The sequence below is a fragment of the Streptomyces novaecaesareae genome, assembly GCF_000716875.1.
In the GTDB taxonomy this organism is placed as follows: Bacteria; Actinomycetota; Actinomycetes; order Streptomycetales; family Streptomycetaceae; genus Kitasatospora; species Kitasatospora novaecaesareae.
Map to the genome: position 1 here is coordinate 1 of NZ_JNWQ01000030.1, position 55,889 is coordinate 55,889.

Annotated in this window: 56 protein-coding genes and 2 tRNA genes (1 of these 58 running past the window's edge); 32 read left to right on the plus strand and 26 right to left on the minus strand. The window is 73.1% G+C overall.

What is annotated here, in order from left to right:
- Positions 1-1,859, plus strand: a 1,859-nt coding sequence (locus OP86_RS36570; RefSeq protein WP_209440343.1) for a BACON domain-containing protein, incomplete at its 5' end; no start/stop codon positions are given.
- A gap of 48 nt (positions 1,860-1,907) precedes the next feature.
- Here OP86_RS36570 and OP86_RS13715 read toward each other — a convergent pair.
- Together OP86_RS13715 and OP86_RS13720 are read right to left on the minus strand one after the other, a co-directional pair.
- A complete protein-coding gene (locus tag OP86_RS13715) occupies positions 1,908-3,242 on the minus strand; it encodes a DUF1254 domain-containing protein (protein WP_030062475.1) in 1,335 nt (444 codons plus the stop codon).
- Positions 3,243-3,297: 55 nt separating this feature from the next.
- Entirely contained in the window at positions 3,298-4,665 is a 1,368-nt protein-coding gene (locus OP86_RS13720) for a DUF1254 domain-containing protein (protein ID WP_033331855.1), read from the minus strand.
- A 149-nt stretch (positions 4,666-4,814) separates the two neighbouring features.
- Here OP86_RS13720 and OP86_RS13725 point away from each other — a divergent pair, with 149 nt between their 5' ends.
- Positions 4,815-5,855, plus strand: coding sequence for an NAD-dependent epimerase/dehydratase family protein (locus OP86_RS13725; RefSeq protein ID WP_030062473.1), 1,041 nt, complete (start codon positions 4,815-4,817; stop codon positions 5,853-5,855).
- Between the two features lie 136 nt (positions 5,856-5,991).
- On the opposite strand, the gene OP86_RS13730 is transcribed toward OP86_RS13725, so the two are convergent.
- The 5 genes from OP86_RS13730 to OP86_RS13750 form a co-directional block, all read right to left on the minus strand.
- Positions 5,992-7,041 carry a family 2 encapsulin nanocompartment cargo protein polyprenyl transferase gene (locus OP86_RS13730; RefSeq protein ID WP_030258593.1) on the minus strand — a complete coding sequence of 350 codons (1,050 nt, stop codon included), beginning with the start codon at positions 7,039-7,041 and terminating at the stop codon, positions 5,992-5,994.
- A gap of 215 nt (positions 7,042-7,256) precedes the next feature.
- Positions 7,257-8,672 carry a family 2B encapsulin nanocompartment shell protein gene (locus OP86_RS13735; protein ID WP_030258595.1) on the minus strand — a complete coding sequence of 472 codons (1,416 nt, stop codon included), beginning with the start codon at positions 8,670-8,672 and terminating at the stop codon, positions 7,257-7,259.
- Positions 8,673-8,992: 320 nt separating this feature from the next.
- The gene (locus OP86_RS13740; RefSeq protein ID WP_234435002.1) at positions 8,993-9,538 is read right to left on the minus strand and encodes a methylated-DNA--[protein]-cysteine S-methyltransferase; all 546 of its coding nucleotides are present in this window, start codon (positions 9,536-9,538) and stop codon (positions 8,993-8,995) included.
- 263 nt (positions 9,539-9,801) lie between these two features.
- Positions 9,802-10,035 carry a hypothetical protein gene (locus OP86_RS13745; protein WP_030062368.1) on the minus strand — a complete coding sequence of 78 codons (234 nt, stop codon included), beginning with the start codon at positions 10,033-10,035 and terminating at the stop codon, positions 9,802-9,804.
- Positions 10,036-10,221: 186 nt separating this feature from the next.
- The gene (locus OP86_RS13750; RefSeq protein WP_234435003.1) at positions 10,222-11,511 is read right to left on the minus strand and encodes an MFS transporter; all 1,290 of its coding nucleotides are present in this window, start codon (positions 11,509-11,511) and stop codon (positions 10,222-10,224) included.
- 203 nt (positions 11,512-11,714) lie between these two features.
- Here OP86_RS13750 and OP86_RS13755 point away from each other — a divergent pair, with 203 nt between their 5' ends.
- The gene (locus OP86_RS13755; RefSeq protein WP_030062366.1) at positions 11,715-12,512 is read left to right on the plus strand and encodes a site-specific integrase; all 798 of its coding nucleotides are present in this window, start codon (positions 11,715-11,717) and stop codon (positions 12,510-12,512) included.
- Between the two features lie 89 nt (positions 12,513-12,601).
- Here OP86_RS13755 and OP86_RS13760 read toward each other — a convergent pair whose 3' ends face one another.
- The 3 genes from OP86_RS13760 to OP86_RS38780 all read right to left on the minus strand — a co-directional run bounded on the left by OP86_RS13760 (position 12,602) and on the right by OP86_RS38780 (position 15,531).
- Positions 12,602-13,447, minus strand: a complete 846-nt coding sequence (locus OP86_RS13760; RefSeq protein WP_033331856.1) for a serine/threonine-protein kinase — start codon at positions 13,445-13,447, stop codon at positions 12,602-12,604.
- Positions 13,444-15,333 (minus strand): ABC transporter ATP-binding protein, encoded by a 1,890-nt coding sequence (locus tag OP86_RS13765; protein ID WP_234435004.1) that lies wholly within the window; start codon positions 15,331-15,333, stop codon positions 13,444-13,446. The genes OP86_RS13760 and OP86_RS13765 overlap by 4 nt, the downstream gene beginning before the upstream one ends.
- A 69-nt stretch (positions 15,334-15,402) precedes the next feature.
- Positions 15,403-15,531: a hypothetical protein gene (locus OP86_RS38780; protein WP_267883121.1), complete on the minus strand. Its 129-nt coding sequence runs from the start codon at positions 15,529-15,531 to the stop codon at positions 15,403-15,405.
- A 524-nt stretch (positions 15,532-16,055) separates the two neighbouring features.
- On the opposite strand from OP86_RS38780, the gene OP86_RS13770 reads away from it, so the two are divergent.
- The 5 genes from OP86_RS13770 to OP86_RS13790 all read left to right on the plus strand — a co-directional run bounded on the left by OP86_RS13770 (position 16,056) and on the right by OP86_RS13790 (position 20,375).
- Positions 16,056-16,529 (plus strand): hypothetical protein, encoded by a 474-nt coding sequence (locus OP86_RS13770; RefSeq protein ID WP_030258600.1) that lies wholly within the window; start codon positions 16,056-16,058, stop codon positions 16,527-16,529.
- Positions 16,516-17,406: a class F sortase gene (locus OP86_RS13775; RefSeq protein ID WP_234435005.1), complete on the plus strand. Its 891-nt coding sequence runs from the start codon at positions 16,516-16,518 to the stop codon at positions 17,404-17,406. The genes OP86_RS13770 and OP86_RS13775 overlap by 14 nt, the downstream gene beginning before the upstream one ends.
- Before the next feature lie 130 nt (positions 17,407-17,536).
- Positions 17,537-18,400, plus strand: a complete 864-nt coding sequence (locus OP86_RS36575) for a hypothetical protein (RefSeq protein ID WP_157849736.1) — start codon at positions 17,537-17,539, stop codon at positions 18,398-18,400.
- Positions 18,397-19,173: a two-component system response regulator CseB gene (cseB, locus tag OP86_RS13785; protein ID WP_051830059.1), complete on the plus strand. Its 777-nt coding sequence runs from the start codon at positions 18,397-18,399 to the stop codon at positions 19,171-19,173. The genes OP86_RS36575 and cseB overlap by 4 nt, the downstream gene beginning before the upstream one ends.
- Positions 19,170-20,375: a sensor histidine kinase gene (locus OP86_RS13790; RefSeq protein ID WP_030062358.1), complete on the plus strand. Its 1,206-nt coding sequence runs from the start codon at positions 19,170-19,172 to the stop codon at positions 20,373-20,375. The genes cseB and OP86_RS13790 overlap by 4 nt, the downstream gene beginning before the upstream one ends.
- Positions 20,376-20,459: 84 nt before the next feature.
- On the opposite strand, the gene OP86_RS13795 is transcribed toward OP86_RS13790, so the two are convergent.
- Together OP86_RS13795 and OP86_RS36580 are read right to left on the minus strand one after the other, a co-directional pair.
- Positions 20,460-21,935: a PKD domain-containing protein gene (locus tag OP86_RS13795; protein ID WP_051830060.1), complete on the minus strand. Its 1,476-nt coding sequence runs from the start codon at positions 21,933-21,935 to the stop codon at positions 20,460-20,462.
- A 175-nt stretch (positions 21,936-22,110) separates the two neighbouring features.
- Positions 22,111-22,172 (minus strand) — tRNA-Thr (locus OP86_RS36580).
- 1,459 nt (positions 22,173-23,631) lie between these two features.
- Between OP86_RS36580 and OP86_RS33545 the strand changes: the two genes are divergently transcribed.
- Positions 23,632-24,576 (plus strand): nuclease-related domain-containing protein, encoded by a 945-nt coding sequence (locus OP86_RS33545; protein ID WP_234435006.1) that lies wholly within the window; start codon positions 23,632-23,634, stop codon positions 24,574-24,576.
- Positions 24,577-24,926: 350 nt separating this feature from the next.
- Here the strand turns inward: OP86_RS33545 and OP86_RS13810 are convergent, their stop codons facing one another.
- Complete coding sequence (locus OP86_RS13810; protein ID WP_030062354.1) at positions 24,927-25,679, minus strand: glycosyltransferase family 2 protein; 753 nt, start codon at positions 25,677-25,679, stop codon at positions 24,927-24,929.
- Between the two features lie 2 nt (positions 25,680-25,681).
- Positions 25,682-26,470 (minus strand): GntR family transcriptional regulator, encoded by a 789-nt coding sequence (locus OP86_RS13815; RefSeq protein WP_030062353.1) that lies wholly within the window; start codon positions 26,468-26,470, stop codon positions 25,682-25,684.
- A gap of 449 nt (positions 26,471-26,919) precedes the next feature.
- On the opposite strand from OP86_RS13815, the gene OP86_RS13820 reads away from it, so the two are divergent.
- From OP86_RS13820 to OP86_RS13900, 17 genes are all read left to right on the plus strand, one after another.
- A complete protein-coding gene (locus OP86_RS13820; protein ID WP_051830061.1) occupies positions 26,920-27,168 on the plus strand; it encodes a hypothetical protein in 249 nt (82 codons plus the stop codon).
- Positions 27,168-27,542: a WhiB family transcriptional regulator gene (locus tag OP86_RS13825; RefSeq protein WP_051830062.1), complete on the plus strand. Its 375-nt coding sequence runs from the start codon at positions 27,168-27,170 to the stop codon at positions 27,540-27,542. The genes OP86_RS13820 and OP86_RS13825 overlap by 1 nt, the downstream gene beginning before the upstream one ends.
- Before the next feature lie 32 nt (positions 27,543-27,574).
- The gene (locus OP86_RS38030; protein ID WP_234435007.1) at positions 27,575-28,576 is read left to right on the plus strand and encodes a hypothetical protein; all 1,002 of its coding nucleotides are present in this window, start codon (positions 27,575-27,577) and stop codon (positions 28,574-28,576) included.
- Positions 28,573-28,929 carry an RRQRL motif-containing zinc-binding protein gene (locus tag OP86_RS13835; protein ID WP_030258621.1) on the plus strand — a complete coding sequence of 119 codons (357 nt, stop codon included), beginning with the start codon at positions 28,573-28,575 and terminating at the stop codon, positions 28,927-28,929. The genes OP86_RS38030 and OP86_RS13835 overlap by 4 nt, the downstream gene beginning before the upstream one ends.
- A gap of 16 nt (positions 28,930-28,945) precedes the next feature.
- Complete coding sequence (locus tag OP86_RS13840) at positions 28,946-29,188, plus strand: hypothetical protein (RefSeq protein ID WP_030062348.1); 243 nt, start codon at positions 28,946-28,948, stop codon at positions 29,186-29,188.
- A gap of 19 nt (positions 29,189-29,207) precedes the next feature.
- Positions 29,208-29,753: a hypothetical protein gene (locus OP86_RS13845; protein ID WP_030062347.1), complete on the plus strand. Its 546-nt coding sequence runs from the start codon at positions 29,208-29,210 to the stop codon at positions 29,751-29,753.
- A gap of 22 nt (positions 29,754-29,775) precedes the next feature.
- A complete protein-coding gene (traA, locus tag OP86_RS33550; RefSeq protein WP_051830063.1) occupies positions 29,776-30,396 on the plus strand; it encodes a plasmid transfer protein TraA in 621 nt (206 codons plus the stop codon).
- Positions 30,397-30,527: 131 nt separating this feature from the next.
- Positions 30,528-32,588: a plasmid transfer protein TraB gene (gene traB, locus OP86_RS13855; protein WP_030258628.1), complete on the plus strand. Its 2,061-nt coding sequence runs from the start codon at positions 30,528-30,530 to the stop codon at positions 32,586-32,588.
- A 221-nt stretch (positions 32,589-32,809) separates the two neighbouring features.
- The gene (locus tag OP86_RS13860; protein WP_030062344.1) at positions 32,810-33,001 is read left to right on the plus strand and encodes a hypothetical protein; all 192 of its coding nucleotides are present in this window, start codon (positions 32,810-32,812) and stop codon (positions 32,999-33,001) included.
- 32 nt (positions 33,002-33,033) lie between these two features.
- Positions 33,034-33,477: a hypothetical protein gene (locus tag OP86_RS13865; protein ID WP_030258630.1), complete on the plus strand. Its 444-nt coding sequence runs from the start codon at positions 33,034-33,036 to the stop codon at positions 33,475-33,477.
- A gap of 15 nt (positions 33,478-33,492) precedes the next feature.
- A complete protein-coding gene (locus OP86_RS13870; protein ID WP_033331858.1) occupies positions 33,493-33,768 on the plus strand; it encodes a hypothetical protein in 276 nt (91 codons plus the stop codon).
- A gap of 188 nt (positions 33,769-33,956) precedes the next feature.
- Positions 33,957-34,547 carry a hypothetical protein gene (locus OP86_RS13875; protein ID WP_051830064.1) on the plus strand — a complete coding sequence of 197 codons (591 nt, stop codon included), beginning with the start codon at positions 33,957-33,959 and terminating at the stop codon, positions 34,545-34,547.
- 110 nt (positions 34,548-34,657) lie between these two features.
- A complete protein-coding gene (locus OP86_RS13880; RefSeq protein WP_234435010.1) occupies positions 34,658-35,275 on the plus strand; it encodes an SAM-dependent methyltransferase in 618 nt (205 codons plus the stop codon).
- 170 nt (positions 35,276-35,445) lie between these two features.
- Complete coding sequence (locus OP86_RS13885) at positions 35,446-36,381, plus strand: bifunctional DNA primase/polymerase (RefSeq protein ID WP_030258638.1); 936 nt, start codon at positions 35,446-35,448, stop codon at positions 36,379-36,381.
- Between the two features lie 70 nt (positions 36,382-36,451).
- Positions 36,452-38,014 carry a YfjI family protein gene (locus OP86_RS13890; protein ID WP_418952625.1) on the plus strand — a complete coding sequence of 521 codons (1,563 nt, stop codon included), beginning with the start codon at positions 36,452-36,454 and terminating at the stop codon, positions 38,012-38,014.
- 379 nt (positions 38,015-38,393) lie between these two features.
- Positions 38,394-38,582 carry a helix-turn-helix domain-containing protein gene (locus tag OP86_RS13895; RefSeq protein WP_030062618.1) on the plus strand — a complete coding sequence of 63 codons (189 nt, stop codon included), beginning with the start codon at positions 38,394-38,396 and terminating at the stop codon, positions 38,580-38,582.
- The gene (locus tag OP86_RS13900; RefSeq protein WP_030258645.1) at positions 38,582-39,736 is read left to right on the plus strand and encodes a site-specific integrase; all 1,155 of its coding nucleotides are present in this window, start codon (positions 38,582-38,584) and stop codon (positions 39,734-39,736) included. Before OP86_RS13895 ends, OP86_RS13900 begins: the two co-directional genes overlap by 1 nt.
- Positions 39,737-39,824: 88 nt before the next feature.
- Here the strand turns inward: OP86_RS13900 and OP86_RS13905 are convergent.
- A tRNA-Thr gene (locus OP86_RS13905) sits at positions 39,825-39,898 on the minus strand.
- Positions 39,899-40,179: 281 nt separating this feature from the next.
- Between OP86_RS13905 and OP86_RS13910 the strand changes: the two genes are divergently transcribed.
- The 3 genes from OP86_RS13910 (at position 40,180) to OP86_RS13920 (ending at position 42,812) form a co-directional block, all read left to right on the plus strand.
- A complete protein-coding gene (locus tag OP86_RS13910) occupies positions 40,180-41,271 on the plus strand; it encodes an ABC transporter ATP-binding protein (RefSeq protein WP_030062615.1) in 1,092 nt (363 codons plus the stop codon).
- A 181-nt stretch (positions 41,272-41,452) separates the two neighbouring features.
- Complete coding sequence (locus tag OP86_RS13915) at positions 41,453-41,896, plus strand: hypothetical protein (protein ID WP_030062614.1); 444 nt, start codon at positions 41,453-41,455, stop codon at positions 41,894-41,896.
- 97 nt (positions 41,897-41,993) lie between these two features.
- On the plus strand, positions 41,994-42,812 hold the full coding sequence (locus OP86_RS13920; RefSeq protein ID WP_234435008.1) for a nucleotidyltransferase family protein: 819 nt from the start codon (positions 41,994-41,996) through the stop codon (positions 42,810-42,812).
- A 122-nt stretch (positions 42,813-42,934) separates the two neighbouring features.
- Here the strand turns inward: OP86_RS13920 and OP86_RS13925 are convergent, their stop codons facing one another.
- The 7 genes from OP86_RS13925 to OP86_RS13955 form a co-directional block, all read right to left on the minus strand.
- Positions 42,935-44,599, minus strand: coding sequence for a DoxX family membrane protein (locus OP86_RS13925; protein ID WP_051830065.1), 1,665 nt, complete (start codon positions 44,597-44,599; stop codon positions 42,935-42,937).
- A 168-nt stretch (positions 44,600-44,767) separates the two neighbouring features.
- Positions 44,768-45,760: a 23S rRNA (guanosine(2251)-2'-O)-methyltransferase RlmB gene (rlmB, locus tag OP86_RS13930; protein WP_030258656.1), complete on the minus strand. Its 993-nt coding sequence runs from the start codon at positions 45,758-45,760 to the stop codon at positions 44,768-44,770.
- 137 nt (positions 45,761-45,897) lie between these two features.
- Positions 45,898-47,292: a cysteine--tRNA ligase gene (gene cysS / locus OP86_RS13935; RefSeq protein WP_030061055.1), complete on the minus strand. Its 1,395-nt coding sequence runs from the start codon at positions 47,290-47,292 to the stop codon at positions 45,898-45,900.
- Between the two features lie 96 nt (positions 47,293-47,388).
- Entirely contained in the window at positions 47,389-47,781 is a 393-nt protein-coding gene (locus tag OP86_RS13940; protein WP_030061054.1) for a PPOX class F420-dependent oxidoreductase, read from the minus strand.
- Between the two features lie 147 nt (positions 47,782-47,928).
- Entirely contained in the window at positions 47,929-48,462 is a 534-nt protein-coding gene (gene ispF / locus OP86_RS13945) for a 2-C-methyl-D-erythritol 2,4-cyclodiphosphate synthase (protein WP_051830066.1), read from the minus strand.
- The gene (gene ispD, locus OP86_RS13950; protein ID WP_051830067.1) at positions 48,452-49,177 is read right to left on the minus strand and encodes a 2-C-methyl-D-erythritol 4-phosphate cytidylyltransferase; all 726 of its coding nucleotides are present in this window, start codon (positions 49,175-49,177) and stop codon (positions 48,452-48,454) included. The genes ispF and ispD overlap by 11 nt, the downstream gene beginning before the upstream one ends.
- Before the next feature lie 357 nt (positions 49,178-49,534).
- Entirely contained in the window at positions 49,535-50,017 is a 483-nt protein-coding gene (locus tag OP86_RS13955) for a CarD family transcriptional regulator (protein WP_014136563.1), read from the minus strand.
- A gap of 428 nt (positions 50,018-50,445) precedes the next feature.
- On the opposite strand from OP86_RS13955, the gene OP86_RS36585 reads away from it, so the two are divergent.
- Positions 50,446-51,132, plus strand: a complete 687-nt coding sequence (locus tag OP86_RS36585; protein WP_030061051.1) for a hypothetical protein — start codon at positions 50,446-50,448, stop codon at positions 51,130-51,132.
- A 134-nt stretch (positions 51,133-51,266) separates the two neighbouring features.
- On the opposite strand, the gene phoP is transcribed toward OP86_RS36585, so the two are convergent.
- Positions 51,267-51,962, minus strand: a complete 696-nt coding sequence (phoP, locus tag OP86_RS13965) for a two-component system response regulator PhoP (protein ID WP_030061050.1) — start codon at positions 51,960-51,962, stop codon at positions 51,267-51,269.
- Between the two features lie 2 nt (positions 51,963-51,964).
- Positions 51,965-53,419, minus strand: coding sequence for a sensor histidine kinase (locus OP86_RS13970; RefSeq protein WP_234435009.1), 1,455 nt, complete (start codon positions 53,417-53,419; stop codon positions 51,965-51,967).
- 306 nt (positions 53,420-53,725) lie between these two features.
- Between OP86_RS13970 and phoU the strand changes: the two genes are divergently transcribed.
- Positions 53,726-54,424, plus strand: a complete 699-nt coding sequence (gene phoU, locus OP86_RS13975; RefSeq protein ID WP_030061047.1) for a phosphate signaling complex protein PhoU — start codon at positions 53,726-53,728, stop codon at positions 54,422-54,424.
- Between the two features lie 177 nt (positions 54,425-54,601).
- Positions 54,602-54,781, plus strand: a complete 180-nt coding sequence (locus OP86_RS13980) for a hypothetical protein (RefSeq protein ID WP_030258663.1) — start codon at positions 54,602-54,604, stop codon at positions 54,779-54,781.
- Positions 54,782-54,867: 86 nt separating this feature from the next.
- On the opposite strand, the gene OP86_RS13985 is transcribed toward OP86_RS13980, so the two are convergent.
- Positions 54,868-55,458, minus strand: coding sequence for a lytic polysaccharide monooxygenase auxiliary activity family 9 protein (locus tag OP86_RS13985; protein ID WP_030061046.1), 591 nt, complete (start codon positions 55,456-55,458; stop codon positions 54,868-54,870).
- A 264-nt stretch (positions 55,459-55,722) separates the two neighbouring features.
- Positions 55,723-55,889, minus strand: the final stretch of a protein-coding gene (locus OP86_RS13990; protein ID WP_030061045.1) for a phosphoglyceromutase. Its footprint extends 592 nt past the window's final position; only the last 167 of its 759 coding nucleotides appear in the window; its start codon lies beyond the right edge, outside the window; its stop codon occupies positions 55,723-55,725.

Sequence of the window (55,889 nt, forward strand, 5' to 3'; positions counted from 1 at the left end):
GTGGCGGGCCTGGTGGGCCTGGTGGGCCGCGGGCTGCGGCCGTGCTCGCGGCGTACGAGCGGCAGGTGGACGGGCTGTTCACCTACTGCCTCTCGGTGCTGTGCGAGCACGACACCGCCGCCGACGCGCTGCGCGAGGTCCGTGAACTGGCGCAGCGGCACGGCGCCCGGCTGGCCGAACCCGGGCTGGTACGGGCCTGGCTGTTCTCGTCGGCCCGGTACTGCTGCCTGCGGCGGCTCGCGAACGGGGACAGGACCGGGGCTGCGGCTCAGACCGGGGCCGAGGGCGAGGCCGAGGCGGCCCGGCGGCGGCGCGAGCTGGCCTCGCTCGCCTGGCCGGAGGCCGCCGGCACCGACCCCGAGCAGCGCGAGGCGCTGGAGCTGTCCGTCCGGCACCGGCTGACCCCGCTGGAGGTGGCGGCGGTGTTGGGCCTGCCGTTCGAGCGGACCCGGGAGCTGCTGGCCGGCGCCGAGGCGGAGGTGGCCAGGACCAGGGCGGCGCTGCTGGTGCTCGGCGTGGGCAGCTGCCCGGAGCTGGACCGGCTCGGCGGCGCCGGGGCGGAGTCCTGGCGGGATTGGGTGCTCGGACCGGCGCTGCGGCGGGAGCTGGTGCAGCACGTGGTGGACTGCCCGACCTGCCGGGGGACGGCGGAGCGGGTGGCCGGCGAAGCGGCGGAGGGGACGGCGGGACTGTCGGGGCTGTCGCTGCTGACGGCTCCGGTGCTGGCTCCGGGCCCGGTTCTGAGCCTGGCTCCAGACCCGGGTCCGGACCCGGCTCCGGCTGCCGCCCGGGCGGGGTTTCCGGCGGGTGGTGCGGTCGGGGCGGCCCCCGGGTTGCGGTTCGACCAGGGCGGTTTCCCCCGGCACCGGGCGCCGGACGCGGGGCGTGCGCTGGCGGTCCGTCGGCGGGTGGTGACCACCGGCGTGCTCGCGGCCGTCCTGGCGGCGCCGGTGGTCGCGCTCTGGGCCGGGCACCGGGGCGGCGGGTCGGGTTCGGCGGCCTCGGTGTCGGCGGTGCGGGTGGACGAGACCGGCCGGGAGGCCGGGCAGCGGCCGCCGCAGCCGTGGACGGCGGTCGGGGGCCCGGCGGGGCAGGGCGTACCAGGGGTCCCGGGGCTGGAGCTGGCGGGGGCGGGTGGGGCCGGTGTCGGCGGTGCAGAAACGTTGCTTCCCGGCTTTCCGGGGCTCACCTTCCAGGGCGCGGTGGTCCCCGTCCCGGCCCACGGCGCAACCCCGCTCGGCAGCCCCACCCTGGTCGCCGCCCCGGCCCCCGTGGTCCAGCAGGCCTCCGCCCCGGGCACCGCAGGAACGGCCCCGGCCGGACTGCTCACCGTCGAGGCCGGCGAGTACGGCAGCCGTACGGTCCTCACCCTCACCAACTCCGGCACCACGGACATCCGCTGGCACGCGGTGACGGACGCCGGCTGGCTCCGGCTCAGCCGCGACTCCGGGACCCTCGCCCCCGGCCAGCGGATCACCGTGATCGTCACCGTGGACGAGGACCTGGCACCCACCACGCACTGGACCGCCCGGATCGCCCTGCCCCCGTCCCAGGCGGTGGTCACCCTGGAGGGCGGCCCGCACAACCGCGGCGGCTCGCCCTCCTCCCCGGCGGACCCCACACCGACGGGATCCGCCTCGCCGACGGCCTCCCCTTCACCGACGGCCACCGGCGCGCCCTCCCCTACGCGCACGCCCTCCCCGTCGGGCACGCCGACGACCGGCGCTCCGACGACGGCTCCGCCGACCGGCACGCCCTCGGGTTCGCCGTCCCACTCGGGCACACCGACGGCGGGCCCGACCACCAGTGCCTCGCCGTACCCGACGGGGACGGCCTCGGGCTCGCCCTCGGCGCACTAGGCAGGCGGCTCGGCGCGTACTGGGTGCGGATCCGGGCCGGGGACGGTGTCAGGTGCGGTGGATCGGGGGGACCTGGTAGGTGCCGTCGAGGACCGAGGGCTTCGGCTGGTAGAGGCGGATGATCGGGCGGAACTCGCCGGGCGGGGTGGGGAGCCAGTTGGCGGCGGCGGTCGGGTCCTCGGGCTGGTCGTGCTGGAGGGTCAGGGTGAGGGAGCCGTCGTCGCCGTGGACCAGGCCGGGGGTGCGGTCGCCGATCGAGTAGCGGTCGATCGGGTTCTCCACCAGGTAGTAGTCCGGGACGGAGTACATCGTGACGGACCAGAACGCCTCGGCCGGGGGCGGCTGGTCGAAACGCAGGGTGTAGCTGTTGACGCCGGTGAGGGGGCGGCCGTCGGCGTCGTCGTAGGTCGTCGCGTACGAGGCCTCGTAGGCGTGGTTGCCCCAGAGGCCGGCCCGGGCGGCGGCGGCCCGGCTGAGGTAGGCGGCGCGGCGGTCGGGGATGCGCCACTCGGGGTCGTCCAGGGTGCCGGGGCCCAGGTGGTCGGTGTTGTAGTCGAAGAGGTGGAGCGCGGAGCGCCACTCGCCGGGCGGGTGGTCCTCGGGCGGGCGGGTGGCGTCCTCGACCCGTTCGCGGCCGGCGGCCAGGCCCTTGGCCAGGGCGAGCGTCCACTCGGGGACGGCCGCGCGGTACGGCGAGGCGCCGTCGTCCAGGAGGCCGAGCGGGGCGAAGCGGCGCTGGTACTCGATGTCCGCCGTGGCCGGCGGGAAGGCCTGCATCCACACCCGCAGGCGCTCGAAGAAGGCCAGCCGCTCGGGGACGTCCGGGTCGGGCTCGGGCAGTCCGGCGACCAGGCCGCCCGGTTCCAGCGGTTCCAGGACGAGGGCGGACTGCAGGGCCCGGACCCGGGACAGGTCGCCCGGGCCGACGCAGGCGAAGCGGCCGACCACGGTGCCGACGGTGGTCGGCAGCTCGATCACGCGGTCCGGGTCCGGCGGGGTGCCGTGCCAGCCGGGCGGGACGACCAGCCAGGTCTGCGCACCGGTGCCGGTGGCGCGGCGGCCGAGGTAGGCGACGTTGTCCGTCCAGGCGTCGATGAACTGCAGCACGTAGTACGAGCCGGCGGTGTCCGGGACGTGCAGCACCTGCGGGCCCTCGGAGAGGTCGAGCTGGGCGATCGAGTAGATCGTGTCGTTGTTGACCGAGACGAAGTGGTCGGCCGGGCCGGCCAGCCGGGCGGCGTGGCTGAAGTGGTTGAACGACGCCGCCGGGAGGGTGCCCAGGCCGCCCCGGGTGAAGCGCTCGACCATGGTGAGGCCGGCGACCATCGGGTAGCCGTAGACGTACGCGTCGGCGGCCAGGGCCTCCAGCTCGGGCTGGTTCATCAGGGGGTCCTTCGTACGGTCGGGGCTGGCGGGTGGGTCGGAAAGGGCGGTCGGGTCAGCGCGGGTCGAGCGGCGGGAGGCGCCAGCGGCCGTCGAGGACGGACCGGTCGGGGCCGTAGAGCCGGAGCACCACGGTGAACGGGCCGTCCGGGGCGGGCAGCCAGTTCGCGGAGTGCTCGGCGTTCGCGGGCCGCTTGTGCCGGACGTGGAGGGTGAGCCCGCCGTCCGGGTCGTGGACCAGGCCGGGGGTGTGGTCGCCGATCGAGTAGCGGTCCAGGGTGTTGTCGACCAGCTGCTGCCCGGGCAGCGCGTACAGGGTGGCGGACCAGGAGAAGCGGGCCGGCGGCAGTCCGTCCGGGGCGAAGCGGATGACGTGTTCGCGGTCGCCGGCGTGCGGCGGGCGGTGGCCGGCGCTGTCCGCTTCCCAACGGCCGTACCAGACCTCCTCGGCGGGCAGTCCGTGCAGGTCGACGGCGGCGCCGACGGCCTGGCGGAGGAAGTCCGCGCCGATCTGCGCGCGGGTGCCGAACAGCGCGTTCCGGTCGCGGAGTTCGGCGGTGGCGCGGTTCAGCAGGGTACGGCCGTCGGCGATGCCGCGGGCGATCTCGGTGCGCACCTCCAGCGGGAGGGCGGCGGGCTCGAACTCGCCGCGGCCGTCGATGCCGAGGTCGGTGAGGCGGCCGCGCAGGTCGTGCTCGGCGGGCGGCAGCGGGACGGGGCCGTCCGGCGGGAAGAAGCCGAGCAGGAAGTCGAGGAAGGAGAGGAACTCGACGCCGTCCGGGACCTCCTCGCGCCAGACCGGCCAGACCGGCTCGGGGGCGGGCTCGGGCGCGGGTGTACCGGTGTACGCGTGGAGCGGGCGCAGCCGGTACCGCTCCTGGACGGCGGCGAGTTCGGCGACCTCGGCGGGGGTGTTCCCGGTGAGCCGGGTGCGGCCGAGGATGCCGACCAGCCGGGTGGCGGTGCGGATCACGCTGCGGATGCCGGGCGGGGGTTCGCCCTGCCAGTCGGGGCCGGCCACTAGGTGGTCGCCGGCCTCCGGGCCGGTCGTCCGGGAGCCGATGAACCCGGCGTACACGGTGTCGAGTTCGTGGACCGGGAGGACGTGGTAGCGGTCCTCGGCGGGCACCGAGACCACCCAGGGCTCGGCGCGCAGATCGAGCCAGGCGCGGGAGTAGGGGGTGTCCACGGCGTCGGTGCCGGTGGGAGTGCCGGCCGGGGTCTCGGCCGGGGGCCCGGCGGGGGTGGGCGGCTGCGGGTGGTGGCGGAAGACGCCGAAGCCGCCGACGTACGACGGGTCCGCGTCGTCCAGGGCCTGGGCGTAGAAGGCCCGGTAGTTGCGCAGGATCGGCTGGGCGCGGATCCAGGCCTCGGCGGCGGTCGCGCGGACGGTGGCCGGATCCACGAGTGCCGGGTTGACCATGCTGTCGCCCTCCCATGGCCGAATTCGGTCGGATCGGTACGGATCGATACAGATCGGATGCTAAGTGGGTCGGGATGGGGTGGCATGTCGGCATCTGCTGAGCGCGAATCCGGGCGTCCGGACGGGGCGACGGGGAGAAGCTGTCCGGTATGAAGATCCTTCTGCTCGGAGGTTCGTCCTTCCTCGGACGGGCCTACGCCGCCGAGGCCCTTGCCCGGGGCCACCACCTGACCACCTTCAACCGTGGCCGCAGCGCCGCCGACCTGCCCGGCGTCGAAGCCGTCCGGGGCGACCGCGACAGTGCCGAGGACCTCGCCCGGCTGGTCGACGGCCGCAGCTGGGACGCCGTGGTCGACACCTCCGCCCAGCAGCCCGCCCAGGCCGCGCTCGCCGCGCGGCTGCTGCGCGAGCGGGCCGACCACTACACCGTCGTGTCCTCGGTGCACGCCTTCGCCGACTGGCCCGCCCGGGTGATCGACGAGGACTCCCCGCTGCACCCCTGCCCCGCCGACACCCCGCCCGGGCAGCCGCCCGGCACCGCCCTCAAGGCCGGCTGCGAGCGCGCCGTCCTGGCGGGCTTCGGCGCCGAACGCTCGCTCGTCCTCAACAGCGGACTGCTCATCGGACCGCACGAGAACGGCGGCCGACTGCCCTGGTGGCTGGAGCGGATGGCCCGCGGCGGGCGGGTGCTCGCCCCGGGGGATCCGCAGCGGACCATGCAGGTGATCGACGTCCGGGATTTCGCCGCCTTCGGGCTGGACCTGCTGACGGCCGGGACGGCGGGCCGGTTCGTCACCACGGCACCGCCCGGACGCCTCGGTTTCGGCGAGTGGCTGGAGACCTGTCGGGCGGTCGCGGGCGCCCCGGACACCGAGTTGGTCTGGGTCGCGGACGGGCCGCTGCTCGCCGAGGGCCCGGACCGGGTCGATCCGTGGACCGAACTCCCGCTCTGGGCACCGGATCTGCCCGACATGGCGGGCACCTGGCTGGCCGACACCGGCCGGGCGGAGGCGGCCGGGCTGCGCTGCCGGCCGTTCGCCGAGACCGCGCGGGACACCTGGGAGTGGCTGCGGACGCGCGGACCGGCCGAGGACACCGACGCCGAGGGGCGGAAGGGACGGCCGGGGGCGCCCGTCCGGCAGGGCATCGAACCCGGAAAGGAGCGGCGGCTGTTGGCCGCCTTCGGGTGAGCGGCGCGGCCCGGTGAGACGGCCCGGCGAGACAGCGGCGTAAGACAGCCGCGCAAGAACGGCGGAGTGAGGCGGCCCGGCACGACGACGGAGTGGGAAGTCGGACGGGCCGACTTCCCACTCCGGAGCCGCGCGTTCAGTGCGTGCGGCGGGTGACCAACTCGGCGAGGGCCAGCAGTTCGTCCGCCGCGGCGGGCTCCGGTACGGCGGCGGCCAGCTGCGCCATGGCCGCGGCCATCCGCTCGCAGGACTCGCCCTGCGCCCAGCCGCGCCCTCCGGCGGCTTCGACAGCGGCCGCGCACTGGGCCAACTCCTCCGGGCTCAGCGGGCGTTCCAGCACGTACAGCTCGGCCAGCCGCGTGCCGTCGACGGTGCCCGAGCCGAGCGCCGCGACCACCGGCAGCGACTTCTTCCGGGCGACCAGGTCCGCGCCGACCGGCTTGCCGGTGACCGCAGGATCCCCCCAGATCCCGATCAGGTCGTCGATCAGCTGGAACGCCAGGCCGATCTCCCGGCCGAAACCGTCCATCGCCTGCGCCGCCTCCTCGGAGGCCCCCCCGTACAGGGCACCCATCGCGCAGGCGGCGCCGAGCAGGGCACCGGTCTTGGCCTCCGCCATCGCCAGGCACTCGGGCAGCGAGACGTCGTTGCGCTGCTCGAAGGCGCAGTCGATCTGCTGGCCCTCGCACAGCTCGACCACGCAGTCGGCGAGCCGGCGGATCGAGCCGTGGGCGGCCGGGTGGGAGTCCTCGGCGAGCAGGCGCAGCGCGAGGGAGTGCATGGCGTCCCCGGCCAGGATGGCCTCGGTGGTGCCGAACACCCGCCAGGCGGTGGGCCGGTGGCGGCGGGTGTCGTCCCGGTCGATGACGTCGTCGTGGAGCAGGGTGAAGTTGTGCACCAGCTCGACGGCGGCGGCCGCGGCGGCGGCCTCGCTCGGCGTCCCGCCCAGGGCCTGGGCGGCGGCGAGGACCAGGGCCGGCCGGATCGCCTTGCCGGCGGGGGCCGCGGCCGGGGTGCCGTCCGCCTCCCACCAGCCGAAGTGGTAGCCGGCGACCTTGCGCATCGTGCCGGGCAGCGAGTCGACGGCGGTCCGCATGACCGGGTCGACCAGCGCGCGGGCGCGGGCGAGGATGTCCGCCGCCTCGTGCCCCTCCTTGTGGTCCCGCTCCAGCGTGGGACTCGTCATGGGTCTCTCCCCCTTGTTGGCGCCTGTCGTGGGATGGCCCGGTGTGGGCGGGCCGGGGTTGCGCGGTGGGTGCCGGGCGCGGTGCCGGACGGTGGCCGGGCGTGGCCTCGTAGGTGTCGGGATGCGTCGGGACGTGCCGGGACACGCCGTCCGGCCGGGGTGTGGGCGGTACCCCCGGCCGGACGGCGCGGATCTGCGGCGGCCCCGGTGGGCCGTCAGCGCTGCGCGATGTCCACGTTCTCCAGGACGCCGACCGCGTCCGGCACCAGGATCGCGGCGGAGTAGTAGGCGCTCACCAGGTAGGAAATGATGGCCTTGTCATCGATTCCCATGAACCGCACCGAAAGGCTCGGCTGGTATTCATCCGGAATTCCGGTCTGGTGCAGGCCGATGACGCCCTGGTTGTCCTCGCCGATTCGCATCGCGATGATCGAGCTGGTGTTCCCGACGACCGGGATCTTGTTGCACGGGAAGACCGGCACCCCGCGCCAGGCCGTGACCTGCTTTCCGTCGACCTCGACCGTGCCCGGGTAGATCCCGCGCTTGTTGAGCTCCCGGCCGAAGGCGGCGATGGCCTTGGGGTGGGCCAGGAACATCCTGGTGCTGCGGCGGCGGCTGAGCAGCTCGTCCATGTCGTCCGGGGTGGGCGGGCCGGAGTGGGTCTGGATCCGCTGGTCGTACGCGGCGTTCTCCAGCAGGCCGAACTCGGGGTTGTTGATGAGCTCGTGCTCCTGGCGCTCGCGCAGGGCCTCGATGGTCAGCCGGAGCTGGTGCTCGGTCTGGTTCATCGGCTGGTTGTAGAGGTCGGCGACGCGGGAGTGCACCTTGAGGATCGTCTGCGCGACGCTCAGCTCGTACTCGCGGGGCTTGAGCTCGTAGTCCACGAAGGCGCCGGGCAGCTCGTATTCGCCCTGGTGGCCGGCCGAGAGGTCGATCGCGGCCTCGCCGTGCTTGTTCTGCGCCTGCTGGAAGCCGTTCAGGTACTCGATGACCTGCAGCTGCAGCGCCTCGGAGCGGTCGTGCAGCTCCTGGAAGGAGGGCCAGGACAGCGCCATCACGGTGCCGGAGGTCGCGGCGCGGACGGTGTACGGCCAGGTGCCGTCGTCCTGCTGGAGCGCCTCGTCGCCGAGGTGGTCGCCGTCGGCGAGGGTGCCGACCACCGTCTCCTCGCCGTACTTGCCGGTGCCCAGGCGGTCGAGCTTGCCGTGCGCGATCAGGAAGACCTCACTGATCGGCGTGCCGGCCTGGACCAGGACGTCCCCGGCGGCGAACTCCCGCTGGGTGAAGCGGGAGGCCAGCTCCTCCAGTACGGCCTCGTCCTGGAATCCGCGCAGCACCGGCACCTCGACGAGCGACGGCGGGACGACCCGCACCTCGGCACCCGTCTTGACGAAGCTCACCCGGCCGCGGCCGACCGAGTAGCGCAGGCGGCGGTTGACCCGGTAGGTGCCGCCGGACACCTGCACCCAGGGCAGCTTCCTGAGCAGCCAACGCGGGCTGATGCCCTGCATCTGCGGCGCGGACTTGGTGGTCGTGGCGAGGTTCCGCGCGCCCGCCGTGCTCAGACTCTGCTGCCGGATTTCCTCCGGCGCGCCCGGAGCGGGAATACCGACATTGGTTTCGGTCGACATGATGGGGAGCCCTTCGCATGCCTGATGAAGTGTCGCGTTGCACATTCGTCTTGCAGCTTCATGGTGGGCCCATTCAGGGGAGATCCGCAATCACTCGTTCGAGTGGTTCTAAATAACCGAACAAATAGTACGAATGGATCACCCGATCGAATTTATTCGACTATTCATTCGAATGCCTCGGAATCCCGCTGCCCATCTTCCCCCATCGACGCCACCGCCTGCGCCACCACCCGCGCCACCACCCGCGCCACCGCCCGCGCCACCCTTGACGGCGCCCGTTGACGGCGCCCGTTGACGACACCCCTTGACGGCACCCCGCCCTACAGCGGCCCGTTCCAGTCCAGCGTCGGCTCCAACACACCCTCCAGGGTGAGCAGCCAGCGCTTCACCTCGATCCCGACCCGGCCGCCGCCGAAGCCGCCGATCCCGTCCGCCGCCACCACCCGGTGGCAGGGCACCAGCAGGGCGACGGGGTTGGCGGCCATCATCTGCCCGACCGTCCGGGCGGCCAGGCCGGGCTCCTCGACGCCGTCGAACACCCCGCTGCGGGCGGCCAGTTCGCCGTACGTGATGGTCCGGCCGTACGGCACCTCGCGCCAGAGCGTCTGCAGCACGGTGCGGTGCGGCCCGGAGCTCAGGCTCCAGTCGATCGGCAGGCCCAACTCACGGGTGCGGCCCGCCAGATAGGCGCCGAGCCGCTCGGTGACGGCGACGACCTTCGACTCGTCGGTGCACGGGGGCGCCTCGCCGTCGCGTCCGCCGTACCCGGCCGCCGCCACGCCGAGCGGGGTCACCGCGATGTGCATCGGGCCGCTGGGCAGTGGCGTCGGCACGGTCAGCCAGGACATCGACCAGGACTGCGGCACGCTCGGGCCCCCACCCTCCGCCGGACCGGCCGCCGGCCACCCCGGCACCCGGAGGGCGTCCCCGCCCCGCGCGCCATCGTACGGCGGGCGGCCGACGGGCCGGTCGGGGTCGACTCCGGGGCGGCCCGAGGCCCCGGCGGCTCCGGGGCGGCCCGAGGCCCCGGCGGCTCCGGGGCGGCCCGAGGCCCCGGCGGCGACGTGGCCGCCGGGGTGGTCCGGAGCGGGGCCGGCTCCGGGGTGGTCCGCGGCGCGGGAGGCTTCGGTCAGAGCCGCCCCTTCAGCTGGGTGGCGAGCGCCTGGGCCCAGTGGGCCAGTTCGGCGCGGTCCGGGGCGCGGCCCTCGCAGAGCAGCGCGAGTTGCGCGTCGTTGATCCGGTTCGGCCCCGGGATCTCCAGCAGGTACGCCAGTTCGGCCAGGACCGTGGCGAGTCGGTCGGCGTCCGTGTGGTCCAGGGTGACCGCGGACTCGTGGTGGCTGATGGTGAGCGAACCGGGCATTGGTCAACCTCCTCCGTCACCCCCGCACCCTCCACCGTACGGCCGGGTCGGCCGCCCCGCCCGCCGCGGAGGCATGTGTGCGCGGGTGGGGCAGCCGGTTGCGCTCCGGGGCCGGCCGGGCACGGTGCACGGTGGATCGCACCGGCGGGCCGGGGGTGCGCCCCGAAGCCGTCCGAGGGGTGTCGCTCAGCTGTCCGGACCCTCCTCCCAGCGGCGGTGCCGCACCGCCGGTACGGCCAACACTACGACTCCGGCCGCCAGTTGCCAGGCTGATCCGAACATAAGTAGCGTGTCCACGCCAAATCGGTCGGCGAGCGGGCCGGCCGCCGCCAGGCCGAGCGGGCCGAGGGCGAAGGAGCCGAGCGCGCCGAAGGAGGTCAGCCGCCCGAGCAGTTCCACCGGCACCCACTCCTGCAGCGTCGTGCCGTACAGCGTCCCGCAGACCGCCGAACCGGCCCCCGCGACCAGCGCGCCGCCGGCCACCCAGGGCAGCGACGCCCCGGCCGCGAGCGCCCCGGAAGGCAGCGCCCACGCCAGACCGGCCACGGTCGCCACCGCCAACGGGCGTGCGGGCCTGCGGCCGAGCATCAGCAGGCCGCCCAGCACCGCGCCCGCGCCGTACCCGCCCATCACCAGGCCCCAGGCGCGGGCGCCGCCGAGGTCCCGCTGAGCGGTCAGCGGGCCGAGCACCAGGAACGGCGCCCAGACCAGCAGGTTGAACAGGCCCATCTGCGCGGTGGTGATCCACAGCCACGGGCGGGAGACGAACTCCGACCAGCCGGCCCGCAGGTCGCCGAGCATCGACTCCCCGCCGCCGTCCGCCGGCCGGCGCTCGGGCAGCCGCAGTCCGGCCAGCGCGAATGCGCCGACACCGTACGTCACCGCGTCGACCAGCAGCACCGCGGCCGGGCCCAGCGCCGCGGTCACCAGGCCGGCCGCGGCCGGTCCGACCACCGTGGACACCGAACGGGACAGCCCCAGCAGGGTGTTGGCGTCCGCCATCAGCTCCTTGCGGGGCACCAGGTCGGGCACGATCGCGCCGAAGGCCGGCATGAACAGCCCCTCGCCGACCCCCCACACCGCGACCAGGGCGACCACCGCCCAGACCGGCGCGTGCCCGGCCACCAACAGCCCGGCGAACAGCGCCTGCACGAGGCCCCGCAGGACGTCCGAGCCCAGCATCACCCGGCGGCTGCCGAGCCGGTCGGCGACCACCCCGCCGGCCAGCAGCACCAGCACCACGGGGAGGATCCGGGCCGCCATCACCCAGCCCAGGTCGGTGCCGCTGCCGCCGGTGCCGCCGTTGCCGTCGCCGTCGAGCACCGCGAAGGCCACCGCCACCGGCGCCATCGAGGAGCCGAGGAGGGAGGTCGTGTACCCGGTGAAGAACCACCTGAATTCGCGCTCGCCCAGCACGGCGAGACGGTCTCCCAGGCGCCTTCGGCGGGCCGGGATCCGTTCCATGTCCACTGCCATGTGCAAAGAGTCTGGGGCGCCGGGGAGGCGGGATTCAAGGGTTTCCCGGGAAAAACTTGAGCCTTGCGCCATCAAGGTTGCTCAGGATCGGATCCGCCGCAGTAAACAGGCGCGAATATCAGCTCCCACCTGCCATTTACTGCGGTTTACGGATACTCTGCGGATGTCTTGAGTGAGGTCATTTACTGCGGAAGAGGGCCGGAATGACGGAGCTACCCCCGGTCGAGTACGCCGTCGCCGTCGAGCGCTACCTGGCCGCCTCCGGGCTCGCCGAAGGCTCCCGGCGGATCTACCGGATCGCACTGCAGACCTGGGCCTGGGCGCTCGCCGACCGGCCCGCCCCCACCGGCCCCGAACGGCGGCGCGCCCGGCCGCCCGTCCTGCCACTGGCACTGCTCGACCACCCGGACGCCGCCGACCGGCTCCGCGCCGCCCTCGCCCATCGCAGCGCCGACACCGATCCGCGCACGCTCAACCGCGAACTCTCCACCCTGCGCGCGGCCGTGGCCTGGTGGCGGGCCCGCGGCTGGCTCGACGGCGACCCGACCGCCGACCTACGCCCCCGCCCGCTGCCCGAACCCGCCCCGGCCGCAGGCCCGTTGACCCCCGAGGAGCTGCACGCCCTGTTCGCCCTCCGCGCGCCGCTGCGCGAGCAGACGCTCTGGCACCTGCTGCACGAGTCCGGCGCCGCGATCGAGACCGTCCTCGCCCTGGACACCGACCACCTCGACCTCCCCCGCCGCCGTACCCGCCCCGGGCACGCCCCCGTTCACTGGCAGTCCGGCACCGCCCGCCTCCTCCCCCTCCTCGTCGCCGGCCGCGCCACCGGCCCGCTCTTCCTCACCGACCGCCGCGCCCCCGCCGGCACCCCCGCCCCCGACCGCTGCCCGTACACCGGTCGCGCCCGCCTCTCCTACCGCCGCGCGGCGGAGCTGTTCACCACCCACACCGGCCCGCTCGGCCCCGGCCGGACCCTCCGGCAGCTGCGGGCGGGGCGGTAGGGCCCGGCGAAGGGATGCCGTGTCCCGGTCGGCCGACGGGGCGGCCGGAGAGACGGGCCCCGCTCCGCCGCGGGGAGTTCGGCCCTCGCCTACTCATCCGACGGTGGCACCGCGCGGCGGCCCTGCGGGAGCGACCGGTCGAGGGCTTCCGCCAGTTCGGGCAGGCTCGGCCGGTCCTCGGGCGCGAGGCGCAGGCAGCCGTCGATGGCCGCGGCGAGGGCACGGGGGAGGCGGCGGCTGCGGGCCACCGGCGGGATCGGGAGGTTCGGCGGGTTCGGCGGGTTCAGGCTCAACGGCTCGTCACCGAAGGGAAGTTCGCCCGTGGCCGCCTCGTAGAGGGTGATCCCGATGCCCCAGACGTCGGTGGCCGCCGTGAGGAGGCCGCCGGAGGCCTGTTCGGGGGCGAGGTAGCCGTCGGTGCCGATGCCGGGGGTGCCCGGGCCCGGGGGGCGGGCGATGCTCAGGTCGAGCACCTTGGCGCGGCGGCAGTCGATCACGATGTTGGAGGGCTTGAGGTCGAGGTGCAGCAGGCCCTGCCCGTGCAGGTAGTGCGTCGCCGAGCAGACGTGCAGTCCGAGCAGCGCCAGGTCGGTCGCGGCCGGGCGGCGCGGCCGGGTGTCGAGCAGGTGGGCGAGGGTCTCGCCGGTGAGCGTCTCCAGCACCGCGTACGGCTGCGGGCGTTCGCCGGTGCCGTAGCCGCGCACCAGGTGGGGGTGGGTGAACTCGGTCAGCCAGCGCCCCTCGCGGAGCAGGCGTTCGCGCAGTCGGCGTTCGCGGCGGCGGTCGGGCCGGAGCACCTTGACCACGCAGCGGCAGTCCCGTTCCTCGCTCCAGCAGTCGTAGACGTCCAGCCAGCCGGTTCGGCACAGGTGGGCCAGGACGGGGTAGCCGGGGGCGATGAACTCCCCGGCGGGGAGCGGCTGTCGGGGGTTCATCGGGCCGCTCCTCGGAGTCGGTCCGCGCCCTGGAGTCCGGCTGCTCCCTGGAGCTCGGCCACCCCCTGGATGGTCGGGTGGTGCAGCCGGTCGAGCCGGGCGTAGCCGTCGTCGTGGGCCAGCAGTTCCCGGTGGGTGCCGCGGGCGACGACGCGGCCTTCGTGGAGCAGCACGATCCGGTCCGCGTTCCGTACGGTGAGCAGGTTGTGCGAGATGATGATCGTCGTACGGCCGCGCATCAGCCGCCCCAGCGGCTCCAGGATCCGCCGCCCGGACTCCACGTCCAGCCCCGTGGTCGGCTCGTCCAGCAGCAGGACGGGCGCGTCCCGGATCATCGCCCGGGCGATCGCGATCCGCTGCCGCTGCCCGCCGGACAGCAGGCCCCCGTGCCGGCCGACCAGCGTGTCGTAGCCCTCCGGCAGCCGGCTGACGAACTCGTGCGCGTCGGCGGCCTTCGCGGCGGCGACGACCTGCGCGTCGGTCGCGCCCGGCCGCCCGTACGCGATGTTCTCCCGGACGGTGCCGTGGATCACCAGGGTGTCCTGCAGCAGCACCGCGATGTGTTCGCGCAGGTCGGCCAGGGCCAGTTCGCGCAGGTCGATGCCGTCCAGCCGGACGGCCCCGCGCTCCGGGTCGTAGAAGCGCAGCAGCAGCTTGGCGGTCGTCGACTTGCCCGCCCCGCTCTCCCCCACCAGGGCGACCGTCTCGCCGGGCTCGGCGCGGAAGGACACGTCGAACAGCGCCACCCGGGTCGTCCCGGGGTAGCGGAACCACACCCCGTCGAAGGCCACCGCTCCGTGGGTCCGGCCGGGGCGCAGCGGGATCGGCGGATCGGCCACCTGCGGCTGCTGGTCGAGCAGTTCGATGATCCGCTCGGCGGCGGCCGAGGCGGAGTAGAAGCCGTTGCTGAGCCGCGAGATCCCCCGGATCGGGCCGTACAGCCGGCTCAACAGAGCGACGAAGACGAGGAGTTCGCCGAGGCTCAGCCGGCCGTGGACGAGTTCCCAGGCGCCCAGCCCGAGCACGATCAGCGCGCCGACCAGCTCCAGCATCTCCACGATCGGCGCGAACAGCGCCCGCAGCCGGGTCGCCGCCATCGTCGCCCGGAACCGCGCCAGGCTCTCCCGGCGGAAGCGTTCCTGCTCCCAGTCCTGCCGGTTGTACGCCTGCACCAGCGCGATGTTGCCCAGCGTCTCCTCGGCCATCGCGCTCACCGAGCCGCTGCGCCGCCGCCGCTCCCGCGACGCCGCCTTCACCAGCGCCGAGAAGCGCCGCGCCGTGAACCAGAACACCGGCGCGACCACGAGGGCCACCGCGGCGAGGTCCCAGCGCAGGTAGAACAGCACGCCCAGGAAGACGGCCAACTCGGCGACGTACGCGACCGCGTCGAGCACGCCCGAGAGGAGGAAGGTCTCGACCGCCTCGACGTCCGAAGTCAGCCGCGACAGGACGTCGCCGAGCCGCCGCCGCTCGAAGAAGCCCAGCGAAAGGCCCTGCAGGTGCCGGAACACGTCCGTGCGCAGGGCGAGCAGGAAGCGCTCGCTGACCCAGGCCGAGGTCGTCTCGTCGGCGAAGCGCAGGCCCCCTGCCACCAGCGTCAGCCCGGCGTACCCGAGCGCGACCGGCAGGAACAGCCCGAGCCTGCGCGGCACCAGCACCTCGTCGACGACGACCTTGAACAGCCAGATCGCGGCCGCGTCGACCACCGGCCCGAGCAGGACGAACCCCAGCAGCAGGGCCAGCCAGCGCCGACCCCCGCGGGTGTAGGGCCAGAACCGCCCGAACACCCGCCGCAACGGGACGGCCGGGGCCGGCTCGACGACCGGATCCACCCGGCCGTCGCCGTCACTCCCGTCGACGGCCATCAGCCGCCGCAGCGACCACACGGTACGAGTCCAGGCCCTGGGACGTGGCCGGGCTCTTAACGGCCCGGCCCTGACAGGACGGCGACGCCGTCAGTGCCGCGAGTTGCTTCCACGACGGCGACGGCGGTCCTTGGTCTTCGATTCCCTGGTCTCCTTGCTGGTCCTGGTCCGCTTGTGCGGATGCCGCATCGCCGGCACCAGGTTGGCGAGCATGCTCATCACTGCCACCTCTCTGTTGGTCCGCTCGGTCCCCCACCCATGGGTACGCAGCGAGGGGCGGGGGCACTCACCGCTCGGCGGGGCGATGCGGAGAGCGGTACGCGCCGTGACGGCGGGACGGCAGACGGTCGGGACACCGGTACGTCACGGGCGGCGGCTGTCACGGGCGGCCGTGACAGGCGGCCGTTACAGAGCCGATGGGCGGCCGTGACACGACCGGCCGAGGGCCGCGACACGGCTCTCCTAGCGTCACTCTCGACGCCCCGGGCCGCACCGGTCGCACGTACCGGTGGGCACGTACCGGTCGCACCCACCGACCGTACGAACCGACCGTACGAACCGGCTGTACGGCCCGGAGGGCGTCCGCGACGAGGACGTCCGCGTCCGGCGCCGACGACGGACGTCCGCGACCACGCCGTGTCCCGCGATCCGCGACGTCCTGGACGACGCGGTCGGGGACGCCCGGCGTGACGCGACCCGATGACAGAAGACCGACCTGGATACCGATCCGGATGGAGAACACCATGAGCAGGAGCCGTACCGACCGCTCCCCCGCCCGCCGAGTCCTGGCGGCCTGCGCCCTGACCGGGGCCGCGCTGCTGGCCGCCGTCACCGGCGGACAGGCCTGGGCCGACGGCGTGCCGAAGCCCGTCGCGACCGCTCCGGACGCCGTCGCCTCCCCCGCCGCGGGCTCCGCGCACGTCGCCGTCCCGGCGCCGTCCACCCCGACGGCCACTCCGACGGCCGACGCGAAGGCCATTCCGACGGCCACCCCGTCCGCCAAGCCGAAGGACGCCGTCCCACCGGCGCCGCAGGCGCCCAACGGCGTCCAGCCGCAGGTCCGCGAGGTGCCGAAGGGCGCCGCGCAGGCCGGTGACGGCTCCGGCGCCGCCGACGGCTCCGGCCTGATGCTCGCGGGCGGCGGCGCCGTCGCTGCCGTCGGCGCCGGTGCGCTGGGCTTCGCCGTCCTGCGCCGTCGTTCCGGTGCGCGCGGCTGACACCGGTCCCGAGTCCGCCGGGCACCCCGGCGCCGTTCCCCCGCACCCGGCCGGTCGGGGGAACGGCGCCGGGGCCGCCCCGACGGCGGGGACCGGCAACCGCAGCAGCACCCGGGCCGAACGGGCCCGCGGGAACGGGCGCGGGCGCGGGGGCGGACACGGGAACGGCCGCGGGAACGGACGCGGACGGCGCCGCGCCGCCAAGCCCGGCCCGAGCGTCCTGCGCCGTACGGCCTTCGGCACGGCGGGCCTGCTCTGCCTGGTGCTCGGCACCTCGCTGGCGCTGTCCGGCCGGGAGGCCCCGGTGGTGCGGATCGAGTCCTCGGGGCACGGCACCGGCACGGACACCCCGCCGTCGGCGCCCACCACCGGAACCACCGGCACCGCTGGTACCACCGGAACCACCGGCGCCGCCGCCCCGAAGCCGTACGCCCCCTCGCCGCCGACCCGCCTGCTCGTCCCCGCCGCCGGGGTGGACGCCCCGGTGGCCGACCTCGGCCTGAACACCGACGGGACGGTCCAGGTGCCGCCGGCCGACCGGGGCGAGGAGGTCGGCTGGTACCGCAACGGCCCCACCCCGGGCGAGACCGGACCCGCCGTCCTCATCGGGCACTACGACACCGTGCACGGCCCGGCGGTCTTCCGGCAGCTGCCGAAGCTGCGTCCCGGCGAGCTGATCCAGGTACGGCGCGCGGACGGCAGCACCGTGGACTTCAAGGTCCGCGCCCTGTTCCAGGCCGCCAAGGACAACTTCCCCACCCAGCAGGTCTACGGCGACACGCCCGCGCCCGCGCTTCGGCTGATCACCTGCGGCGGGCGGATCGGCTCGGACGGCCACTGGACGGACAACATCATCGTGCTGGCGGACCTGGCCTGACCCCGGCCTGCCCCTGACCGGGCGCCGGGCCCGGGGAACCACCACCCGCCGTCCGGGCGACCTACCAACAGAACGGCCACGGGGCGAAGTACCGGCACCGCGCCGCAGACCAGGAGGACGAGCACCGACCGTGGCAGCACCACCCGCACCCCGCCGCCGGCCCGGCGCCGTCCCCGTGGCGGCCCTGGCCGGCCTGGTCGTCCTCCTCGCCCTCGCCGCCCTGGCCTTCGGCCGGGCCACCCCCGGCGGCCTGCGGGACCACGGCCCGGTCCAGCCCGTCACGCCACCGCCCGTCTCCCGGCCGCTCTGGCCGGACCTGGCCTCCTCGCCGTCGCCGACCCCGCCCGCCTCCGGGGCCGGCGCCACCCAGGCGCCGCCGGAGCCCGTCCCGGACCTGACCGTCCCCGGGCGGGACATCACCGCGGTCGACGTCCGCGCCGTCCTCGCCAAGGACCCGGCGGTGACCCCGGAGGAGCGCAAGGCGCTCAGCACCTCCACCGGGTCCACGTCCACCGGCTCCGAGGTCCGCACCCCCGAGTTCCGCGACCTCACCGGGGACGGTCAACCCGAACTGATCACCACCGTCACCACCCCCGGGCCGGTGGTCCTGCACGTCTACACCCTCGTCGAGGACCGCCTCGTACCCATCCTGTCGGTGCAGGTCCAGCGGACCTTCAACGCCGCGACCATCGGCTCCGACCTGCTGCTGTACGAGTCGACCGGCGTCTACGTCCGGACCACCAGCCACTACCGCTGGGACGGGGTCCGGCTCGTCCTGCTGGAGCGGAAGGACGAGGGCCTCGGCGTGCTGCCGCCCACCGGCCCGGACCCCGCCCAGCCGCCCACCGCCACCCCCACGGCCATGGGCGTGCCGTCCACCCCCAAGATCGTCGGCCCGCGCCAGGCCCCCGGCGCGGCCGTCCCGTCCCCCCGCGCGCCCGGGCCGGCCGCCCCGTCCTCCGCCCCCGCCGTGTCCCCGGAGCCGAAACGATGACCCCCGCGCCGTCCCCCGCCGCCACCCCCGCCCACCCGCACATCCTGCTGGTCGAGGACGACGAGGTGATCCGCGAGGCCACCCGGATGGCCCTGGAACGCTACGGCTTCCCCGTCAGCACGGCCGCCGACGGACTGGAGGGGCTGGAGGCCTTCCACGCCGTGCGGCCCGACCTGCTCCTGCTGGACGTCATGCTGCCGCTGCTCGACGGGGTCGGCCTCTGCCGCCGGATCCGCGAGGAGAGCCAGCTGCCGATCCTGATGATGTCGGCGCGCACCGACCCGGTGGACGTGGTCTCCGGGCTGGAGGCCGGCGCGGACGACTACGTCGTCAAGCCCTTCGAGAGCGCCGTACTGGTCGCCCGGATCCGTACGGTCCTGCGCCGCGTCCCCGTCGCCCCGGCGGCCGACGCCCCGGCACACCACCCGGCCGACGCAGCCCCGCAGACCCCGTCCGCTCCCGCCCCGCCCCCGCCCTCCCCCACCGTCCGCAGCTTCGACGGCCTGCAGGTCGACACCGACAGCATGGAGGTACGGGTGGACGGCCGCCTCGTCCCGCTCACGCCCACCGAACTGCGGCTGCTGCTGGAGTTCACCGCCGCGCCCGGCATCGTGCTGGAACGCTCCACCCTGCTCGAACGGGTCTGGGACTACGAGTGGGGCGCCGACACCCGGGTCGTGGACGTCCACGTGCAGCGGCTGCGCGCCAAGATCGGCTCCGGCCGGATCGAGACCGTCCGCGGTTTCGGCTACAAGCTGCGGCGCCCGGCATGACCCTGCGCCGCCAGATCGCCACCGCCGTCGCCGCCATCTCCGTGCTGGTCGCGGTGGCCGTCGGCCTGCTGGTCCACCAGGCGATGATCCGTCAGCACGTCGACCAAGCCCGCGCCGCCGCCCTCTCCGCCCTCGACGCGTCGCTGGCCGGCTACGGCCGCGGTGAAGAACCAGCCGGCCGGGGCGCCACCCTGGACGACCCGGCCCTGCCCGACCGGCTGCGCGCCCTCGCCTCCGGCGGCCGGCAGGGCTCACTGCTCGCGACCGACGGCGACGGCGAGTCCATGTGGGCGGCCGGCCCGGTGGAGCACGGGGTGCTCTCCGTCCGGGTCGACTTCGCCCAGGACCGGCAGGCCATCGCCGACCTGGACCGGATCATCCTGCTCACCGTCGTCGCCGCGGTCTTCACCACCGTGCTGGCCGGCGTGCTCGTCGCCGACCGGATCAGCCGCCGCCTGCGCACCGCGGCCGTCGCCGCCCGGGGCATCGCCGCCGGCGGGACGGACACCCGGATCGGCGAACTCGTCGACGGCAAGGACGAGGTCGCCGACCTCGCCGCCGCCGTCGACCTGATGTCCCGCACCCTGCACCGCCGCCTGGCCGACGAACAGCGCTTCACCGCGGACGTCGCCCACGAACTGCGCACCCCGCTGACCGGCCTGGTCACCGCCGCCGAGCTGCTGCCGCCCGGCCGCCCCACCGAACTCGTCCGGAACCGGGTCCAGGCCCTGCGCGGCCTGGTCGAGGACCTCCTGGAGGTCTCCCGCCTGGACGCGGACGCCGAGGCCCCCGACCTCTCCGCCATCCCCCTGGAACGCGCCGTACGCCGGACCGTCTCCCTCACCGGACTGGACGTCACCGTCGAGGTCGCCGCCGACCTCCGGGTCCGCACCGACCTGCGCCGGCTCGACCGCATCCTCGGCAACCTGCTCATCAACGCCCACCGCCACGGCGCCGCCCCGGTCCACCTCCACGTCGACGGCCGCCGCATCACCGTCCGCGACCACGGCCCCGGCTACCCCGACGACCTCCTCCGCCACGGCCCCCAACGCTTCCGCACCAACGCCCCCGAACGCGGCCGCGGCCACGGCCTCGGCCTCACCATCGCCACCGGCCACGCCCGCGTCATCGGCGCCGCCCTCACCTTCACCAACCACCCCACCGGCGGCGCCACCGCCACCCTCACCCTCCCCCCGGACTGACCCCAGCCCCGGGAAAAGGGCCGGCGCCGTCGACCCCGCCGCACGAGCGGCGGGGTCGACGGCGCCGTGGGACGGGCCTGGACGTCAGGCGATGTAACCCTGCAGGTCGACGATCACGTCGGCCGAACCGGCGTGGTTGTAGACCGCGATGTTGCCGTTGGCGTCCACCGGCACCAGGGCGAGGTTCGGCACCGTGGCCCCCGGGGTGACGTTGACGGTCGACGCCTCGGTCCACGGAGTCCCGGGCCCGTAGACCTTCAGCCAGCTGGGCTCCGTCGCGTTGGTCGCGGTCAGGTTCACGAGGACCGCCGAGACTCCGTCCGGCACTCCGGCGGCACCCCGCACCTTGACCGTCAGCCTGCCGTCGGCCCCCAGGGCCTGGTGTGACTCCCGGGTGTCCGCCAGCCGGGTCGGCGCGGAGGTGAGCACGCCCTTGGTGTCCCCGAGGAAGTATGGCGAGGCGTAGTAGCCCTGGATGTCGACGATGAGGTGAACGGACCCGACGTGGTTGTAGAGCGTGATGGTGCCGTCCGCGTTGATGGGGGCGGTGACCTGGTTGGTGACGGTCCGGCCGGCCTCGAAGTTGAGGCTGGAGGTACGCGGGGGCACGGTGCTCGGGGTGGCCGTGACGTAGCTGTTCTCGGTGCCCTCCGTCGCGGTGAGGTTGACGACCGCAATCTCGGCCTTGTCGGGGAGCTTCCCGGGACCGCGGACCGGAACGGTGATGATCTGGTTCGGCCCCACCGCGTGGTTGACGCCCCCGGTGCCGTTCCGGGTGTCGAGGGCCCGGACGTTGCTGTCCGCCACACCCATCCGAACCGACGCGCTCCGGGGCTGGGGCGTGTAGTACCCGGCGATGTCGACGACCAGGTCGACGTTCCCCGCGTTGTTGCGGAACGAGACCGTACCGTCCTCCGCGACCGGCAGCAGTACGGCGTTGGCGACATCGTGACCAGGAGTCGCGTTGACGTTCGACGCCGTCGGCGGCTCCCCACCGGGGAAGGCGGTGATGTGCGTGGCCTGGGTGGCGTTGGTCGCGGTCAGGTTGAGCAGGACGCCGGTGACCTTCCGGTCGGTCGGCACCCCGGAGACGCCGACGACCTGCAGCGTGAGCACCTCTCCGGGGCCGACCGGCTTGACCGGCGCCCCCACACCGCTGCGGGTGTCCAGGAAGCGGGTCGGGTAATAGAGCGGCACGTAGGTGCTGCCGACCGTGACGGACCGCGACGTCGCCCCGGTTCGCCCCTGCTCGTCGGTGATCGTGTGGGTCACCGTGTACGTGCCGGGCGCGACGTACTCGTGCAGGTTGCGAGACGAGTTCGCGGCCACGTCGACCACCGTGCCGTCACCGAAGTCGACGGTGTTCCCGGTGATCGGGGACGTCGTCTCCGCGGCACCGACGGTGCTGGCGTTCACCCGCAACGACCGGTCCGCTTCGGCGTACCCCGGCTGGGGCACGGTGACGTCGAGGTTCGGAGTGATCGTGGATTCGGCGTAGGCCGAGGAGGCCAGCGGCAGCCCACTGGCGACGGACAGGACGAGGACAACACCAGCTACCACGCGTGCGCTACGCACGGTTCCCTCCCAAGTGATCTGGTTACGACTTTGGATCTTGCCAGACCGCCACGACAATCCCATGGGATTTCAAAGACGTCCCCAAGACCTCGCACCGCCCCCAATGCCGAAGGGCCGGCCCGACATCCGTCGGACCGGCCCTTCCCGTTCTGCTCTGAGCCCCCTGCCGGGTTCGAACCGACGACCCCCGCTTCACAAGAGCAGCCGTCCGCCACCCGGCGTGACCTGGGGCGCGCCTACCCTGCCGGTTCCCTGCCCACCGCACCGCCGGCGCCCGCAACTGACGCCACGTACCGTCCGATCTGGCACGCCTGTGGCACAACCCCGCCGGGTTGGGCCCTACCGGCGGAGCATCCGTTCGTAGATCACCAGAAACTGGGCAACGAAGCCAGATGCTTCAGTTGCAGTGGCGTGATCCGTACAAACGAGCACGACACCCGCGACGAGCGCCAGGGAGTAGGTCGCCCCGCTCACCCACCAGGGGGTAGACGTGGGGCCAGCGCCAGCCACCTGGACGCCTGCGTAATGGTCTTCCATACTGGATGCGGTCCTCTCTTGACACGGGGACGGGCCGCGAGAGGCCACCTGTCGTTTCCAGGCGCACGGGTGGCCTCACCGCTGATTTCAGAGCGGTCGATTCGCGTATTGCAGTGAGTCAATGTTGACCGGCAGTAGACTCCTTTGCAAATTCCCAGCTGAGAGGGCATAAGAGGCGCCAGATATGCCAACTTAGTTGGCATATGGAACGCGACGTCTTAAGTCTGCCCGGCGTCGCCGACAGCGGACCGACCCACCTCCTCGCCTAACTCGTCTACTCGCCTAACTCGTCTACTCCTCTAACTTGCTAGCGTGCGTGCACGCTTGCTTGCTTGCCAGCGCGCTTGACTTGCATGCGTGCTCGCTTGACTTGCACGCCAGCGCGCCGACTTGCGACCCTGCCACCTCGCGCCACTTCACTTCCATCCTTCCAATCGTTTCAACGTTCTCCCGATTCACTCCTTCCGGCATTCCCAACCTCGCCCCTTCCGGTATTCCCATCTCCAATCGTTTCAACGTTCTCCCGATTCACCCCTTCCGGCATTCCCAACTCCAATCCGGAGTTCTTCCAGGTCGTCCAGCCTCAGCCGCTCGATCGCCCGTTGATGCTGGGGTTTGCGTCGAGGTGCGTCGATACCAGGGCGGTGGAGCGGTTTTGGCCGGTGTCCTGCCTGGTCTGGGGTCGAGCATGATCGGGGGGCCGTAAGCTGTTGCGACTCGGTCAGGGCTTCTGGGCCTGACCGCAATTTGGCCGAGTGGCCCCCGTTCTTGCTCGACTCGGGTCCCGAGCCGGGTAGGTGGGTAAAACCGTGGAGCCGTCCGCCCCCAGCCACGACGGGCTCTAACCTCGGCTACCCTCCCGGCCGCACGTTCGACGTGCACGGCCGGCCGCCGACGGAGCGGGGCGGAGACGGGAGCGACGGCGAGCGGCAGGGCCGCGCGCTGGCGCGCTGTGCGCGCCCTTGAACCCGTAGAGAAGATTTTTACTCACCCACCTTCCCCCGCTTCCTCCTTCTCGCACCCCTCCACCTCTGCCCTTTTGCCTCTGGCTGAACTGGCCCGGCTGGCCGCTTCTCCGCGTTCTTGCCGATCCGCACGTGGGCATGCTGACCGTGGTCAGGAAGCGCATGCCGGAGGGGGACGCATGACAGCGCTGGTGGTCAAGCCTTGGCGGGTGCCGGGAAAGGAGCGGCTCTACGTCAACAAGGCTGGCGCCCGCGGCGATTCGGTGGCCTGGCTGGACTGCAAGTCCGGCGTCGTCACGGTCGAGCTCCCGGAGTTCGAGGAGTCTGCGCTGGTCAAGGTCGAAGAGTGGTGCCGGTCCTTCGGCGGTCACGTGCCGCCGCGCACCGTCCGGCATCGCGGAGAGAAGAACCCACCTTCGAAGGTGGTCCCGGCACGGGTGCCGCAGCCTCGCACGGAGGTCCCGTTCCTGCCTCCGATGCGTGCGGAGGACGACCTTTCCCGGAACCTGCCCGGCGCTGGGCTGGAGAGCCTGGTCCGCGAGGGCGAGGAGCGGTACGGGCTGCTCGTCCGCCTCGCCGCCAGGCTCTCCCGCCAGCGCCTCGGTGATTCGAGCACGCTGCGCGGACTGGAGGGCGAGCAGATCGTCGGGGCCCGGCTGGAATCGCTCAGGGCCTCCGGCTGGAAGCTCCTGCACGGGGTGCCGCTGCCGTCCGGCTCCGACATCGACCACGTGGTGATCGGCCCGCCGGGCGTCTTCACGGTCAACTCGAAGCACCACCCGGGCGCCACCGTGTGGGTCGGCGACAAGGTCGTGAAGGTCAACCGCAACGGCTACCCGTACGTGGAGAACTCCGAGTTCGAGGCGAGCCGTACCGCCCGGCTGCTCACCGAGTGGTGCGGCTTCGAGGTGCCCGTCCACCCCGTCATCGCCGTCGTCGGCGCCCGGAGGATCACCCTCGGCACGACCCCGGCGGTGACCGTCATCGACGGCGAACAGATCGCCGACGTCCTGCCCGCCCGCTCCGCGGTGCTGTCCCCGACCAGGGTGGACCGGGTCTTCACCATCGCCCGCCACCGCTACGTCTGGAGCCAGATAGGCAAGCGCGGCCGGAAGACCCGCTGACCCCGGCCCGCCCGCGGCACGCCCCAAGTCCGCACCCCCGCAACGACGAAGGGCCGGCCCGCCCGGGATCACCCCGGCGAACTGGCCCTCCGTACGACGAGCCCCCTGTCGGGTTCGAACCGACGACCCCCGCTTTACAAGATCAAACGTGATCGTCGGGGACCGGCCCGAACGCATCCCGTCCGCCAGCGCCGAGTGTTCACGGGGACGCGCGGGTGTGTCGGCGTCCAGGCGTGTTGATGTCAGGAAGCGATGTCAGCATCACACCTTCACCGGCCCCAGCGGAGCGCCCATACGGCCCGGGCCCGACAGCGATTCGCTGTCGGGCCCGGGCCTTTTTGCGGTTCGGCTCACACGTCGACACGCCAGCCATCGAGCGCTGCGAGCACCCGCGCCCGCGCCTCGATGACCGCCATCCGCGCAGTCCTCTCGCCCTCATGGACGTGAGCGCTGGACGCAGTGCTCTGCCCCGGCCACTTGCGGTACAGAAGGCCAGTCTCGGCCGAGAACCAACCCCGGCTGACCGCGTTCAGCGCCATGAGAATCCCGGTGTCCTCGCTCGCTGGCAGGGCCATCCATCCGCCAAGGGCGAGCACGAGGTCACGCCGCGCACATAGGGTCGCCGGGTGGACCTGGGCACGGAAGTCGTGCGCCTTCCAGTGCTCAAGGACGGCCCCGCGCTCAATCGGCCCCTCCGGGGGGTCCTGGTCGAATCCCACAGTCGAGCCATCTGGAAGCAGATCAAGCACCCGCGACGTCGACCAGCAGATTCCGGGCCGCTGAAGTGCTGCAAGGTCCCGCGCGAGCGTGCCCTCCACCAACATGTCGTCGGCGTCCAGCACCTTGACGTACTGCCCGGTTGCCCGGGAAAGGGCCATCGTGCGAGCCACGCCAGCCCGGCCGTGCCGCCCCTGCCCAAAGGTGATGCGAGGGTCATCCGGCACGTGGGGAGCGACGGTGTCGGTCTCCCCGTCCTCCTGAATGACCCACTGCCAGTCCCAGCCTTCCGGCAACTCCTGGGCCAGCAGCGACTTGTAGGCGTCCGGCAGGTAGGACGCGGACGGCCCGTGAACGGCCGTGATGACGGAGATGACGTGGGTCATGCTCACCACCTTGTCAGCTTGGTCGTGAAGGTCAGTTCCGTTCGGTCGCCCGGCAGAACGACGTCGGCCACCTCTACCACTCGATCAGTCGTGTCGATGCCGACCTTGCGCAGGATGATTACGGACACGCCCGCCGGCAGGCCGAGCTCTTCGACCTCCTCCGGCGTGGGGGGCCGGGCCTGGAAGGTCTCCACGACCCGGTCCAGCTCGATACCTACGGTCCAGAGCTGATTCTGCGTCCCCCCGGGCCACGGCTCCTGATCTTCTCGCAGGAGGTCGGGGTTGCTGGCGATCATGTCGAGCACCAAGTACGACTGCGAGCGGTTGAGCGGGGTGCGCTCCTCCCGGTACCTCGTCCGGTACGTCCGCTGAAGCAGCGTCGCGCCCTCGGGGACCCCGAACATCCCTGCAAGCTCCGCCGTAGCGGGCACCTGCTCGTAACTCGCCTCGAAGACCAGATCGTTGATGGTTAGGCCCGTGTCCCGTTCGGTGGCCCCGGTCGTCAGTCGCTCAGCCTCGGACGCGCGCGCCCGATCCTTCTCCCATTGGTGCCGTGCGTTGTCCCGAACGACCCTGGTCGGCGCCTTCCGGACGAAGGTGCCCCGGCCGTGCTGCTTCTCGATCAGCCCCTCAGCGACCAAGACCCCCGTGGCCTGCCTGATGGTCGGAACACTCGTGTCGTACTGCTCAGCCAGAGCCGTCTCAGCGGGCAACCTCGTCCCCGGCTTGAGCTGACCTGCGCGGATCTCTTCTCGCAGGGCGTCTGCGATCCGCTCGTACTTCGTCGCCATGGCGGCTCCACCATCCCTGGTTGCGTGACTCGCCCAGGATAAGTCCTCAAGAGGAGTTGACGACTCCCTGAGAGTCCGTCATAGTCATCTCAGCTCCTCAAGAGGAGTTGAGGACAAGTCCTCAACATGACTCTTGGGGCTTGCTTGACCTGCACAAACGCGCCCGGAGGGGTGGGGTGACAGCCCCCCGAAGGCAGCGCTCGACCTTTGAGAACTCAACAGAGTGCTTCACGACGGGGCTCGTCCCCGTCCCCGCGCGGACCGGGTGACGTCCGCACGTTTCGAGTGTCTTTGGTCCCCGATCCGCCCGCTCGTCGGTCGGGTCGGGGGTCATGGCTGCTCGTGATGTGACGAGTAGCTGGGCCCGCATGAGTCGGGCCGCCGCGCTCCCGGCCAAGGAACGCGCGGCGGCCCTGCGGGCTCACCCACCATCTGACGAGGTGAACCCAGTGAAACTGTACGTCGGAGGCCAGGAGGCGTTGACGCCCCTGGAGTTCATGGAGCTGGCGCTCGGCGTCGGCATCGACGTCGAGCTGTTCATCGGCAGCGAGGACGAGTCCGACGAGGACCGGGCGGTCCGGCTCGACGCCGCGCGGGACATCCTGCGGGACCTGGACGGCCCGGCGGCCGGCTTCGGGTCCGCGCTGATGCACACCGCCGAGCGCTGCCGGGCACGGACCTGGAAGGCGGCGGCCTGATGATTCAGCTCCACACGATCATCAGCGGCGCCACCCGCACCCCGCACCGCACCGCCCGCCCGGCGGCCACCGTGCTCGCCGAGTACCGCCCGGACGGAGACGGCGACCTGCGCGGCGCCGCCTGCACCGGCAGCGACACGAACCTGTTCTACCCGGACCCCGAGGAGATGGGGCCCGAGACCGCCGAGTGGGCCGAGCGCCGCGCCAAGATGATGTGCGCCGGCTGCCCGGTGAAGTCGATGTGCCTGGCCGACGCGCTGGAGCGCAAGGAGCCGCACGGCATCTTCGGCGGCCTGAACGAGCGCGAGCGCAACAGCCTGCTGCGGCGGGCGGCCCGCGACCGGGCCCGGGTGAACGCTGGGGGTGCCGGGTGAACGTTCACCGCCCCGGCGGGGGTGTTCACCCTGTGCTCACCGAGGTGCCCACCCCGGCCCAGATCCGCCGTACGTCGCTCGTGATCAGCACCGGCACGTGGGTCCTGACGGGGGCGGTGGTCGCGGTGAGCATGTCCACCGCCGCCCCGTTCATCGACGCCCACTCGCCGGGCTACGGCACCGGCCCCGTGATGGCGGTCGCCGGTGACGGCTGCTTCATCCTGAGCCTCCAGGCGGACAGCACGCTGGCCCGCTTCGGGGTGAGCGCCGGACGCTGGCCGGCCCTCTTCCGGTGGGTCACCGGACTGGCAACCGTGTGGCTCAACATCGGCGCCGCCGCGCTGGCAAAGGACCTGGTCGGGGTCGTGATCCACCTGATCCCGCCGCTTCTGCTTCTGCTCGTCGCCGAGGCCGGACCCGCCTACCGCAGGGCCCTGGCTCGCCTCGCGAAGCGGCCCCAACCGCCGCTCCGCACCCGCCCTGCGACGATCCCGCAGGCCGCCCGGCAGGTGGTGAACACCCCGCTGTTCACCCTTCCGCAGGCACCGTTCACCCCCGCCCCGCAGCCCACCGCAACCCTGCCGCCCGTCCCCGGAATCGAGGCCCGGGAGGCACTTCCGGCGGGTCCGGCGCAGACGGTGAACACCGAGCCCGTTCACCCGGCGCTCACCCCCGTTCACCCTGCCTCGACCGACACCGCCGAACCGATCACCGACCCGGTTCCGGAGGGCGCCGACGACGTGATCGACGGCCCGGTGTACCCGGAGGGACCGGACGTGGTGAACACCTCGGAGCCCGAGGCGTTCACCGCCGAGGACGAGGTGAACACCCCCGCCGACGGGGTGAACACCGCCCCGGCCCCCATCCGGCTGGACGAGGCCGAGGCCGCCCGCGTGATCGAACAGTGCTGGCGCGACGGCGTCTCGCAGCGCCAGGCCGCCCAGCGCTCCACCCGCGCCGCCTCCTACGTCAACGTCGTCTACAAGCGGCTCAACGAGCAGCACGACGGCGGCGCCGAGGCGGTGGCCGCATGAGCCGCCCCCGCCACTGGGACCCCGAGGGCGCCCGCCACGGCGGCACCCCCACCTACCCGTGGCGCATGGCCCCGGCGGGCTACTTCACCCGCCGGCAGCTCCGCGCCAAGGGCCTGCGCCCCGGCGGACAGGACGTCGCCGCACAGATCATGTGGCGCTCCCGCTACGGCGGCACCCGCCCCGCCTACCTCTACCGCCTCGCGTTGGCCAAGCCCGTGAGGCCGATGACCCCCGCGCGGACCGCCGCCCTCGCCAAGGCCAACGCCGCCCGCCGCACCTGCCCCGCCTGCGGGCAGGACGCCGGCTACGTGCTCCCCGCGCACCTCGACACCTGCCTGACCTGCGCCAACTGACCCGAACGGAGACCTCGTGTCGGACACCACCGCCACCGTGGCCCGGGCCGCCGAGCCCACCCACGCGTGGCTGATCACCCTCCAGTACCCGGTGCACAACGGCTACGCCGTCGTGACCCACAACGGCACCCTGACCGTCGCGTCCGGCGGCACCCGCGAGCGCGCCTACCTGGACATCCGGGACTGGCTGACGCAGCAGAGGCCCGAGCTCGCGCGCGGCAACGTCCTGTTCTTCTCGCTGGAGCCCTACCGGCTCTGACCTGCCCCGGAGGTTCGTCATGGGTCGCATCCGCACCACCAAGATCCAGATACCGGCACAGCGCGGCCGTGGGCGGCGGGGAGCACCGTCCGCGCACGTGGTCGACCTCGGCCGGGGTACCGCCCCGGTCGTGCTGGTCGTCCCGCAACAGCGCTCCCTGAGCGGGCGGTTGGCGCTCGCGATCGCCCGCGCCATGTGGCGTCGGCGGGTCGCGTGGGCGCCGACCTGGGCCGGGATCGGCGTCTTCGCGGCGGCGGGCGTACTGTCCGCCGCCCCGGCCATCGCGCTGGCCCTCGCCGTCCCGGCGGTGCTGCTGCCCGCCGGGTGGGCGCTGATCCTGCGCCGTCACTCGCGCTCGGCTGTACGGCGCAAGGCCCGCGCCCACGCCCGGGCCGTCGCCGCCATGTCGGCCGGCCTCGGTTGGTCGGCGCTCGCGATCTGGTTCGGCCCCGTGAACGGCCTGCTCGCCGTCGCGTGGCTGGCCGGGACCGCCACCGCGCAGACGCTCTGGTGGCAGCGCCGTCGCAAGGTCGCCACCACCCCGATCGACACCCCGCAGGTCTGAACTCCCCTTGGAGGCAGCACAGATGAGCACCCCTCCCAACCCCGGCAGCCCGTTCCCGCCCCCGCGCCGCTCCGGCACCCCGCACCCCGGCGCCGCCGGTCCCGGTAGGACCCCGCCCCCGAACGGCGGCAACTCCCGCACCCGCGTCGGCCCGAGCTACCACTTCAACTACACCCGCAACACCGCCAGTGGCGGTGGCGGGTACGCCGGCGGCCGGGGCCCCAGCGGCCCGGGCCCGGCGGCGGGCGGGATCGGCCAGCCGTCCGGCGGCGGCCGGGGCGCGGGCGGCGGCAACGCCTACTCCCCGCTCGGCGACCCGGAGTTCTTCACCAACCAGGACGTGCGGAACTACTGCGAGCAGGGCCGCTCCGCGATGTCCCGGGTCTCGTTCGACCTGGCCATGGCCTACGAGTTGCTGAACGCCGTGCTCAAGGAGGTCCCCGACGCCGAGGGCCGCCCGTTCGGCTCGCTGGCCCGCGCCCGGCGTGTGGCCAAGCACCTGAAGAAGGCCGCCGACGACGCGAAGGAGTGCGCCGCCGAGATCGCCCGCACCTACGCCGCGTTCCAGCGCGAGTACGACCCCGAGATCTCCCGCGTGGCCCAGCCCCGCGCGCCCCGCCGCAAGTTCGACTTCGGCGGCTGATCCCGCTCTGATCCCCGGGCCGGGGCAGGGCGCGCACCGCCCCCACCCCCAGCCGGTCGGGTGAGCTGTGCCGCGCGCTGCCCCGGGCCGGGGCCCTCCACCCCACGCCCCGCAGCCCAGGGAGGCCGCCCGTGGCTCGCCGCCAGCCCCAGACCATCGCCCAGCTCGACACCGGCCAGCAGGTCGGGTATCTGCATCTCGACCCCAACCAGCACGCCGGCGGTGTCGGCGAGTACTTGCTCCACCGCGTGAAGCCCTACCTGCCGCCGTGGATCGTCGCGGGCGGCACCGGCATCCTGTCGCTGCCCGCGAACGCCATGTGGGGCGAGTCGGCGGCCGGCGCGGTCGGGCTGACCCTCGCCTCCCTCGGCCTCACGGCCGCCACCTGGTGGGCGGGCCGCCCGACCAGCCAGCAGCGCCGCCTGCACTCCGCCATCACCGTCGCCGCCGGTACGTCGTGGTTCACGGCCGCCGCCCTCGCCGGACCCATCTCCGGCCCGCTGCCCAGCCTCTACCTGATAGGGGGATCGGCGCTCGCGGCGACGTGGAACATCCGCCAACTGCTGCGGGTCAACCCCGAGGGCGCGCCGAACGAGGGCGACAAGGGGCTGTTGGAGAAGGTCGGGCTCGCCAAGACCCTGGTTACCTCCGCGAAGGTCCAGCCCAACAAGGCCGAGTTCGAACTCCAGCTTCCCGGCGGCGAGTTGACCCCGGACGACGTGTCCAAGGCCCTTCCCAAGCTCGCCGGCGCGCTGCGGGTCGCCAAGAACGCGGTCCGCACGCTCCCAAACCCGGACGACTCCTCCCGCGTCGCGCTGACCGTAGTACCGCACGACCTGCTCAAGGCCGGCGCCGTCTACCCGGGCCCGTCGTACCCGGGCGGCTCCATCGCCGACCCCGTCCACACCGGGATCTACGAGGACGGCGCCCACATGGCGATGTTCTTCCCCGGCGACCCCGAGGCCGGCCGCAACGCCATGCACCTGCTGATCATGGGGATGACCGGCTCCGGAAAGTCCGAGGGCGGCATCACCGCGCTGACCGAGGTCATCACCCGACGCGACGTGATCGTGTGGGCGTCCGACCCGGCCAAGGCCGAGCAGACCCTCGGCCCGCTGCTGCCCGCGATCGACTGGGCCGCGCTCGACATCAAGTCGACCAAGGCCATGGTCAACGCGCTCAAGGCCGTGATCCCGGCCCGCACCGCGTGGCTGGCCAAGTACGGCTACAAGCAGTGGGAACCCGCCTGCGCTGAGACGCAGGCAGACGGCTCGCCCGGCATGCCGTACCTGCTCGCCTGGTTCGAGGAAGCGGCCAAGTCCCTGCGGGAGATCGACGAGGACGCCTTCACCGGCCCCGCCCAGGAAGCACGCTCCGCCGGTATCAGCATCGTCATCTCTCTCCAGCGCGCCTCCCACACCCAGATGAGCACCGACACCCGTGCTTCCCTCGGCTCGTCCTGGGTGTTCGGGCTGCGGGACGACAAGGACGCGCAGTTCGCGCTGTCCGACGAGGCCCTGGACGCCGGCGCCTCGCCGCAGGCGTGGAGGGACAAGAAGCCCGGGTACTGCTACCTGACCGCCAACGGCATCCCGGAGACGTTCTGGGCCACCCCGGGCCGCGCCTACCTGACCCCGGTCGACTCCATCACGCGCAACGTCGCCGAGTTCGCCCACCTGCGCGCCGAGTGCGACCCGGTCACCGCCGCAGCCGCCGCCAAGGCCGCCGGGAACGCCTTCACCCAGCGCACCCGCTACCCCCTCCCCGCCCTGCCGGGCGCCGAGGACGGCGAGGACGGCGGGATCTACGAGCAGGAGGAGAACACCCCCATGCCCTACGACTACGACCTCGACCCTGACGACACCGGCGACGAGGACGACGGGATCGACCCGGACGCCGAACTCCCGCCCGTCGAGCACGTGGTGGAGATCGCCCCGCCGGAGATCCCGCCGCGCACCCGGGTCGGCAAGGCCGAGGCCAAGAAGATCATGTTCGAGCTGCTGGCCGAGTTCGAGTCCGAGGGCCGCACCGAGGTCGGCCCTGCGGACTTTATGGAGTACTGCGACCGCTTCAACCGGGGCCGTAGCTGGGTGTCCGGACAGGTCTCCGAGATGGTCGACGCGGGCCGCCTGCGGGAGACCGACGAGGTCGGCCGCTACGAGATCATCCCGTTCCAGTCGGCCGCCGCCTGACCCGCTCGTGACGGTCCTGACGCGTCTGACGCGTCAGACGGCCCTGACGCCGAACGGGCCGATTTCCCCGGGTAACGCGTGCGCGCGAGGGGTGTCTGACGCGTCTGACGCCCCGTCCTGACGCTTCTGACGCCCCTCCCGCGCCCGGCCTGACACCCCGCCTCCCACCGCTCGACCGCGCCCCGGAACCGTTTCCGAGGCGCACGGAAGGACCCTCCCCCGTGATCGTCTCCGTCTCCTCCGCCCTGCTGTTCGCGATCATCACCGTCGTCCTCGTCCGCTCCCAGCGCGTCAGCGCCGGCAGCGCTGTCCTCATCTGGCTGTCCGGCTTTACCGTCGCCGGCACCGGCCTCGCCGGACCCGTCAACAGCGCCCTCGGCGCCCTCGCCCACTACGTCTCCACCATCCACTGACCCACCGCCAGCCCGCCGACAGGAGAAGCACCGTGGACCACACCGCCAACCCGCAGCCGCCGTTCGCCGCCCCGGTGCTCTACACCCAGGACGGCACCCCCTACTACGCCACCCAGCCCGCCCCGGCGCCCCTCGCCCTCTACCACCCGACCGCACCGCTCCCCGCCCCGATCCACCACCCCGGGCCCGCCTACCTGCCCGCCCCGCACACCACCGCCCCCGTGCCGGTCCCGATCACGACCCCGGCGAGGGACCCGTGGCCCGCCCGCCTGCTCGCCGGCGGCGTCGGCATCGGCGCTGGGGGCCTCGGCCTGGGCTTCCTGCTGCAGACCCTCGCCGCCGCCACCACCGGCCTCGGCCTGCTCGTCGGCGCGCTCGGGGTCCTCTACCTGCTCAAGAACAGCGGGGGCGGCGGGAGCCGGGGCGGGCAGGGCGCCGTGAACGTGAGCGTCAACGTCACCAACCGCAACCGCTGACCTGGAGGAACCCGCATGGCCCGTCTGCGTCTGCAGTACGCCGAGTCGCCGCGCCCCGTGATTGAGCTGACCGATACCCCCAACCCCAAGTGCTCCGCCTGCGAGGGCATCGGCGGCTGGACCGAGGACTACGGCGACTACGACACCGGCGAGTACGCCGGCACCGAGACCGTCCACTGCACCTGCTGGGACCCGTGGCGCATCCGCCGCCTGCTGCCCGTCCCGCGCTGGCTCGCCCGCCGCTGGCTCGGCTGGACCGAACCCGTCTACTCCGCCGAGCCGCCGTTCTAGCCGCACCGAGCGCCTGCCCGACCGGCCGTGCCGCCCGGACCACCGCCGCAGCCAGCGGCTGGGGCCCGGACGGTGCGGGGGCCCGGCAGACCCGCTGCCGCGCGCACGAAGCCCCACACCAGCCGCCTTTTCTTGGCAGAGAACCGGCTGGTGCGGGGCTGTGCATCCCTCAACGAGATGGGACCAGCATGCCCCAGTTCGACCACTCCACGCTCGTCATCATCGACTACACCGCCGACCGGGAGAACGCCAGCGACGGCCACTCCCGCTACGGCGCCTACATCGCCCAGCACGCCGCCGACTTCCACGAGGACGGCCAGCCGCTCCGCCCGGTGGAGTTCGCCGCCGCCGCGTGGCGCACCGCCACCAGCCCCGTCATGGCCCCGGGCTACGCGGTCGTCCGGCCGGACCTCGACCGGGTCGAGGTGTACGCCGACCACGACGGCGGCGCCCAGTTCTGCGCGAAGGTCGGCCTGCGGCACAGCCAGCTCACCCACCGCCCCGCCAGCCGGCCGCTCGACTGGGAGCGCGCCCCGTGGACCCGCTCGAACGAGCCGTGGCCCGTGCTGGTCAGCCCGGAGCGCACCGACCGCCCCGCCGTCCTGGTCACCGCGACCGTGCTCCTCCCGATCCCGGACAGCATCCTCATCACCCCCACCACGGCCCGACCCGGCCGCACCCTCACCGACGAGGCGAAGACGGTCGTCGCCGCCCTCGCCGAGCACGCCAACCAGCACCTCGCCCCGCTCGTCGCCGACCTGCTCGGCGGCGCCCGATGACCACCCCGAACCTCGCCCTCGCCGCCCGCCCGGCGGCCGAGTGGCTGCCCGCGCGACCGTGGAACGGCCTGACCGTCCTGGACGCCTACTGCTGCCAGGGCGGCGCGGGCATGGGCTACTACCTCGCCGGATATGACGTGCTCGGCGTCGACCTCGACAACCAGCCGCGCTACCCCTTCACGTTCGTCCATGCCGACGCCGTGCAGTTCATCGCCGAGCACGGCCACCGATTCGGCTTCGTCCACGCCTCCCCGCCGTGCCAGGCGCAGTCCCTGACCTGGAAGATCAACAAGCGGGCACACCCCCGGCTCATCGCCCCTACCCGCGCCGCCCTGGAGTCCACCGGACGGCCGTGGGTGATCGAGAACGTCATGGAGGCCCGGGACGACCTGCGCGACCCCGTGATGCTGTGCGGCGCCGCGTTCGGCCTGCGCACCTACCGGCACCGCCTCTTCGAGCCCGGCGGCGGACTCACCGTCGCCCCGCCGCCGCACCCGGAGCACACCGCGCCGAACGCGAAGATGGGCCGCCCCGTCGCCGAAGGCGAGTTCATGCACGTCGTCGGCAACTTCTCCAACGTCCCCCTCGCCCGCAGCGAGGCCGTGATGGGCATGCCCTGGGCCACCCGCGATGGCCTGCGCGAGGCCATCCCCCCGGCCTACACCGCGCTGATCGGCCGACAGGCCGCCGCCCAGCTCGGCGGCGGGTCCGCCGCTCGGGCCGCCTAGGACGCCCGCCGTGTCCGCCGCTCTGGACTGGCGCGACGCCTCCCACTTCGACCGCACCGGCCCGCGCCCCTGCCGCTGGTGCCGTCGCCCCACCCCGCTTCGCGACGAGCAGCGCAGGCCCTCGCACAAGGTCTGCGCCGAGCAGCACGCCGCCGAACTGGAAGGACCCGATGAACAGCAACCTGCAGATGGTGGCCGCGCTCGCGGCGGCCGAACGGGGACGGCGGGTGTTCCCGCTGGCCCCCGACTCGAAGTACCCGGCGCTGCACAGCAAGGAGGACTGCCCCGGCACCGGGCCGTGTGAGGGCGGGCACCTCGGGTGGGAGCACCGGGCCACCACCGACCCCGAGGTGATCCGCCGCGCGTGGCAGGTGGCCCCGTACAACGTCGGCCTGGCCTGCGGGCCGTCCGGCCTGGTGGTGGTCGACCTGGACATGCCCAAGCACCGCCGCGACACCCCGCCCGCCCGGTGGGCCGAGCAGGGCATCACGGACGGCCGGGACGTGTTCGCCGCGCTGTGCGAGCAGCACGATCAGGCGTGGCCGCAGACGTACGAGGTCCGTACCGGCCGGGGCGGCGCCCACCTGTACTTCGCCGCCCCGGCGGGCGTGGTCCTGCGCAACACCTGCGGGGAGAAGGGCAACGGGCTCGGCTGGAAGGTCGACACCCGGGCGCACGGCGGCTACGTCGTCGCCCCCGGCAGCACCGTCAACCACCGCCCCTACACCGTCGTCAACGGCGCCGACCCGGTCCCGCTCCCCGAATGGCTGCTCGGCCTGCTCACCCCCAAGCCCGCCCCGGCGGTCGTGGTGGACTCGGCGGCGGTGCGGGCCCGGATCGGGCGCCTCGGCCCGTACGTGGACACCGCCGTGGCGAGGGAGACGGCTAAGGTCCGGGAGATGCGCGAGGGCGGGCGCAACGACCAGCTGTTCGCCTCCGCCGCCGCCCTCGGCCGCCTCGTCGGCTCCGGCGCGCTGCCCGAGGCGGACGCCACCGACGCCCTCCTGAGCGCGGGCCTGGAGGCCGGTCTCGGCGAGGCGGAGTGCAGGCGCACGATCGCCAACGGCCTCGCCCGGGGCGCCGGCACGGTGGGGCGGGCCGCATGAGCAACCGTCACCCGTCCTGCGCCAAGGAGAAGCGCTTCTCCTCGGGGCATCGCCCGAGGCGGTGGGCCGAGTGAACGCCCCCACCACGCCGTCCGAGTCGCTGTTCACCGAAGGCTGGGAGGACACCGCCCCGCCCTCGGTTGACCCCGGCCCGCCCGGGTGGGAGGAGCCGATTCCCCTCGGCGAGGCCCGCACCCTGCCTGCGTTCCCCTCCGACGCCCTGCCCAGGTGGCTCGGCGCGATGGTCGACGCCGTGGCCGAGGAGACGCAGACCCCGGCCGACCTCGCCGGAAGCTTGGCGCTGGCGGTGCTGGCCGCCGCCGGCGGAGGCCGGGCCGTGGTGGTCGTGCGCGGACGCTGGCGCGAGCCGGTGAACCTCTACGTCGTCGTCGCCCTGCCCCCGGCCAACCGCAAGAGCGCTGTCTTCGCGGCCATGACCCGCCCGCTCGTGAAGGTGGAACGGGCCCTGGTCGAGCAGAGCGCGAGCGCGATCGTGGAGGCCAACACCACTGCCAGCCTCGCCCGCGCCGCCGCCGATAAGGCCGCCGCCAAGGCCGCCACCGCGAGCGAGGACGAGCGTGAGGAGCTGAACCGCCTTGCGATCGACCTGGCTCACACCGCGTCGGAGATCACCGTCCCGGCCGAACCGCAGCTCATCGCCGACGACGGCACCCCCGCCGCCATCACCAGCCTCCTCGCCGAGCAGGGCGGGCGCCTGGCCGTCATGTCCGCCGAGGGCGGCATCTTCGACACCATCGCCGGCCGCTACTCCGGCGGCACCGCCGACATGGAGGTGTTCCTCAAGGGCCACGCCGGTGACCTGCTCAAGGTCAACCGGCAGTCCCGCGACAAGCAGTACATCGACAACCCGGCCCTGACCATGGCCCTCGCCGTGCAGCCCTGCGTGCTGGAGGACATCGGCCGCAACCGCCAGTTCGACGGCCGCGGCTTGCTCGCCCGCTTCCTGTACTCCATGCCCGAGTCCCTGGTCGGCCGTCGCAAGACCCTGCCCGATCTGATCCCCGACGAGGTCACGGACGAGTACGAGAAGCGCGTGGCCGCGCTCACCCTCGCGATGGCGGACTGGACCGACCCGGCCGTCCTCACCACCACCCCCGAGGCCGGGGCCGCGCTCGTCGCCTTCCAGGACCGCATCGAACCCCGTCTCGACCCGCGCGGTGCCCTCGGCCACATCAGTGAGTGGGCCGGCAAGCTCGTCGGCGCCACCGTGCGCATCGCCGGCCTGCTCCACCTCGCCGAGCACGGGGGCGACGCCTACAAGCACCCCATCACCGCCGACACCGTCGAGCGCGCGATCCGCCTCGGCGAGTACTTCACCGTCCACGCGCTGAACGTCTTCGAGGCCATGGGCGCGGACAAGGCCCTCGCCGGCGCCCGCACCGTCCTCAAGCACCTCACCGCCTACCCCGCCCCCTCGTTCTCCCGGCGCGACCTCATGGCCAAGCTCTCCCGCGCCGAGTTCCCCACCGTCACCGTCCTGGAGACCGCCCTCGGCCTGCTCGAAGAACACGGCTGGCTCCGCCACGAACCCGCCCCACCGCGCGAACCCGGCACCCGGGGCCGCCCGCCCGCACCCCGGTACGCCACCCACCCGCAGCTCCACCCCAACTGATCCACCGCACAAGGCCGCCCGCAGAATCCACAAAATCCACGAAACCCACCGGCACCCGCCCCGACCAGCACCGACGCCCAGCACGCTCACGCGCCACACAAGTCGCTCGGAATTCCACAAAAACCCAGGACGCCCCATCCCTCGGGCCGTCGCCGACACAGCGTCGGCGACGGCCCGAGGCGCGTCCGGCCATTTCTGCGGAATAAGTGCGGACTTCTGTGGAGAACCGCGCCCGAGCCCATCACCGCAGGTCAGACGCTACAGAGAGGGTTTTTGTGTATTCCGTGGTTTCTGTGGCACCCCGCACCCCGGCCCGCCCGCCACAACGCGGACCGCCTGCACCTCGTCACCCCGCCCCCTCCGCCAAGGAGTAGCCGCAGTGACCACGATCCCGCCGCTCGTCCTGGATGTCCCCGAAGTCATGGCGGCCCTGCGCATGAGCCGCAGCAAGGTCTACGACCTCATCCGCACCAAGAAGCTCGACAGCTTCACGGAAGGCAGTCTCCGCCGCATCCCCGTCACCGCCCTGCACGACTACCTGCGCGCCAAAAAAGAGGAGAACGCCTGATGGCGAAGAAGCGGAACCCCAACGGCGCTGGCACCGTAACCCTCCGCAAGGACGGCCGCTACCAGGCCGCCGTCTACGTTCCCCAGCCCGACGGCACCCGGGCCCGCAAGTTCGTCTATGGCAAGACCTGGACGGAGTGCGACGAGAAGCGCCAGGAACTCGTCCGGCGTGACCGGCAGGGCGTCCCGACGCCCACCCGGTCGGCCAAGCTCGCCGAGTGGCTGCCGTACTGGCTGGAGCACTTCATCGCGCCGCACCGCAAGCGGACGACCTACGACAAGTACGAGATGCACATCCGGCTCCACCTCGTACCGGCGCTCGGCTCGAAGAGTCTGGAGAAGCTCGGCACCGCCGATGTCCGCCGGCTCATCAGCACCGTGACCAAGAAGGTGTCGGCGGCCACCGCCAAGGAGTCGCACCTCGTGCTCCGCACGGCCCTGTCCGCCGCCGTGCGGGACGAACTGATCACCCGCAACGTCGCCAAGCTCGTTCAAGCGCCCCGAGTGGAGTACCGAGTGACCAAGCCCTGGAGTCTCGATGACACCCTGGTCTTCCTGGAGGGAGCCCGGCGCGACCCGCTGTACGCCGCGTTCGTCCTCGCCGTGGCGCTCGGCCTGCGGCGCGGGGAAATCCTCGGGCTGCACTGGTCCGACATCGACCTGGAGAACCGCACGCTGACCGTCCGGCGCCAACTCCAGCGCAGGGACGGCGAGTTGTACGAGGACAGCCCGAAGTCGCGTCGCCAGCGGGTCATCCCGCTGCCGATGATGTGCATCGCTCCCCTTCGCTGGCAGCGACTCCGTCAGGCCGAGCAGCGCCGCCAGCGGCTGGAGGCGGGGAAGGGCTGGCCGGAGTCCGGCTCCGTCTTCACCACGGCCACCGGTCTGCCGATCGAGCCGCGCAACCTCACTCGCTCGTTCACGCGAGTGTCCAAGGCCGAGGCCCTGCCGCCGATCCGGCTGCACGACACCCGGCACGGCTGCGCGACGCTCCTGTCCGCCGCCGGCGTGGCGCCCCGGGACCTGATGGCCATCCTCGGGCACAGCCAGATCGCCGTCACGATGGAGGTCTACACGCACGTGGTGCAGGAGAAGCAGCGGGAGGCGATGAGGCACATGGACCGCCTGCTGAAGCGCCGCCGCAAGACCGACTGATGTCATCTGGAGATGTCAGAACGCCCCGGGCCGATCACGGCCCGGGGCGTTCTGCGTTCTTCGGCGCTCTGACCTGCGCCGGAAGCGGAGCCCCCTGTCGGGTTCGAACCGACGACCCCCGCTTTACAAGAGCGGTGCTCTGGCCAGCTGAGCTAAGGAGGCACGGTGGCCGTCCGCGACGGATCACGGCGGCACCGGGGGCAGTCTACCGGGCCGGGGTGGCGGGGTGGTGGGATATCCGGGGGTTGGTGGGGTGGGTGGGCGTGATGGAACCGATGCCGAAATCGGTCGCCGGGGGGCTGACAAGCGGCGGAAGCGCGGGTAGCGTCGCCGGGAGTCGGGTTGTGCAGTGGTTCAGACCACTGGCGGGCCGACGGAGCAGAACAGACACCCTTTACTCGGATCGTCCGGCACGTTCCTGCCGGTGAAGGAGAGCACCAACCATGGCTTCTGTCACGTACGACAAGGCGACGCGCATCTACCCGGGGGCGGACAAGCCCTCGGTGGACGCCCTGGACCTGGAGATCGCGGACGGCGAGTTCCTCGTGCTGGTCGGCCCCTCGGGCTGCGGCAAGTCGACCAGCCTGCGCATGCTGGCCGGTCTGGAGGACGTCAACACCGGCGCGATCCGGATCGGTGACCGGGACGTCACCCACCTGCCGCCGAAGGACCGGGACATCGCCATGGTGTTCCAGAACTACGCGCTCTACCCGCACATGACCGTCGCCGAGAACATGGGCTTCGCGCTCAAGATCGCCGGCGTGAACAAGGCGGAGATCCGCACCAAGGTCGAGGAGGCGGCGAAGATCCTCGACCTCACCGACTACCTGGACCGCAAGCCGAAGGCGCTCTCCGGCGGTCAGCGCCAGCGCGTCGCGATGGGCCGCGCGATCGTCCGGCAGCCGCAGGTCTTCCTGATGGACGAGCCGCTGTCGAACCTGGACGCCAAGCTCCGCGTCTCGACCCGTACCCAGATCGCCGGCCTGCAGCGCCGCCTGGGCATCACCACGGTGTACGTCACCCACGACCAGACCGAGGCGCTCACCATGGGCGACCGGGTCGCGGTGCTCAAGGACGGTCTGCTGCAGCAGGTCGACACCCCGCGCAACATGTACGACAAGCCCGCCAACCTCTTCGTGGCCGGCTTCATCGGCTCGCCCGCGATGAACCTGGTCGAGGTGCCGTTGGTGGACGGCGGCGTGAAGTTCGGCGGCTCGGTCGTCAACATCTCCCGCGAGGACCTGGCCGGCGCCGGCACCGACAAGTCGGTGACCGTCGGCGTCCGCCCCGAGCACTTCGAGATCGTCGCCTCCGGCGGCATCGAGGGCGTCGCGGTGACCGTGAACGTGGTCGAGGAGCTCGGCTCGGACGGCTTCGTGTACGGCACCACCCAGATCGGCGGCGAGGACCGGGACCTGGTCGTCCGCGTGCCCGGCCGTCAGATCCCGGCCCGCGGCGAGACGATCCACGTCGTGCCGATCGCCAACGAGACCCACGTGTTCTCCACCAGCACCGGCGCCCGCCTGAGCAGCTGACGCGACCGCCGGCACCCCGGCGAACGAGCCACGACGGAGCCCGTCGGACCTCCTCCAGGTCCGGCGGGCTCCGTCCGTACACCCCCGCGTCAACACGGTGCAGGGACGAACCCGGACACCGCGTCACTCGATGGTGTAACGGAGGGCGATCCGGCCCGCACCCACCGCTACTCTCCTGAGGGTGAAGCAGCTTGTGCGCCGTATCGGCCAGACCTTCGCCCTGACCCTGCCGGTCGTCCTGGTGACCACCGGCACCCTCGCCGTGACCCGGGTCCCGTGGGCTCCACCGACCGGTCTCGATCAGCAGGTCGTGGCGGCGTCCAGCGGCGACGGCGCCGGGATCGGACGCTCCAGCACCGCGACCAAGGCCCCGGACGGCCTCGCCCCGCAGGAGTCGCTGCGGGTGGCGCTGCTGGACGAGCTGCGCGCGAAGAACCCGTCCGCCGCGCTGGACCTGCTGGAGCGCTCGATGCGCGAGCAGCCCTCGCTGACGCCGTACTGCACCTCGCTGGCGAGCGAGTTGGGCAAGGCGGCGGTGCGAAAGTACCAGGGCGACGTCCAGCGGGCCCGCTCCTTCGCCCGCCCGGTCTGCGACGGGTCGTTCGCCGCGGGCGTGGTGGGCTGACGCCCCCCGAGCCGCAGCCACGCGGGCCCGCCCGGGAGAGCGGCCGCGAAGTCCGCAGCCGAAGCCGTAGCCGCAGTCGGCGTCCTATTGTTCAGGCATGACCGCTGACTCCGGCCCCACGGCCGACCCTGCGTCCCCCAACTCCCCGCACTCCCAGGCACCGCAGGCACCCCACCCGCCCCGGCCGACCACGACGCCCGTCACCCAGGCCGTCATCCTGGCCGGCGGCCAGGGCTCCCGGCTGCGCCCCTACACGGACGACCGCCCGAAGCCGCTGGTGGAGATCCCGGGGACGGGCACGCCGATCCTCGGCCACCAGCTGGCCTGGCTCGCCTCCGAGGGCGTCACCGATGTCGTGATCTCCTGCGGGCACCTCGCCGACGTGCTGGAGGAGTGGCTGGACAAGGCGGACCTGCCGCTGCGGGTGCGTACGGTGGTCGAGGCGGAGCCGCTGGGGCGCGGCGGCGGGCTCAAGTACGCGGCCAAGGCGCTGCCCCGCCCGGACGAGCCCTGGTACGCCACCAACGGCGACATCTGGACCCGCTTCAGCCTGCGCGACATGGCCGCCTTCCACCACGAGCGGGACGCCGTCGCGACGCTCGCGCTGGCCCGGCCGCGGATCCCGTGGGGCGCCGTGGAGACCGACCAGTTCGGCAACGTGCTGGACTTCATCGAGGCGCCGCCCTCGCCCTTCCTGATCAACGCCGGCCTGTACGTGTTCAGCCCGGAGTTCGCCGAGCTGCTGCCGGACGTGGGCGACCACGAGCGCACCACCTTCCCCCAACTCGCGCGCGGCAAGCGGCTGGCGGGCTACCAGCTGCCGCAGGGCGTGTACTGGCGGGCCATCGACACCGCCAAGGACCTCACCGAGGCGGCCAAGGAGCTCGCGGCCGGCGCCGGCCGCGCCCCGCAGTAGCCCCGAGCCCCAAGCCCTCCGAGCCCCCAAGCCCCCGCCGAGCCCCCGCCGAGCCCCCCGACACACGGATCGGCCGGGTGCTCCCCCACGGAGCACCCGGCCGATCGACGCGCCCGGAGGCCTCAGGTCGCCGTCGGCGCCCCCGGACGGGAGGCCCGGCCGCCGCCGGACAGGTCGGCCAGCGGAGCGCTGCCCAGCACCCCGCCGAGCAGCCCCGAGCCGCTGCTCGGGCTGGGCTTGGATGCCGAGCCGCCGGGGCCCGGGGTGCTGCGCGACGCGGGCGCGGAGCCGCCCGATCCGGCGGCCGGGGCGGGCGGGGCCGGGGAGGTGCCCGCCCCGGTGTCCGGCTTGCCGGAGTGCCCCTTGCCGCTGGGGGTCGGGGTGGCCGGTTTGGTGGCCGGGGCGGTGGACGGTGCGGTGGTGCTCGGCGTCGGGGTGGCCGGGCGCGGGGTGGCGGGCGAGGGCGAGGTGGACGAGCCCTTTCCGCCCGGGGAGCCGGCCGGTCCGCCGGCCGGCCAGACCGGGGTGCCGTAGTCGGTGGCCGGTCGGGTCGGTGCCTGGTGGGCGCGGGCGCCGGTGCGGACGGCGGCGCCGAGCATCGAGCCGAGCACCAGGGTCAGGCCGACGACGACCGTGGTGACCACCGTGCCACGGCGCAGCACCCTGCGGCGCAGCGCCCGGGGGGCGTCCGCGCCGAACCGCCGCCAGGCCTCCAGGTTGAGCCGGCCGTCGAGTGAGGCGAACGGTGCCCCGGCGATCAGCAGCGGGCTCCAGGCCGCGAGGAAGATCAGGTCGGGGGTGTCGTAGACCGGGACGGCCCGCCAGCTGACGGTGAACAGCAGCGCGGCGGAGAGCAGCATCGCCGCCCCGGCGGCGAGCCGCTGCCAGAGGCCGAGGATGGTCAGCACGCCGACGACGATCTCGGTGAAGGAGACCGCCAGGCCGGCGCCGACCGGGTGGGCCATGGCGAAGGCCAGCAGCGGCTCGGCGACCTTCCACGGGTGCAGCGAGGAGAGCCAGCGCATCATCGAGCCGCGTTCGCCGCCGTCGAAGTACACCGGGTCGCAGAGCTTGCTGAACCCGGCGTAGACGGAGAGCGAGCCCAGGACGGCGCGCAGCGGCAGCAGTACCAGGCCGAGGTCGACCCGGCGGCCGGGGTACCAGGGCTGCTTGCCGTCGGCGTCGGCGGCGGAGACCTCGGGCAGTTCGCCGCTCGGGGTCCAGCCGTGCGGCTCGCCGACCGGGCCGACGCCCGCGTCGGTGGCGGTGCCGGCGCCTTCGCGGGGCTGGCGCGGGACGGTGCGGGCGCCCGCGAGGGACGGGATCACCTGGGTGTCCGCCTCGACCAGGCCGATGCCGCCCGCCGGGGTACCGCCCCGCTGGACGGCCTCCAGCAGCTGGGTGGCCGCGAGGTCCCCGGGGGCCGCCTGCCCGGTCCAGGTGACGGCGGTGACCCGGCCCTTGCGGCGCGGCGAGCCGCCGGCTCCGGCGCCGGCCAGGGCCGGGACGGCGGAGGCAGGCACGACGACCTGCGGGGTGACCAGCGGACGGCGGATCAGGCCCTGGTTGGTGTACGGGTCGCCGAAGGCTGCGCCGGTGGACAGCAGTCCGGCCGGTGCGTCGATCAGCGGCGCCACCGGGGAGCCGAGCCGGAGCCGGAAGCTCGCCTGGGTGCTGCTGAGCCGCGCGGGGTCCGACTCCACCTTGACGGTGTCGAGGCCGGGGCCCGCGTCTATCCCGGTGCTGCCGCCGCCGAACAGGGGGCGCCGAGGTGTTCTGGTGTCCACGCCCGTCTAACCGGGTGACGGCCGCTTTGGACACTCTCCCGAGTGGATGTCCGGCGCACACTTGAAGTGATCATGAAAAAAGCGATCGGGCCCGGTCGGGCCCGATCGCCTTTCACCCGGATTGCGGAGAATTCGGAAGAACGCCTGCGCTCCGCACCCCGGATGTGCTCAGCGCTTGGCGCGCAGCCGGGCGGCCTCGTACAGCACGATGCCCGCCGCGACACCGGCGTTCAGCGACTCGGTCAGACCGGACATCGGGATCTTCACCCGCATGTCGCAGGTCTCCGAGACCAGCCGGGACAGGCCCTTGCCCTCGCTGCCCGCGACGATCACGACCGGGCCGGTCAGCAGCTCCAGGTCGCCCAGCTCGGCCTCGCCGTCGGCGGCCAGGCCGACCACCATCAGGCCGGCCTTCTGGTAGGCCTCCAGGGTGCGGGTCAGGTTGGTGGCCCGGGCGACGGGCAGCCGGGCCGCGGCGCCGGAGGAGGTCTTCCAGGCACCGGCGGTCATGCCGGCCGCGCGGCGCTCGGGGATGACCACGCCGTGCGCGCCGAAGGCGGCGGCGGAGCGGACCACGGCGCCCAGGTTGCGCGAGTCGGTGACCCCGTCCAGGGCGATGATCAGCGCATCCTGACCGGCGTCGGCGGCGTCCGCCAGCAGGTCCTCGGGGTGCGCGTACTCGTACGGCGGCACCTGGAGCACCAGGCCCTGGTGGTTGAGCCCGCCGGTCATCTGGTCCAGCTGCGGGCGCGGGGCCTCCATCAGCGGGATGCCGCGGTCGTTGGCGGCCTGGAAGGCGTCGCGCACGCGGTCGTCGGTGTCGATGAACTGCTGGACGTACAGCGCGGTGGCCGGGACGCCGCCCTGCAGGGCCTCGACCACCGAGTTGCGGCCGAAGACCAGCTCGGCGCTGCCCGCGCCGCCGCGGCCGCCGCGACCGCCGGCACCGGCCCGGCGCATGCCGGCCCGGGCCTTGGCGTCCCGCTCGCGCTTGATCGCGGCGTTGGCGGCCCGCTGCTTGGGGTGGCCCTTGCGCTCCTCGCCGGGCGGGGTCGGGCCCTTGCCCTGGAGCGCCTTCCGGCTGTGGCCGCCGGTACCGACAGACGCACCCTTCTTCGATCCGGGGTTGCGACGGTTCCTGCGTGCACTGTTGCCGGCCATGGCTGTACTTCCTGTCTGTCCGGCATGCCCGGGCCGCCCCGCTCTGTCCGGCGGCGGCCGACGGCATGCGCTACGTCATGCGGGAGGGCCGCACCGGTCCGGTACGGCCCACCCATCACCCCGATCGTCGGATGGGGTTACTGGCTGTTGATCGTCCAGCGCGGGCCGGACGGGGTGTCCTCGATCGCCAGCCCGGCGAGGCCGAGCTGGTCGCGGATGGCATCCGCAGTGGCGAAGTCCTTGCGCTGGCGCGCCGCCTGCCGCTGGTCCAGGACCAGGCGGACCAGCGAGTCGACCACACCGTGGAGGTCCTCGCCGCGCTCCGTCCCGGCCCAGTGCGGGTCGAGCGGGTCGAGGCCCAGCACTCCGAGCATCGCACGGACCTCGGCCAGTCGCGCCACCACGCTCTCCTTGTCGTCCGCGTTCAGGGCGCTGTTGCCCTGGCGGACGGCGGCGTGCACGACGGCCAGCGCCTGCGGAACGCCGAAGTCGTCGTCCATCGCCTCGGCGAAGGCCGGCGGCACCTCGGGCGCCGCGTCGACCGTGCCGCAGCGCTCGACGGCGCGCTGGACGAAGCCCTCGATCCGGCCGAAGCCGGTCTCGGCCTCGCGCAGCGACTCCTCGCTGTACTCGATCATCGAGCGGTAGTGCGGGGAGCCCAGGTAGTAGCGGAGCACGATCGGCCGCCAGCGCTGGACCATCTCGGAGACCAGCACCGAGTTGCCGAGCGACTTGCTCATCTTCTCGCCGGCCATGGTGACCCAGGCGTTGTGCGCCCAGAAGTTGGCGAAGTCGTCGCCGTAGGCCTTGGACTGGGCGATCTCGTTCTCGTGGTGCGGGAAGATCAGGTCGAGCCCGCCGCCGTGGATGTCGAAGGCCTTGCCCAGGTACTTGTGGGCCATCGCCGAGCACTCCAGGTGCCAGCCCGGGCGGCCGCGGCCCCACGGGGTGTCCCAGCTCGGCTCGCCCGGCTTGGCGGCCTTCCACATCGCGAAGTCTCGCTGGTCGCGCTTGCCGGTCTCGCCGTCGCCCTCGGGCTGGCGCAGGTCGTCCAGCTTCTGGTTGGAGAGGGCCAGGTAGTCGGGGTACGACTTCACGTCGAAGTAGACGTTGCCGTCGACCGCGTAGGCGTGGCCCCTCTCGATGAGCCCCCGCATCATCTCGATCATCTCGGGGATGTGCCCGGTGGCCCGCGGCTCGACGGTCGGCGGCAGGCAGCCGAGCGCGGCGTAACCGTCGTTGAAGGCGCGCTCGTTCTCGTAGGCGATCTGCCACCACGGGGTGCCGAGCTCGCGCTCCTTGGCGATCACCTTGTCGTCGATGTCGGTGACGTTCCGGGCGAAGGTCACCTGGTAGCCGCGGTGGGCGAACCACCGCTGCATGATGTCGAAGTTGAGGCCGGACCGGATGTGCCCGATGTGTGGCGCCGACTGGACGGTAGCGCCGCACAGGTAGATCGAGACACAACCCGGTACAAGCGGGACGAAGTCGCGTACCTGGCGGGTGCTGGTGTCGTACAGACGAATGCTCACAGCGTCAAGCGTAGTGGGCGGCGGGGGGTGCCCCGCCACATTCCCCGGGACAACGCCGGTGTGATCCCGGGGAACGACGGGTTACGGGCAGGGGGGTCAGATGCTGCCGACCACCTTGCGCGGGCTGAGCCGGACGACCACCCGGACGTCGTCCGGGCCGTCGAAGCCGTATTCCTCGCCGCGGTACTTGAGGGACAGCTCGTCGATCAGCTCCCGGCCGCCCTCGGTGGTCAGCGTGACCTCACCGCGCGCCTCGAAGTACTCGTACGGGCTCTCCGGCGGGTTGATCACGATCGAGACGCGCGGGTCCTTCACCAGGTTGAGCTGCTTGCGACGCCCCTGGACCGTGGAGAACAGGATGTCGTCGCCGTCCCGCTTGACCCATACCACCGAGGACTGGGGGCTGCCGTCCGGCTGGATCGTGGACACCACGGCGAAGCTCTTGCTGTCGAGCAATTCCTTGGCCTTGTCGGAGAGTTCGACACCCATCGGAAACCTCTTCTCGTCGGCTGCGGCACGAACCCGGCAGAACGACCCGCGCGGGCCCGGACCGCACACTACCGATTCGGGCCCCGCAGCACCGGGTGAACACCCGTCAGTGGCCGGGAGTTTCCGTCCCTCCGACCGACACCCCGCTCAACGCCGCTCGTACACCAGGGCGGTGGCGATCGCGGCCAGTCCCTCGGCCCGGCCGGTCAGGCCCAGCCCGTCGGTGGTGGTGCCGGAGACGGAGACCGGGGCGCCGGCCGCCTCCGACAGCGCGGCCTGGGCCTCGGCCCGGCGCTTGCCGATCTTCGGCCGGACGCCGATCACCTGGACCGCGATGTTGCCGATCTCGAAGCCCGCCTCGCGGACCAGCCGGGCCGCCTCGCCGAGCAGCTTCACCCCGGAGGCACCGGCCCACTCCGGGCGGTCGGTGCCGAAGTGGGCGCCCAGGTCGCCGATCCCGGCGGCCGAGAACAGTGCGTCGCAGGCGGCGTGCGCGGCGACGTCGGCGTCCGAGTGCCCGGAGAGCCCGGCCTCGGCGTCCGGCCACTCCAGTCCGGCCACCCAGAGCGGGCGGCCGGCCTCGAAGGCGTGCACGTCGGTGCCGATCCCGACGCGGGGGATCAACGGCTCAGCGCGGGGGATCAGCGGCTCAGCGCGGGGGATCAGCGGGTCAGTAGGCATCGGCGGCCCTCCGGCGGGCGAGTACGGCCTCGGCGAGCACGAGGTCCAGCGGGCGGGTGACCTTGAACGCCTCCTCGTGGCCGGGCACCACGACGACCCGGCCGCCGTAGCGCTCGACCAGGCCGGCGTCGTCGGTGACCGGCGGGGCGTCGGCAGTGCCGGCACTCTCGTCGGCCAGCGCCTTGGCGTGCACCTCGACCAGGGTGGCGCGGTCGAAGCCCTGCGGGGTCTGCACCGCGCGCAGGGTGGAGCGCTCGGGCGTGTCCAGCACCGGCTCGGGCCCGCCCGGGTTGGGCTCGACCCGCTTCACGGTGTCGGCCAGCGGCACCGCCGGCACCACCGCCCGTGCCCCGGCCCGGACGGCGGCCGCGACGGCGTCCACCACCTCGACCGGGACCAGCGGACGGGCCGCGTCGTGCACCAGGACGATCTCGACGTCCTCCGGGATCGCGGCCAGGCCGAGCCGGACCGACTCCTGGCGGGTCGCGCCGCCGGCCACCACCCGGATGTCCTTGTCGTCCAGCCCGTGGCTGTCCAGCAGGGCGACCACCTCGGCCACCCCGTCGGCGGGCGCGGCGACCACGACCAGGCCGACCGCCCGGCTGCGGGCCAGTGCCCGGACGGCGTGCACCAGGAGCGGTACACCGCCCAGCTCCCGCAGGGCCTTCGGGGCTCCGGGCCCCAGCCGCTCACCGCGTCCGGCGGCGGGCACCACTGCTGCTGTGATTGCTGCTGACGCGTTCAGGTTTCACTCCTTCGGCGAAGTGGGTATGGCCATGGCGTGCCCGGCGGGCGCACCGGGCCCCTTCCGAAGAACCACGGTCCGCTGCCCGCCGCACAGCTCCGCAGGATCCGCGCTCCACAGAATTCGCAGAAGGCGCGGTGCACAACGCGGTGCAGAAACGGTCTTGCAGGCCTGGACCGGCTCAGGGCGGGGGCGTCGTCCGGACACGCCTCAGCGCCCGGAGTGCCACTGCACCACTCCTGGACGGTTCGTCCAAGAAGCGGCGCGCCGGCACCGGGCGCTGTGAGCGTAGGGCGACAGCCCGACTGCACTGTGGTGGCGCGTGCGCTACGAGGCGAGGACCTCGTCGAGCAGCGTCTCCGCCTTGTCCTCGTTGGTGTTCTCCGCCAGCGCGAGCTCGCTGACGAGGATCTGGCGCGCCTTCGCGAGCATCCGCTTCTCGCCGGCCGAGAGGCCGCGCTCGCGCTCGCGACGCCAGAGGTCGCGCACGACCTCGGCGACCTTGATAACGTCGCCCGAGGCGAGCTTCTCCAGGTTTGCCTTGTAGCGACGGGACCAGTTGGTCGGCTCTTCCGTGTACGGTGCGCGCAGCACCTCGAAGACCCGGTCCAGACCCTCCTGGCCGACTACATCGCGCACGCCGACGAACTCCGCGTTCTCGGCGGGCACGCGGAGCGTCAGGTCTCCCTGCTGCACCTTGAGCACCAGGTAGGTCTTGTCCACACCTTTGATCTGGCGAGTTTCGATGGCCTCGATCAGCGCGGCCCCGTGATGGGGGTAGACCACCGTGTCGCCAACCTTGAACGTCATGTGACAGGACCCCTTCCGTGGCTTTCCAGAATAACACGCTTCTCGGCGCACCCGAAGGGCGTTTTCGCAGGTCAGGGCAGGTCTCGGGGCTTGACAAGGACCCCCATGACGTGCTGCGACCGGTGTTCGAGGGGGGCTTCCCGCAGGTCGGAGGCGGTTCCGGGGTTCGGCGAAACCCTTGCGCGACACCCCCGCAACCATGATTGGATCTTGAGCTTTCACCCTTTTCCGGGTCGCGGCCGAATCGTTATTCGATCTTGGTCGAAGCTTGTCCCCGCCGTGACCGGGACATGCCGGACGTACGGCCGGACGGCCCCCGGCGGCCCTCAGGAGTGCGACACGGGGACCACCCCGTGAGGAGCGCATAAGTGAGGTCGATAATCTGAGACCTGACCTACCGACACGTGACCTAGGGAGAAGCCGCCGCCGTGAGCCGCAGCCTTCGACGCGGCAGCATCGCCGCCATCGCCGCCATCGCCATCGCCTCGCTGTCGTCCTGCGCGGCCGGCAACACTCCGGACACCCTGCAGATCAAGCCCGACAACGCTGCGGCGACGCTCGGGACGAACCTCCGGCTGAACAACATCGTGGTCGTCACCGGGGAGAACACCTCGGGCGACTACACCGGCGCTGCCACCGTGGTCGTCAACATCGCGAACACCGCGACCACCCCGGCCGAGCTGCAGTCCATCACCATCGGCACCAGCACCGCGACGTTCGCCGACGCCGCGGGCGCCCCGCTGTCCGGCATCGTCATCCCGGCCGGCGGCGCCGTGGCGATCGGCGGCCAGGGCAACCCGTCCGCCACCGTCGCGTCCGCCTCCGTCCACGTCGGTGGCTTCGCCCCCACGACCTTCGCCTTCAAGGACGGCCAGAAGGTCGACGCCCAGGCCGGCGTCAGCCCGGACTCGGGCGAGAACGGCCGCGGCCTGTACAAGGGCTTCGGGCCGACCCCCTCGGCGAGCGCCACGCCCGCCAAGACCGCCTCCCCCACCGCGGGTGCCCCGACGCCCGGCGCCACCACCCCGGGCGCTCCGGCCACCCCGGGCACCACGCCCACCGGTGCCGCCGTCCCGGCCGGCGCCACCACCCCGGCCGTCCCGGCCGCGCACTGACCCGCCACACCGCTCCCGGCGGGCCCGCCAAGGCCCGCCGGGAGCAATGCGAAGGCCCCCGCCGGCGACTGCCGGCGGGGGCCCTTCCGCGTGGGGCGGGCGCCAGTGCGGCCCCGCCCCTGCTGCGTGACGGTTTACGGCTCGAACTTGTAGCCCAGGCCGCGGACGGTGACCAGGTAGCGCGGCGCGCCCGGGTCCGGCTCGATCTTGGCCCGCAGGCGCTTCACGTGGACGTCCAGGGTCTTCGTGTCGCCGACGTAGTCCGCGCCCCAGACCCGGTCGATCAGCTGCATGCGGGTGAGCACCCGGCCCGCGTTGCGCAGCAGCATCTCCAGCAGGTCGAACTCCTTGAGCGGCAGGTCGACCTTGGCGCCGTCCACGGTCACCACGTGCCGGTCCACGTCCATCCGGACCGGGCCCGCCTCCAGAGCGCCCGGGCCGCCGCCGTTCTCGCCCGCGCCGCCGTCCTCGCCGCGGCGGCGCAGCACCGCGCGGATCCGGGCGACCAGCTCGCGGGTGGAGTACGGCTTGGTGACGTAGTCGTCAGCGCCTATCTCCAGACCGACGACCTTGTCGATCTCGCTGTCCTTGGCGGTCACCATGATCACCGGGACGTTGGAGCGCACCCGGAGCTGGCGGCAGACCTCGGTGCCGGGCAGGCCCGGCAGCATCAGGTCGAGCAGGACGAGGTCGGCGCCGTTGCGTTCGAACTGCTCCAGGGCGTCGGGGCCGGTGGCGGCGACGGCCACCTCGAAGCCCTCCTTGCGGAGCATGTACGAGAGGGCGTCGCTGAACGACTCCTCATCCTCGACCACCAGTACTCGGGTCACGATCAGGCCTCCGGGGCAAGCTGGGGGGTTGTGGCTGACAGGTGTTGTTCCCGCTCCCCGGCGGGGAGCGAACGGTCGGTACGGTCCGTGGGATCCGTGCGGTCCGTGGTGAGGGTTCGGGGTGCCGCGGCGGGCCCGGCGGCGTCCGGGCCGTGGTCCGGGCCGCCGGCGGTCTCGGCGAGGTCGTCGTGGAAGTCGTCGGCGAAGTCGTCTGCGAGGTCGTCGTCGTGTTCGTCGGCCGCGGGCGCCTGACCGGCGGGCAGGCGGATGGTGAAGGTCGACCCCTGGCCCTCGACGCTCCACACCGAGACCGTGCCGCCGTGCGAGGCGGCGACGTGCTTGACGATGGAGAGGCCGAGGCCGGTGCCGCCGGTGGCCCGGGAGCGGGCCGGGTCGACGCGGTAGAAGCGTTCGAAGACCCGCTCGCGGTCCTTCTCGGAGATACCGATGCCCTGGTCGGTGACGGAGATCTCGATGAGCTCGCCGTCCGCCTCCCCGAGCGCCGCGGCACTGGAGATCCGCCGGGTGGCGATCGCCACCCGGGTGCGGGGCGGGCTGTAGTTGACGGCGTTCTCGACCAGGTTGCCGAGCGCGGCGGCGAGCTGGCCGCGGTTGCCGTGCAGGTAGAGGCCGGCGATGCCGCCGGCCGCGATCAGGATCTGCTTGGCGGCCGCCTGCTGGCGGCAGCGGTCGATCGCCTCGGCGATCAGCTCGTCCACCGCGACCGGCTCCGGGTCGACCATCAGCCGGTCGTCCTGGACCCGGGAGAGGTCGATGATCTCCTGGACCAGGCTGGCCAGCCTGGTCGCCTCGACCTGCATCCGGCCGGCGAAGCGCTGCACCGCCTCCGGGTCGTCGGAGGCGTCGGCGACCGCCTCCGAGAGCAGCGACAGGGCGCCGACCGGGGTCTTGAGCTCATGGCTGACGTTGGCCACGAAGTCCCGGCGGACGGCCTCCACCCGGCGCCGCTCGGTCTGGTCCTCGACCAGCACCAGCACCAGCCGGGAGCCCAGCGGGGCGACCCGGACGGAGACCGCGAGCGGCTCGACCGCGCGGGCGGCGCCCGGCCGGGGCACCTCCAGCTCGACCTGGCGGATCTCGCCGTCCCGGCGGGTGGCACGGGCCAGCGCGAGCATCGGATCCACGGCGACCGCGCCGCCGCGCACCAGGCCCATCGCGTACGCCGCCGAGCTGGCCTTGACCACCTCGTCGCCCTCGCCCAGCACGATCGCGCAGGAGCGGAGCACGGAGAGCACGGTGTCGACCCCCGGCGGCAGCGGGGGTTCGGGGGTGCCGGTGCCCAGTGTCTGGTGCCGGCCCTGGTTCTTGCCGCCGGTTCCGCTGTGCCTGCCCCGGGCCTGCTCGCGCTCGCTCCAGCGGAAGGCGATGGAGGCGGTGAGGCCGACGCCGAGCCCGGCAATGGCGCAGGCAGCGGCGGCGGCCACGTTCACGTCCATGTGGCCAGCGTAAGCGCACGGCCAGGCCACTCCCCAAGGGCTGGATCAAGGCATCCACCGCGCGTTGCCGAGAATTCACCTCCACGTAGCTGTCGATTCACCGCACCGGCCGAACGTCGTCGCCCGAGCGGCGGAAAGTTGGCCGGGCAGCCCGTGTGGGAGAGATCGGTGTGCCGAAGAGCGGCCACCGGCTCGGGTGTGCGCGTACGATGCGCGCCACCAGCAGCGGCCACTCGAACGCCGGAAAGACGGTCGGACGGGATGACCGGTCGGCACCGCCACCGACACAGCTTCTGAGGAGAGAACATGCGCGACGCGTACCACGAGGAACTCGATGCGATCGGCGACAGCCTGGTCGAGATGGCCCGGCTGGTCGGCTCTGCCCTCGGCCGCGCCACCACCGCCCTCCTCGACGCGGACCTGGCGCTGGCGGAAAGCGTGATCTCCGCCGACGAGCGGATCAACGACCTGCACCACGAGCTGGAGAACCGGGCGATCGACCTGCTGGCCCGCCAGCAGCCGGTCGCCACCGACCTGCGCATCGTGGTCACCTCGCTGCGGATGAGCGCCGACCTGGAGCGCTGCGGCGACCTCGCCCGGCATGTCGCCAAGGTCGCGCGGATGCGCTACCCCGAGACGGCGGTGCCGCGCGACCTGCACTCCACCGTCCTGGAGATGGGCCAGCTCGCCCAGCGCCTGGTGGCCAAGGCCGGACTGGTGATCGCCACCAAGGACGTCGACAAGGCCCTGGAGATGGAGCAGGACGACGACGCCATCGACTCCCTGCACCGCGAGCTGCTGTCGCACCTGATCGACGAGCGCTGGCACCACGGCATCGAGACCGCCGTCGACATCACCCTGGTCGGCCGCTACTACGAGCGCTTCGCGGACCACGCGGTGTCGGTCGCCAAGCGCGTGGTGTACCTGGTGACGGGCGAGCACGTGGCCGAGTTCGTGGCCGCCACCGAGGCCGCCGCGGCCGTGGAGGCCGGCGCGGCGGAGTGAGCTCCGCTCCAACGACCGCTCACCCCGAGGGGTGAGTAAACCTGTGGCGAGGGTGGTGCGGACGCACGGTTCTCCGTACGTCCCACCACTGCGCGCCCGTTGACGCTCCCTCCGTTCGGGGATTCACTCGAAGTATCGGGCGCCGGAGTGTGCCCGCTTCACGGAGGGAACCGCTCGATGAAGGCCAACCCGACCCGCCCGGCCCCGGCCCGCGAGACCGTCGAGCCGATCGCCCCGAAGCTGCTTCCCGTCCTCGCCGCCGGCTGCGGCTGCGGCCCGGGCTGCGGCTGCGGCTGCCAGTCCGGCGCGCCCTGCCAGTGCGGCGGCGCGGACGGCGGCTGCTGCGGCGGCCACTGAGCCGTACCGGATCCGAGGCCCCCGGGTGCACGACCGCCGTAGCGGACGGCCGTCCACCCGGAGCCCCCGGGGGCCCGTTCCCGGCGTCAGAACCTGACGTCGGTGCAGGAGTAGAAGGCGTTCCCGGTGTCGGCGATCACCCAGACCGCGACGATCACCTGATGGCCGGTGCGCCCGGTCGGGATGGTCGCGGTGTGGCTGAGCGTGCTCGGCACCTGCTTCCCGCCGTACGGCACGGTCAGGAAGGGTGTCAGTTCCAGGTCGGCGCGGGTGACCGGCCGGCTCGCGTCGTAGCCGGGCTTGGTCAGGTAGTACGTGAAGTTCGTGGTCGCGTGCCGGGCGGTGAACGTCCAGGTGAAGGTGAACGGTCGGCCCGCCGTCACCGGTGTGGTCGGCCAGGCGCCGCCGTGCGGGTCGTCCAGTTCGGCGAAGCGGTCGTTGCCGCCGGCGCAGATGGTGCCGTCGGACGGGCCGGCGGCCGGGAAGCCCTTCGGGCCCTCGACGCTCTGCGGCTCCCACTGGATCTCGCCGCAGTCCCAGGCGACCGCGTCCGCGGCGCAGAGCGCGGCCCGGCTGGGCGGGGTCGAGATGTACCCGTGCGACGACGCCGGGAAGGCGAGTGTGAGCGGGACCGCCAGCGCGGCGACGGCCGCCCCGACGATGTGACGTGTGCGCATGGTGCTCCTCCGTGGGGGTGGATGGAGAGTGCGCCGGGGCGCAGACGCGCGCGCGTGGGGGTGCGGCGGCCCGAACGGGGGATTCCTGGCATGCCTGCGCCAGTCCGGTGCCCTCACGGTAGGAGCCGCCCCACCGCCCGTCAATGGTCTGAACCACTTCCGCCTCCGCCCAACTCGCCCACGGCAAAGGCCTGTTGAGCGAAGCCGAACGAAGAAGGCCCCGCCCCCGGCGAACCGGGAGGCGGGGCCCACTGAGCTTCGGGCTTACTTCTTGCCCTGGTTCTTGACCGCCTCGATGGCCGCGGCGGCGGCGTCCGGGTCGAGGTAGCGGCCGCCCTTGGTGACGGGCTTGAAGTCGGCGTCGAGCTCGTACACCAGCGGGATGCCGGTCGGGATGTTCAGGCCGGCGATGGCCTCGTCGGAGATGCCGT

What these genes read in the sequence shown, in the direction of transcription:
- OP86_RS38780 (WP_267883121.1), bottom strand. Translation starts at nt 15,531, where the DNA reads ATGAGCATGCTCGCCAACCTGGTGCCGGCGATGCGGCATCCGCACAAG.
- OP86_RS13875 (WP_051830064.1), top strand. Translation starts at nt 33,957, where the DNA reads ATGCCCCAGTTCGACCACTCCACGCTCGTCATCATCGACTACACCGCC.
- OP86_RS33545 (WP_234435006.1), top strand. Translation starts at nt 23,632, where the DNA reads ATGACAGCGCTGGTGGTCAAGCCTTGGCGGGTGCCGGGAAAGGAGCGG.
- OP86_RS13745 (WP_030062368.1), bottom strand. Translation starts at nt 10,035, where the DNA reads ATGCCCGGTTCGCTCACCATCAGCCACCACGAGTCCGCGGTCACCCTG.
- OP86_RS13825 (WP_051830062.1), top strand. Translation starts at nt 27,168, where the DNA reads ATGATTCAGCTCCACACGATCATCAGCGGCGCCACCCGCACCCCGCAC.
- rlmB (WP_030258656.1), bottom strand. Translation starts at nt 45,760, where the DNA reads ATGGCCGGCAACAGTGCACGCAGGAACCGTCGCAACCCCGGATCGAAG.
- OP86_RS13985 (WP_030061046.1), bottom strand. Translation starts at nt 55,458, where the DNA reads ATGCGCACACGTCACATCGTCGGGGCGGCCGTCGCCGCGCTGGCGGTC.
- cseB (WP_051830059.1), top strand. Translation starts at nt 18,397, where the DNA reads ATGACCCCCGCGCCGTCCCCCGCCGCCACCCCCGCCCACCCGCACATC.
- OP86_RS13835 (WP_030258621.1), top strand. Translation starts at nt 28,573, where the DNA reads ATGAGCCGCCCCCGCCACTGGGACCCCGAGGGCGCCCGCCACGGCGGC.
- OP86_RS13810 (WP_030062354.1), bottom strand. Translation starts at nt 25,679, where the DNA reads ATGACCCACGTCATCTCCGTCATCACGGCCGTTCACGGGCCGTCCGCG.
- OP86_RS13750 (WP_234435003.1), bottom strand. Translation starts at nt 11,511, where the DNA reads ATGGCAGTGGACATGGAACGGATCCCGGCCCGCCGAAGGCGCCTGGGA.
- OP86_RS13910 (WP_030062615.1), top strand. Translation starts at nt 40,180, where the DNA reads ATGGCTTCTGTCACGTACGACAAGGCGACGCGCATCTACCCGGGGGCG.
- OP86_RS13720 (WP_033331855.1), bottom strand. Translation starts at nt 4,665, where the DNA reads ATGGTCAACCCGGCACTCGTGGATCCGGCCACCGTCCGCGCGACCGCC.
- OP86_RS13755 (WP_030062366.1), top strand. Translation starts at nt 11,715, where the DNA reads ATGACGGAGCTACCCCCGGTCGAGTACGCCGTCGCCGTCGAGCGCTAC.
- OP86_RS13790 (WP_030062358.1), top strand. Translation starts at nt 19,170, where the DNA reads ATGACCCTGCGCCGCCAGATCGCCACCGCCGTCGCCGCCATCTCCGTG.
- OP86_RS13725 (WP_030062473.1), top strand. Translation starts at nt 4,815, where the DNA reads ATGAAGATCCTTCTGCTCGGAGGTTCGTCCTTCCTCGGACGGGCCTAC.
- OP86_RS13715 (WP_030062475.1), bottom strand. Translation starts at nt 3,242, where the DNA reads ATGAACCAGCCCGAGCTGGAGGCCCTGGCCGCCGACGCGTACGTCTAC.
- OP86_RS13940 (WP_030061054.1), bottom strand. Translation starts at nt 47,781, where the DNA reads ATGGGTGTCGAACTCTCCGACAAGGCCAAGGAATTGCTCGACAGCAAG.
- OP86_RS13980 (WP_030258663.1), top strand. Translation starts at nt 54,602, where the DNA reads ATGAAGGCCAACCCGACCCGCCCGGCCCCGGCCCGCGAGACCGTCGAG.
- OP86_RS13885 (WP_030258638.1), top strand. Translation starts at nt 35,446, where the DNA reads ATGAACAGCAACCTGCAGATGGTGGCCGCGCTCGCGGCGGCCGAACGG.
- ispF (WP_051830066.1), bottom strand. Translation starts at nt 48,462, where the DNA reads ATGCCTACTGACCCGCTGATCCCCCGCGCTGAGCCGCTGATCCCCCGC.
- OP86_RS13770 (WP_030258600.1), top strand. Translation starts at nt 16,056, where the DNA reads ATGAGCAGGAGCCGTACCGACCGCTCCCCCGCCCGCCGAGTCCTGGCG.
- OP86_RS13880 (WP_234435010.1), top strand. Translation starts at nt 34,658, where the DNA reads ATGGGCTACTACCTCGCCGGATATGACGTGCTCGGCGTCGACCTCGAC.
- OP86_RS13870 (WP_033331858.1), top strand. Translation starts at nt 33,493, where the DNA reads ATGGCCCGTCTGCGTCTGCAGTACGCCGAGTCGCCGCGCCCCGTGATT.
- OP86_RS13955 (WP_014136563.1), bottom strand. Translation starts at nt 50,017, where the DNA reads ATGACGTTCAAGGTTGGCGACACGGTGGTCTACCCCCATCACGGGGCC.
- OP86_RS13730 (WP_030258593.1), bottom strand. Translation starts at nt 7,041, where the DNA reads ATGACGAGTCCCACGCTGGAGCGGGACCACAAGGAGGGGCACGAGGCG.
- OP86_RS13920 (WP_234435008.1), top strand. Translation starts at nt 41,994, where the DNA reads ATGACCGCTGACTCCGGCCCCACGGCCGACCCTGCGTCCCCCAACTCC.
- OP86_RS13760 (WP_033331856.1), bottom strand. Translation starts at nt 13,447, where the DNA reads ATGAACCCCCGACAGCCGCTCCCCGCCGGGGAGTTCATCGCCCCCGGC.
- OP86_RS13845 (WP_030062347.1), top strand. Translation starts at nt 29,208, where the DNA reads ATGGGTCGCATCCGCACCACCAAGATCCAGATACCGGCACAGCGCGGC.
- OP86_RS13900 (WP_030258645.1), top strand. Translation starts at nt 38,582, where the DNA reads ATGGCGAAGAAGCGGAACCCCAACGGCGCTGGCACCGTAACCCTCCGC.
- OP86_RS13735 (WP_030258595.1), bottom strand. Translation starts at nt 8,672, where the DNA reads ATGTCGACCGAAACCAATGTCGGTATTCCCGCTCCGGGCGCGCCGGAG.
- OP86_RS13970 (WP_234435009.1), bottom strand. Translation starts at nt 53,419, where the DNA reads ATGGACGTGAACGTGGCCGCCGCCGCTGCCTGCGCCATTGCCGGGCTC.
- traA (WP_051830063.1), top strand. Translation starts at nt 29,776, where the DNA reads ATGAGCACCCCTCCCAACCCCGGCAGCCCGTTCCCGCCCCCGCGCCGC.
- OP86_RS13815 (WP_030062353.1), bottom strand. Translation starts at nt 26,470, where the DNA reads ATGGCGACGAAGTACGAGCGGATCGCAGACGCCCTGCGAGAAGAGATC.
- phoU (WP_030061047.1), top strand. Translation starts at nt 53,726, where the DNA reads ATGCGCGACGCGTACCACGAGGAACTCGATGCGATCGGCGACAGCCTG.